The 57058-nt window shown below is 64.1% G+C and carries 51 protein-coding genes (2 of these 51 running past the window's edge); 24 read left to right on the forward strand and 27 right to left on the reverse strand.

Annotated features, from left to right (window positions below):
- The 5 genes from ACTIFK_RS07870 to ACTIFK_RS07890 form a co-directional block, all read left to right on the forward strand.
- Positions 1 to 9, forward strand: the 3' end of a protein-coding gene (locus tag ACTIFK_RS07870) for a quinoprotein dehydrogenase-associated putative ABC transporter substrate-binding protein (protein ID WP_439542506.1). It extends 1836 nt beyond the left edge of the window; the window shows 9 of its 1845 coding nt (coding positions 1837-1845); its start codon lies off the left edge, out of view; the stop codon is at positions 7 to 9.
- A gap of 139 nt (positions 10 to 148) precedes the next feature.
- Positions 149 to 745, forward strand: a complete 597-nt coding sequence (locus ACTIFK_RS07875) for a c-type cytochrome (RefSeq protein WP_439542507.1) — start codon at positions 149 to 151, stop codon at positions 743 to 745.
- Entirely contained in the window at positions 742 to 2007 is a 1266-nt protein-coding gene (locus tag ACTIFK_RS07880; RefSeq protein WP_439542508.1) for an ABC transporter substrate-binding protein, read from the forward strand. The genes ACTIFK_RS07875 and ACTIFK_RS07880 overlap by 4 nt, the downstream gene beginning before the upstream one ends.
- 23 nt (positions 2008 to 2030) lie before the next feature.
- Positions 2031 to 3002, forward strand: a complete 972-nt coding sequence (locus tag ACTIFK_RS07885; protein WP_439542509.1) for a PQQ-dependent catabolism-associated beta-propeller protein — start codon at positions 2031 to 2033, stop codon at positions 3000 to 3002.
- A 28-nt stretch (positions 3003 to 3030) separates the two neighbouring features.
- On the forward strand, positions 3031 to 4149 hold the full coding sequence (locus ACTIFK_RS07890) for a WD40 repeat domain-containing protein (protein ID WP_439542510.1): 1119 nt from the start codon (positions 3031 to 3033) through the stop codon (positions 4147 to 4149).
- On the opposite strand, the gene ACTIFK_RS07895 is transcribed toward ACTIFK_RS07890, so the two are convergent.
- From ACTIFK_RS07895 to ACTIFK_RS07925, 7 genes are all read right to left on the reverse strand, one after another.
- Entirely contained in the window at positions 4146 to 5624 is a 1479-nt protein-coding gene (locus ACTIFK_RS07895) for an ATP-binding protein (RefSeq protein WP_439542511.1), read from the reverse strand. The two genes, ACTIFK_RS07890 and ACTIFK_RS07895, sit on opposite strands and share 4 nt — an antisense overlap.
- Positions 5625 to 5665: 41 nt before the next feature.
- A complete protein-coding gene (locus tag ACTIFK_RS07900) occupies positions 5666 to 6178 on the reverse strand; it encodes a DUF3617 domain-containing protein (protein ID WP_439542512.1) in 513 nt (170 codons plus the stop codon).
- Positions 6179 to 6438: 260 nt separating this feature from the next.
- Entirely contained in the window at positions 6439 to 7671 is a 1233-nt protein-coding gene (hemA, locus tag ACTIFK_RS07905) for a 5-aminolevulinate synthase (protein WP_439542513.1), read from the reverse strand.
- A 40-nt stretch (positions 7672 to 7711) separates the two neighbouring features.
- A complete protein-coding gene (locus tag ACTIFK_RS07910) occupies positions 7712 to 8692 on the reverse strand; it encodes a tetratricopeptide repeat protein (protein WP_439542514.1) in 981 nt (326 codons plus the stop codon).
- Entirely contained in the window at positions 8689 to 9093 is a 405-nt protein-coding gene (locus tag ACTIFK_RS07915; RefSeq protein ID WP_439542515.1) for a hypothetical protein, read from the reverse strand. Before ACTIFK_RS07915 ends, ACTIFK_RS07910 begins: the two co-directional genes overlap by 4 nt.
- 24 nt (positions 9094 to 9117) lie before the next feature.
- Positions 9118 to 10725 carry a hypothetical protein gene (locus tag ACTIFK_RS07920; RefSeq protein ID WP_439542516.1) on the reverse strand — a complete coding sequence of 536 codons (1608 nt, stop codon included), beginning with the start codon at positions 10723 to 10725 and terminating at the stop codon, positions 9118 to 9120.
- A 179-nt stretch (positions 10726 to 10904) separates the two neighbouring features.
- On the reverse strand, positions 10905 to 12809 hold the full coding sequence (locus ACTIFK_RS07925; protein ID WP_439542517.1) for a multiheme c-type cytochrome: 1905 nt from the start codon (positions 12807 to 12809) through the stop codon (positions 10905 to 10907).
- A 592-nt stretch (positions 12810 to 13401) separates the two neighbouring features.
- Between ACTIFK_RS07925 and ACTIFK_RS07930 the strand changes: the two genes are divergently transcribed.
- The 4 genes from ACTIFK_RS07930 to ACTIFK_RS07945 all read left to right on the forward strand — a co-directional run bounded on the left by ACTIFK_RS07930 (position 13402) and on the right by ACTIFK_RS07945 (position 19043).
- The gene (locus ACTIFK_RS07930) at positions 13402 to 14502 is read left to right on the forward strand and encodes a 2Fe-2S iron-sulfur cluster-binding protein (RefSeq protein ID WP_439542518.1); all 1101 of its coding nucleotides are present in this window, start codon (positions 13402 to 13404) and stop codon (positions 14500 to 14502) included.
- 99 nt (positions 14503 to 14601) lie between these two features.
- On the forward strand, positions 14602 to 15576 hold the full coding sequence (locus tag ACTIFK_RS07935) for a multiheme c-type cytochrome (RefSeq protein WP_439542519.1): 975 nt from the start codon (positions 14602 to 14604) through the stop codon (positions 15574 to 15576).
- Positions 15577 to 15657: 81 nt separating this feature from the next.
- Positions 15658 to 16551, forward strand: coding sequence for a hypothetical protein (locus tag ACTIFK_RS07940; protein ID WP_439542520.1), 894 nt, complete (start codon positions 15658 to 15660; stop codon positions 16549 to 16551).
- 149 nt (positions 16552 to 16700) lie between these two features.
- Positions 16701 to 19043, forward strand: a complete 2343-nt coding sequence (locus ACTIFK_RS07945) for a hypothetical protein (protein ID WP_439542521.1) — start codon at positions 16701 to 16703, stop codon at positions 19041 to 19043.
- A gap of 234 nt (positions 19044 to 19277) precedes the next feature.
- Here the strand turns inward: ACTIFK_RS07945 and ACTIFK_RS07950 are convergent, their stop codons facing one another.
- The 5 genes from ACTIFK_RS07950 to ACTIFK_RS07970 form a co-directional block, all read right to left on the reverse strand.
- Positions 19278 to 19715, reverse strand: a complete 438-nt coding sequence (locus tag ACTIFK_RS07950; RefSeq protein WP_439542522.1) for a low affinity iron permease family protein — start codon at positions 19713 to 19715, stop codon at positions 19278 to 19280.
- A gap of 94 nt (positions 19716 to 19809) precedes the next feature.
- Positions 19810 to 21408, reverse strand: a complete 1599-nt coding sequence (locus ACTIFK_RS07955; RefSeq protein ID WP_439542523.1) for an ArnT family glycosyltransferase — start codon at positions 21406 to 21408, stop codon at positions 19810 to 19812.
- A 4-nt stretch (positions 21409 to 21412) separates the two neighbouring features.
- Entirely contained in the window at positions 21413 to 21736 is a 324-nt protein-coding gene (locus ACTIFK_RS07960) for a lipid-A-disaccharide synthase N-terminal domain-containing protein (protein WP_439542524.1), read from the reverse strand.
- Positions 21733 to 22458, reverse strand: a complete 726-nt coding sequence (locus ACTIFK_RS07965) for a glycosyltransferase family 2 protein (protein WP_439542525.1) — start codon at positions 22456 to 22458, stop codon at positions 21733 to 21735. Before ACTIFK_RS07965 ends, ACTIFK_RS07960 begins: the two co-directional genes overlap by 4 nt.
- Before the next feature lie 174 nt (positions 22459 to 22632).
- Positions 22633 to 23457, reverse strand: coding sequence for a ribonuclease HII (locus ACTIFK_RS07970; RefSeq protein ID WP_439542526.1), 825 nt, complete (start codon positions 23455 to 23457; stop codon positions 22633 to 22635).
- A 212-nt stretch (positions 23458 to 23669) separates the two neighbouring features.
- Here ACTIFK_RS07970 and ACTIFK_RS07975 point away from each other — a divergent pair, with 212 nt between their 5' ends.
- Positions 23670 to 23933: a hypothetical protein gene (locus tag ACTIFK_RS07975; RefSeq protein WP_439542527.1), complete on the forward strand. Its 264-nt coding sequence runs from the start codon at positions 23670 to 23672 to the stop codon at positions 23931 to 23933.
- 158 nt (positions 23934 to 24091) lie between these two features.
- On the forward strand, positions 24092 to 24355 hold the full coding sequence (locus ACTIFK_RS07980) for a hypothetical protein (protein ID WP_439542528.1): 264 nt from the start codon (positions 24092 to 24094) through the stop codon (positions 24353 to 24355).
- A gap of 379 nt (positions 24356 to 24734) precedes the next feature.
- Here ACTIFK_RS07980 and ACTIFK_RS07985 read toward each other — a convergent pair whose 3' ends face one another.
- The 6 genes from ACTIFK_RS07985 to ACTIFK_RS08010 all read right to left on the reverse strand — a co-directional run bounded on the left by ACTIFK_RS07985 (position 24735) and on the right by ACTIFK_RS08010 (position 32778).
- Positions 24735 to 24989 (reverse strand): hypothetical protein, encoded by a 255-nt coding sequence (locus ACTIFK_RS07985; protein WP_439542529.1) that lies wholly within the window; start codon positions 24987 to 24989, stop codon positions 24735 to 24737.
- A gap of 62 nt (positions 24990 to 25051) precedes the next feature.
- Positions 25052 to 26941, reverse strand: coding sequence for a sulfatase-like hydrolase/transferase (locus tag ACTIFK_RS07990; protein ID WP_439542530.1), 1890 nt, complete (start codon positions 26939 to 26941; stop codon positions 25052 to 25054).
- A gap of 124 nt (positions 26942 to 27065) precedes the next feature.
- A complete protein-coding gene (locus ACTIFK_RS07995; RefSeq protein ID WP_439542531.1) occupies positions 27066 to 28127 on the reverse strand; it encodes a cation diffusion facilitator family transporter in 1062 nt (353 codons plus the stop codon).
- 59 nt (positions 28128 to 28186) lie between these two features.
- Positions 28187 to 30457 (reverse strand): NADP-dependent malic enzyme, encoded by a 2271-nt coding sequence (locus ACTIFK_RS08000; RefSeq protein WP_439542532.1) that lies wholly within the window; start codon positions 30455 to 30457, stop codon positions 28187 to 28189.
- A 135-nt stretch (positions 30458 to 30592) separates the two neighbouring features.
- Complete coding sequence (locus tag ACTIFK_RS08005) at positions 30593 to 31036, reverse strand: hypothetical protein (protein WP_439542533.1); 444 nt, start codon at positions 31034 to 31036, stop codon at positions 30593 to 30595.
- A 341-nt stretch (positions 31037 to 31377) separates the two neighbouring features.
- Positions 31378 to 32778, reverse strand: coding sequence for a pilus assembly protein TadG-related protein (locus tag ACTIFK_RS08010; RefSeq protein WP_439542534.1), 1401 nt, complete (start codon positions 32776 to 32778; stop codon positions 31378 to 31380).
- Between the two features lie 275 nt (positions 32779 to 33053).
- Between ACTIFK_RS08010 and ACTIFK_RS08015 the strand changes: the two genes are divergently transcribed.
- The 7 genes from ACTIFK_RS08015 (at position 33054) to ACTIFK_RS08045 (ending at position 40888) form a co-directional block, all read left to right on the forward strand.
- Positions 33054 to 34004: a LysR family transcriptional regulator gene (locus tag ACTIFK_RS08015; RefSeq protein ID WP_439542535.1), complete on the forward strand. Its 951-nt coding sequence runs from the start codon at positions 33054 to 33056 to the stop codon at positions 34002 to 34004.
- A 98-nt stretch (positions 34005 to 34102) separates the two neighbouring features.
- Complete coding sequence (locus tag ACTIFK_RS08020) at positions 34103 to 34576, forward strand: formate dehydrogenase subunit gamma (RefSeq protein WP_439542536.1); 474 nt, start codon at positions 34103 to 34105, stop codon at positions 34574 to 34576.
- Positions 34573 to 36153: a formate dehydrogenase beta subunit gene (locus tag ACTIFK_RS08025; protein WP_439542537.1), complete on the forward strand. Its 1581-nt coding sequence runs from the start codon at positions 34573 to 34575 to the stop codon at positions 36151 to 36153. Before ACTIFK_RS08020 ends, ACTIFK_RS08025 begins: the two co-directional genes overlap by 4 nt.
- A 5-nt stretch (positions 36154 to 36158) precedes the next feature.
- Positions 36159 to 39035: a formate dehydrogenase subunit alpha gene (gene fdhF, locus ACTIFK_RS08030; protein ID WP_439542538.1), complete on the forward strand. Its 2877-nt coding sequence runs from the start codon at positions 36159 to 36161 to the stop codon at positions 39033 to 39035.
- 4 nt (positions 39036 to 39039) lie between these two features.
- Positions 39040 to 39918 carry a formate dehydrogenase accessory sulfurtransferase FdhD gene (gene fdhD, locus ACTIFK_RS08035; protein ID WP_439542539.1) on the forward strand — a complete coding sequence of 293 codons (879 nt, stop codon included), beginning with the start codon at positions 39040 to 39042 and terminating at the stop codon, positions 39916 to 39918.
- A gap of 13 nt (positions 39919 to 39931) precedes the next feature.
- On the forward strand, positions 39932 to 40267 hold the full coding sequence (locus ACTIFK_RS08040) for a formate dehydrogenase subunit delta (RefSeq protein WP_439542540.1): 336 nt from the start codon (positions 39932 to 39934) through the stop codon (positions 40265 to 40267).
- A 153-nt stretch (positions 40268 to 40420) separates the two neighbouring features.
- Positions 40421 to 40888 (forward strand): cupredoxin domain-containing protein, encoded by a 468-nt coding sequence (locus ACTIFK_RS08045; protein WP_439542541.1) that lies wholly within the window; start codon positions 40421 to 40423, stop codon positions 40886 to 40888.
- A gap of 21 nt (positions 40889 to 40909) precedes the next feature.
- Here the strand turns inward: ACTIFK_RS08045 and ACTIFK_RS08050 are convergent, their stop codons facing one another.
- The 4 genes from ACTIFK_RS08050 to adh form a co-directional block, all read right to left on the reverse strand.
- A complete protein-coding gene (locus ACTIFK_RS08050) occupies positions 40910 to 41308 on the reverse strand; it encodes a DUF779 domain-containing protein (RefSeq protein ID WP_439542542.1) in 399 nt (132 codons plus the stop codon).
- 32 nt (positions 41309 to 41340) lie between these two features.
- Positions 41341 to 41946, reverse strand: a complete 606-nt coding sequence (locus ACTIFK_RS08055; RefSeq protein ID WP_439542543.1) for a cysteine hydrolase family protein — start codon at positions 41944 to 41946, stop codon at positions 41341 to 41343.
- Positions 41939 to 42424 carry a DUF779 domain-containing protein gene (locus ACTIFK_RS08060; RefSeq protein ID WP_439542544.1) on the reverse strand — a complete coding sequence of 162 codons (486 nt, stop codon included), beginning with the start codon at positions 42422 to 42424 and terminating at the stop codon, positions 41939 to 41941. The genes ACTIFK_RS08055 and ACTIFK_RS08060 overlap by 8 nt, the downstream gene beginning before the upstream one ends.
- Positions 42425 to 42555: 131 nt before the next feature.
- A complete protein-coding gene (adh, locus tag ACTIFK_RS08065; protein ID WP_439542545.1) occupies positions 42556 to 44076 on the reverse strand; it encodes an aldehyde dehydrogenase in 1521 nt (506 codons plus the stop codon).
- Between the two features lie 359 nt (positions 44077 to 44435).
- Between adh and ACTIFK_RS08070 the strand changes: the two genes are divergently transcribed.
- A complete protein-coding gene (locus tag ACTIFK_RS08070) occupies positions 44436 to 45974 on the forward strand; it encodes a peptide MFS transporter (protein ID WP_439542546.1) in 1539 nt (512 codons plus the stop codon).
- A 15-nt stretch (positions 45975 to 45989) separates the two neighbouring features.
- On the opposite strand, the gene metC is transcribed toward ACTIFK_RS08070, so the two are convergent.
- Positions 45990 to 47210, reverse strand: coding sequence for a cystathionine beta-lyase (gene metC, locus ACTIFK_RS08075; RefSeq protein ID WP_439542547.1), 1221 nt, complete (start codon positions 47208 to 47210; stop codon positions 45990 to 45992).
- Positions 47211 to 47462: 252 nt separating this feature from the next.
- On the opposite strand from metC, the gene ACTIFK_RS08080 reads away from it, so the two are divergent.
- Both ACTIFK_RS08080 and ACTIFK_RS08085 read left to right on the forward strand, forming a co-directional pair.
- On the forward strand, positions 47463 to 48527 hold the full coding sequence (locus ACTIFK_RS08080) for an amino acid ABC transporter substrate-binding protein (RefSeq protein WP_439542548.1): 1065 nt from the start codon (positions 47463 to 47465) through the stop codon (positions 48525 to 48527).
- 9 nt (positions 48528 to 48536) lie between these two features.
- Positions 48537 to 49238 carry a hypothetical protein gene (locus tag ACTIFK_RS08085; protein ID WP_439542549.1) on the forward strand — a complete coding sequence of 234 codons (702 nt, stop codon included), beginning with the start codon at positions 48537 to 48539 and terminating at the stop codon, positions 49236 to 49238.
- A 79-nt stretch (positions 49239 to 49317) separates the two neighbouring features.
- Here the strand turns inward: ACTIFK_RS08085 and ACTIFK_RS08090 are convergent, their stop codons facing one another.
- Both ACTIFK_RS08090 and ACTIFK_RS08095 read right to left on the reverse strand, forming a co-directional pair.
- Positions 49318 to 50304, reverse strand: a complete 987-nt coding sequence (locus ACTIFK_RS08090) for a hypothetical protein (RefSeq protein ID WP_439542550.1) — start codon at positions 50302 to 50304, stop codon at positions 49318 to 49320.
- A gap of 244 nt (positions 50305 to 50548) precedes the next feature.
- Complete coding sequence (locus ACTIFK_RS08095; RefSeq protein ID WP_439542551.1) at positions 50549 to 52516, reverse strand: VWA domain-containing protein; 1968 nt, start codon at positions 52514 to 52516, stop codon at positions 50549 to 50551.
- 326 nt (positions 52517 to 52842) lie between these two features.
- Between ACTIFK_RS08095 and ACTIFK_RS08100 the strand changes: the two genes are divergently transcribed.
- Together ACTIFK_RS08100 and ACTIFK_RS08105 are read left to right on the forward strand one after the other, a co-directional pair.
- Entirely contained in the window at positions 52843 to 53415 is a 573-nt protein-coding gene (locus ACTIFK_RS08100) for a nitroreductase family protein (RefSeq protein WP_439542552.1), read from the forward strand.
- Between the two features lie 146 nt (positions 53416 to 53561).
- Positions 53562 to 54548: an esterase-like activity of phytase family protein gene (locus ACTIFK_RS08105; RefSeq protein ID WP_439542553.1), complete on the forward strand. Its 987-nt coding sequence runs from the start codon at positions 53562 to 53564 to the stop codon at positions 54546 to 54548.
- A gap of 34 nt (positions 54549 to 54582) precedes the next feature.
- Here ACTIFK_RS08105 and ACTIFK_RS08110 read toward each other — a convergent pair whose 3' ends face one another.
- Together ACTIFK_RS08110 and ACTIFK_RS08115 are read right to left on the reverse strand one after the other, a co-directional pair.
- The gene (locus ACTIFK_RS08110) at positions 54583 to 55116 is read right to left on the reverse strand and encodes a Crp/Fnr family transcriptional regulator (protein ID WP_439542554.1); all 534 of its coding nucleotides are present in this window, start codon (positions 55114 to 55116) and stop codon (positions 54583 to 54585) included.
- A gap of 174 nt (positions 55117 to 55290) precedes the next feature.
- Entirely contained in the window at positions 55291 to 56310 is a 1020-nt protein-coding gene (locus ACTIFK_RS08115) for an NADH:flavin oxidoreductase (protein WP_439542555.1), read from the reverse strand.
- A 215-nt stretch (positions 56311 to 56525) separates the two neighbouring features.
- On the opposite strand from ACTIFK_RS08115, the gene ACTIFK_RS08120 reads away from it, so the two are divergent.
- Positions 56526 to 57058, forward strand: partial view of a LysR substrate-binding domain-containing protein gene (locus ACTIFK_RS08120; protein ID WP_439542556.1) — the 5' portion only. Its footprint extends 352 nt past the window's final position; only the first 533 of its 885 coding nucleotides appear in the window; its start codon is at positions 56526 to 56528; its stop codon lies beyond the right edge, outside the window.

A 57058-nucleotide genomic window follows, 5' to 3' on the forward strand; every position in this document is an offset into this window, starting at 1 on the left:
AAGCTTTGAGTGCCCCGGCCGGCATCGGGATAGGAAGCGCTGACGACGAATCATCTCTGCAACACGGGGAGAGAGACAGGGGCAGAGGCCTCGCTGCCACTGGCACTTTTGGGAGGCGAAGTTCGTCAATGACACAAGGGATCGAAACGTGAAAAGCCAATTCCTAAGGCTGCTGCTTGCAGCAGCGCTCTCAGCCGGAGCGTTCGTCGGTGCCGCAGGCGCCGCAGACGCACCGTCGCCTGCAGAGAAATCGGAGCCTGCAGCGGCTGAGAAATCTCAGCCTGCGGCTCCGGAAGCGGCTCCTGCTGGAGATGCTGCGGCTGCCCCGGCAGCCGGTGGCGCACCGATGAAGCCGATCGACCGCGTCAACTCGACCGAGAAGGGCACGCTCAAGAACCCCTTCAGCTCGACGGACAAGGCCATCACCGACGAAGGTCACAAGATCTATATGGGGCTGTCCTGCAACGGCTGCCACGGTGGCGGCGGCGGTGGCGGCATGTGCCCGCCGCTCACGAACGAGACCTGGGTTTACGGCGGCGACGACGACACGCTGTTCCGCCTGATCACCCTCGGCAGTCAGGAGTTCAAGAAGAAATATTCGGTCGAGCGCAAGGGTCAGGAAACCGTCGTCGGTCCGATGCCGCCGTTCGCCGAGATCATGGATGACGAAATCAAGCTCTGGAAGGCCATCGCCTGGATTCGTACCGTTTGGTCAGGCCGCGCCGAGAAGAAGGTGTGGCAATGACGGAACGGCGGCTGCCGATCCCGGCTCAGTATTTGAAGCTCGGCTCGGCGGCCGTCGCGTTGTTTTTTGTCGGCTGGATGGCGGCGGCGGTCCCTGCCGTTGCCATCCCCGAATCTCCGGCGCAGGCACCGGAAGGCGCGCTCGTGACCCGGATTCTCTATGTCGGGAAGCGCTATCCTGAACCGCTGCCGCTTTCACTGCTGGACAAGGTTCTGACCGACGAGGGCGTGCAGGGCGCGCGGCTCGCGATCAAAGAAAACAATATGACGGGCCGGCTCATCGAGCAGCATTTCGAACTCGCCGAACTGATCGCGAAGTCGGACCAGGACATCGTGCCGATGGTGCAGGCCGAACTCGCCAAGGGGCAGGGCCTGATCGTCGCCGACCTCGAGCCGTCCGATCTGCTGGCGGTCTCCGATCTCCCGGAAGCGAAGGGCGCCGTCATCTTCAACGTGCGTTCGAGCAGCGACGAGTTGAGGCAGGAGAACTGCCGGCGAAACGTCTTTCACATCATTCCGAATTGGGCCATGCGCGCCGACGCGCTGGCGCAGTATCTCTCCTGGAAGAAATGGCGCCGTTGGCTGGTCGTCTATGGGACGACGCCGGGCGACAAGGAATACCTGGCGGCCATCCGGCGCGCGGCGCAAAAGTTCGGCGCGAAAATCGTGGATGAGCGGTCGTATGCGTTCGACGCCGGTTCGCGCCGCACGGATTCAGGCCATCAGCAAATCCAGACGCAGATGCCGATGCTCACGCAGGGCGCGCCGGACTACGACGTGATCTTCGCGTCCGACGTCGGGGAAGCGTTCGGCGACTACCTGCTGTTTCGCACCTATGAACCGAGGCCGGTCGTCGGCTCGCAAGGACTGCAGGCCGTCGCTTGGCATCGGTCCTTCGAGCAGTACGCCGGTACGCAATTGCAGAACAGGTTTGAGCGCCAGACCAACCGCGCCATGACGGAGCGGGATTTTACGGCCTGGCTCGGCGTGCGCGTCGTCGGAGAAACGGTCACGCGGACGGGAAAGAACGCACCCGCCGATATCAACGCCTACATCCTCTCCAAGGATTTCGAGGTCGCAGGCTTCAAAGGCGTCGGGCTTACGTTCCGCGGCTGGGATCACCAGATGCGCCAGCCCGTGCTTCTCTCCGGCCCGCGCACATTGGTCTCGATATCTCCGCAGGAAGGGTACCTGCATGAAAAATTTCTGACCGACACGCTGGGCTTCGACGAGCCCGAAACGAAGTGCCGGTTTCAAAAATAGCCCGATCGAGGAGGGGACGTTCCATGAAGCGCATCTACGCGGCCGCTGTTATCGCTGCGATCGGAAATTTCGGATTGCCACCTGCGCTGGCCGCGACACTGTTTGTCTCGAACGAAAAAGACAACACCATCACGGTCCTCGATAGCGAGACGCTCAAGATCGTGAAGACGATTCCGACCGGAGCGCGCCCGCGCGGCATGGTGCTGACGCCGGACTTCAAGGAGCTTCTGATCTGCGTTGGTGACGACAATCGCCTGGATGTCGTGGATACTGAGACGCTGGAAGTCGTGCGCACGCTCGAGTCCGGACCGGATCCGGAGCTGCTCGATATCGATCCCAAGGGCGAGCGCGTCTACATCGCCAATGAGGACGAGGGCTATGTGACCGTTCTTGAGCGGATCAGCGGAAAGGTGCTGGCGGAAATTCCCGTCGGCGTCGAGCCCGAGGGCATGGCGGTTTCCCCCGATAACAAATTCACGGTCGCCACGTCAGAGCAGACGAGCATGGCGCATTTCATCGACAACGAGACCTTCAAGGTCACGGCGAACGTGCTCGTCGATACGCGGCCGCGCGTCGCCGAATTTACGCGCGACGGAAAACTCGTTTGGGTTTCGGCCGAGATTGGTGGAACGGTCTCCGTGATCGATCCGGAGACAAGAAAGGTCGTCAAGAAATTCGGGTTCGAGATCCCGGGCGTGCGCCGAGAACTCATCCAGCCGATGGGCATTCGCTTCACGAAGGACGGCAAGACGGCATTCGTCGCCCTCAGCACGGCCAACCGCGTGGCGGTCGTCGACGTCGCGACCTACACGACGACGGACTACATCCTCGTTGGCCAGCGGCCCTGGCACATGGCGTTGAGCCCAGACGGAGCAAAGCTCTATGTGGCGAACGGATTGACCAACGACATGACGGTCGTCGATGTCGCCACCCGCAAAGCCGAAAAGTCGGTCCCTGTCGGGCGCCTGCCGTGGGGCGTTCTCGTCAAGCCGTAAGGATCGTCCAAGTCGACGGAGATCGGGAATGACACGACACGTGGTTCGCTTGGCGCGGATTTGGCCGGGAGTTCTCCTAACCGTCGGCTTCCTGGCCTTTCAGGCTTGCGACGGCCTCGCCGATCCGTCGACCGCGTCGATAACCCTTCGAGGGCACGCGGCCGATCTCACCGTTGCCCATTTCAGCCCCGACGGAGCCCGGATCGTGACCGCCGCGAACGATCGGACCGTGCGCGTGTGGGACGCCAAGAGCGGACACGAGCTTTTGTCGCTGACAGGTTTCGCGGAAGGCGTGCGCTGCGTAGCGTTCAGCCCCGACGGCAAATTACTGGCGACCGCGAGCCGTGACGGAACTGCCAAGCTCTGGGATGCCCACACCGGCAAGCCACTTGCCGATCTCGCCGGCCACACCGCCATGATCGAGGAGATCTCCTTCAATCCGGCCGGCGATCGCATCGTGACGGCCTCGCACGACAAGACGGCGATTGTCTGGGATACCAAGGGCGGCAAGGTCGTGTCGCTGGCCGCGCATGAAGAGTGGGTGACCAGCGCCAGCTTCAGCCCGGATGGCAAGTCGATCCTGACGTCGTCGAGCGATACAAAGGCGCGCATGTTCCATGCCGAAAGCGGGGACGTCCTGCTGACGCTCGATGGCCATGACAGCATGATCGCGATGGCGCGCTTCAGTCCGGACGGGAGCCGCATTGTCACGGCATCGAGCGACAAGTCGGCCAAGGTCTGGGACTCGAAGACCGGCGCGCTGATCGCAACGCTTGCGGGGCATACGCGAGGCGTCCGCTGCGCGGACTTCAGTCCGGACGGGAAGCGCGTGGTGACGGGGGCCGCGGACAAAATCGCGCGTGTGTTCGACGCCGCTACTGGGCAGACGTTGGCGGAGATGTCGGGCGCGCATCGCCGTTTGATCAGCAGCGTCCAATTCGACCACGATGGCGTGAAGGTCGTGACGGCCGCGCACGACAATCTCGCGGCCTTGTGGGATGCGCGGACGGGGAAGCTGATATCCAAGCTCGAGGGACATGAAAAATCGGTCGAAATGGCCGAGTTCAGTCCCGACGGACGGTTCATCCTGACCGCATCGCTCGACGGCACGGCGAAGATTTGGCCGGCCGGTGCATCCGCACCCTAAGTCGGCGGGGTATCAGGAGACGTTCTCGCCTCGGCGTCCGCAAGGGGGATCGTCACGGTGAGACGTGTCCCGCGTTTCGCCGAAGCGCCAATCCGGACGGCGCCGTCGAGCGCGCCCACCCGCTCCCTCATGCTGCTCAGGCCGTAACCGAACGAAACGTCTGCAGGCATCCCCGCGCCGTCGTCGAGGACGACAAGGGTGACGAGCTGCGTGTCCGCACGAGAGAGAAGCGAGAGTTCGATTGTAATACGGCCGGGGCGCCCGTGACGGATGGCATTCGTGACGGCTTCCTGGACGCACCGATAGACCGTCAAATCGATAAGTTCACCGAACGATGCCGGCAGAGCAGGGCTATCGAGATCGAACGCAATCGTCCTGTGCCGGCGCTTGAACGTGCCGATGAGTTCGGCGATCAGCTCCTTGATGGTGTGGCGGCCGAGCGCGATGGGGCGCAACCGGTTGAGGAGGGCGCGGTTCATGCTCTTGAGATGGGTGGAAACCTGAACGATTTCGTCAACGCAGGCGAGGATCGGAGCGGCTTTTTCCTCGGGAAGCTGCTTCGCGTGGTGGGCGACGGCCGTGGTTCCGGCCATGATGCCGAACAGGCATGGGCCAAATTCGTCGTGGAGGTCGCGCGATATTTCCCGGCGTTCTTCCTCCTGCACGGCGATGAGCTGGCGGTAGAGACGGCCGTTTTCAGCGTGGGTCGTGTCCAGGGCTGCAGCAAGCGTATTGAACGCCGACGAGATGGCCTCCAGTTCCCGGACATGCGGCATGTCGAGGCGGAAGGTATAATCGCCGTCCTCGAGCTCTTTCATGCCGTTTCCGAGGATCGCGAGGGGATTGAGAACCAGGCCCAGAATGAAATAGAGGCCGATCATCATCAGCGAGATGGCGCCCAGCCAGAGAAGCGCCATGAGTTCCATGAGATCCCATGTTTCCGCGATCTCATCGTCGGGGACGCCGCGGATCGTGACCGTGCCGATCTTCTCCCCCCTCGGAGAGATCTCAAGGGTGCGGGATTCGACGTCTGGCTGCACGAGCGCTACGAACCATGCAGGCGCTCGATCTTCCGGAGTGCGCGCGCTTCTCCGTGGAAATTCCCCGACATCGTTGCCGTGGTCGTCCTCGACGCTGACAGATACGTGCCGGACATTTGCCATGCCGGCATCCAGGAGCACCGCAAATTCGCGGAGTTGGCTAGGCTTCTCCAATGCGCGCGCCTTTGCCGCGATGTGGTTGGCCCAGAGTTCGATGTTGGAACGCGTTTCGATATCGGCGCGCTGTCGCGCGTCGAGTACGGCAAAAAGTCCGCCCAGTAGGCTCGTGACAAGCGCGACGACGGAGATGGCAAGGAGGATCTGCCACCTGAACGGAAACTTGTTCCACTTTCGGGCGAGCCAGGCGATAGAAGTTGGTGGATCGCTTGCGCCTGACGAAGCGCTGGGAACCTGTTGAAGGACCAAGCTACGCAATCCCTAATGTCTATTCACCGGAGCAGTTGGCGCAGCGCGCGTCATTGCACCATCAAGCGGGTCCCGTCGGGCGCTTTCGCTTCGCCACCGGAAAGATCGCCGCAGTCTTCAGAGACATACTTGCCCGATTGGGAAATGTTGCGCGTGACGCTGACGGACTTGGAGTCCTGCGCGCCGGACGTCGTGCTTGCGATCTTGACCAGGAACGCGGATTTGAAATCCCCGCTCAACTCCGTCTTGCTCACAACTTGCCGGCCTGAGAACTGACATGACATGTCGACGACCGTAGTCACACCCTCACGTTTGATGTCGTATTTCGAGCACTGCTTGCCGTGTTCGTCGGCGCTGGCGGCGACGGTCGTCCGCTCCATATCGGCGTCGATGCACATCGTGAGGTCCTGCGTCACCGGACCTTGCCCTTCGTCCATGGTCGTCGCCATGTGCCAAAGGCCGGCCTTGCGCTCCGGCATGCGTGCGTCGTCCGCCAGGGCGGGAGAAAATGCCGAAGCGGCCATCGCGGCAGCGAACACCGAAAGCCCATACAGTCTCTGCACGGCCGAACTCCATTGTTGCCAGGCAATCTCCCACGGAAGCTACATTTTCACGTCTGAGAATGGAAGAACGTTATAGTGTTGCGAAGGTAAATTCGATGGCGGGCAATCGGGGCAACACGAGATGTCTGCCCGGAGCGAACGTATCGGCTTTGAATGGTCTCTCAGACGCCTTCGGCGATCGCTGCCGTTCGGCGCTTATGGGGCGCTCCCGTGTAGCGCCGGCCGCGTCATTGCGGCAAGTCACGCGCGCTCGCGCGGACCTACTCGGCGACGAGCCTGACGTAAGAGCCGTTCGGGACGGGACAAGCCGCCCACAGCGCGCCGAGCGCGTCGATCAAGTCCGTCATCTGGTCGTCCGAATGCACCGGCGAGGGCGTGAGGCGCATCCGCTCGGTCCCTTTCGGCACCGTCGGATAGTTGATGGGCTGCACGTAGATCCCGTATCGGTCGAGCAGGGTATCCGTCACGGCCTTGCAGTGAACCGGACAGCCAACCATCACCGGAACGATATGGCTGGGATTGTCCATGACCGGAACGCGCTTCGCCTTGAGCGCCGTCTTGAGCGTCCGTACCCGCTCCTGGTGGCGCGCCCGCTCGACTGTGCTCGACTTCAAATGGCGGACGGACGCCAAGGCGCCGGCCACGATCGCGGGCGAGAGCGAAGTCGTGAAGATGAACCCCGAGGCAAACGAGCGGATCGCATCGCAAAGCGTGCGGGACCCGGCAATATAGCCGCCCATGACGCCGAAGCCCTTGGCGAGCGTGCCGTTGATGATGTCGACCCGATGCATGACGCCGTCTCGCTCGGCAATGCCCCCGCCGCGCGCACCGTACAGGCCGACGGCGTGCACCTCGTCGAGGTAGGTCAGCGCGCCGTACTTGTCCGCGAGGTCGCAGATCGTCGCGATCGGCGCGATGTGACCGTCCATGGAGTAGACGCTCTCGAAGGCGATGATCTTGGGTGTGCCCTTCGGATATCTCTTGAGTTTCGCCTCGAGGTCGGCGGCGTCGTTGTGCCGGAAGATCTGCTTGTCGCATGGCCCATGACGAATGCCCTCTATCATCGACGCGTGGTTTTTCTCGTCCGAAAAGATGACCGTGCCGGGAACGAGCTTGGCGAGCGTCGACAGCGTGGCGTCGTTGGCCGTGTAAGCCGAGGTGAACAGGAGCGCGGCGTCCTTGCCGTGCAGGTCCGCAAGCTCGCTTTCGAGTTCGACGTGATAGTGGGTCGTTCCGGAGATGTTGCGCGTGCCGCCGGAGCCCGCGCCCGCGGCGTCGATTGCCTCGTGCATGGCGGCGATGACCTTCGGGTGCTGCCCCATGCCGAGGTAATCGTTGGAGCACCACACTGTCACCTCGCGCGACGCTCTCGCCCCGTAATGATCTGCCGCTGGAAAGGCCCCGCAGCGGCGCTTCAGATCTGCGAAAACGCGGTATCGTCCTTCTCGATGGAGGGCCTCAAGCCGCTGCTGGAGCACGTGGTCAAAAGTCATGTGGAACTCCTACGCGCCGTTGCGGAAGAATTGAGGGCAGCTATTCGGATTTCAGGCCGAGCTCGATGGCCATGGCGGCAATCTGGCTCGACGCCGCCGAGTCGTCCTTGAACACCTCGAGCGCCTTGCGGAACGCAGTCGCAGCGATTTCTTTCTCGCCCAGCACGACGCGAGAGCGCATGAGGCGGGTCCAGCCCTCGACGTCACGCGGAGACCGCTCCAGGCGATCCGCCAGTCCGTCGACCATCGATCGGATCGCAGCGTCGGTCTCGTGCGGAGGCGCCGCTTCGGACTTGGTTTCGGGATTGGCGATTGCGTTGCCGTGCGGGGCATCACCCGCCGCGCCGACGGCGACGGACCCGGTTTGCAAAGGCGTGGCCGCCTGCGAAGGGTCGCCTCCGGAAGCCTTCGCCTTGGCCTCTTCGTAGAGGCGCGCGATCTCGGGCGAATTCGGATCGAGCGCGACCGCCTTCGCATAGGCGCGCGTTGCGTCGTCATAGCGCCCGGTGTTGACGTAGGACCAGCCGAGCATCCGCCAGCCTTGGATGTCGTCCGGAGCCGACGCGAGCCGGGAGGCCAGCCGCTCGATCATCGTGTTGACATCGGGCAGCAGTTTGCCGTCCGCGGTCTCCGACGCAGGCTCCGGCTCCTCGCCGTCGATGGAACGCGCGTAGCTCGCGAGCTGCGCAAGGTCGCCATCCGGCTCATCGGCGGGCGACAGCGGATCCGCGGCCGCGCCCTCGGATGCGGTCACCTCGGGAGGCTGCCCCAGATAGGATCGCGCCACCCCAATGCCGGCAACAACGAGAAAGGCCGCGGCGGCAACCTTCAACGTCCCGGCGGTGCCGTCGTTGCGTTTCAGGCGCCCAAGCAGCGTTCCAACCTTCGCGAAACTGACCTTGTAGGTGTCACCGCCGCTCCGCTTCCTCCACGACACCCACGGTCGCGTCTGATGGATGAGCACCGCAAGCGGCACGATTGATGAGGCGATCAGAAGCCAACCGAAAAGCTTTAGCGTCATCTGCGAACTCCCCTCAAACGACGGGGCGATGCACGGCCTCGATGATAGCCCGCCTTAGTGACGCAAACCCTTCGCCCACTGGCGCATCGGTCGCCGTATCGCAGGTCCCGACCGCGGCTGTAAGCAGGGTAATAGACATAGCCGCCGATGTGCCTCGGGTAGTAGCCGCGGCTATAATAGTAGGGATAGTCGTAGTAGACATAGCTCGGACCGATCGGCAGCGGGATCCGCGGGCCACGTCCCCGCCGCGTGCTTTCGAGCTGATAGGTCCTGGCGCCGTCCTGCGCCTTCAGAACGGACTTTCCCGCCGAAGTGGCGGAGGCCACGGCAGCAATGCCGAAGAACCCGGCCACCAGCACGCAGGCCATCAGGATTGGTGCGAACAGATTCTGGGTGCTCATGAGATACCTCGTGTGGCTCATCGCTCAGAACTTCCTGCGGACTTCGGCGCGCAAGCCGAAGTTGTCTTCGTCGCCGCCGTCGAGAATTTGATAGGTCGCATCGGCGCGGAACAGCCAAGCCCGATCGATCGGCACCTGATAGCGAACGCCGAAGCCATACTGCGCGTCCTTGGCGCCGATGCCGTCATCCTCGAACGGCTGCACCATCGCCACCTCGAACACGAGCTGCTGGTCGAGGTTGAAGAGATACTGCAACCCGACCGCGCCGCCGAAAGCGTTGGAGCCGCTGTCGTCGAGTTTCGGATAACCGGTGAGCGCGTCGGTCTCGAAGTTGATGCCGACGTTCTTCAGGATGCCGGCGCCGTTGCCATCGACCAGGGGTTGCGGATTGCCGACGCCGACGAAGAAGTTGGCGTAGGGGAGCAGCGTGCTCGGCAATCCCGTCACCAGGCTGTTTTCGGAGATGATGGCGAGGCCGTCGCTGTTTCCCTCCGGATCCGAGCCGAAGTTCGCGAACACGCGCGTCGAGTTCGAAACAGTGTTGAAGTAGCGGTGGGTGTAAGCGGCGGTCAGGAAGTGCGTCAGCAGGCCGTCCTGTTCGTCGCGGCCATCAATCACGCCGTAACCCGTTTCGATATACCCGTCGAAGGCATCGATGAAGGCGGTGACGCCATAGAGGTTGGCCAAGTGGTTGTCGCCCTTGTCCGCGCCGATGATGCCCGCGTTGTCGACGTTGTCGAAGGCGGCGAAGAACGTGATGTCGAAGTTGGCCAGGCCGAGCGCCGCTGAGTTCTTCGCGGGAAGGCTCACCGCGCCGCCGAGGATCGCGTCGTTCGCCCAGATGCCGTTCTGCAGGAACAACGGATAGAGACCGACGGTGAACGGCAGGTCGAAACTGGCATCCTGGCCGGAGAAGCCGGAATAGAGAGAACCGGCGTCACCCTCGAAGAAGAGGATCTGCGGGTTGAGGTCGAGCTCGTCGTTGAACTGTCCATTCCCATCGCCGCTGCCGAATTCGAAGCGGGTGAATTCCTTGTTGGCCTTCTGAAGCGGCGTGAAGAACGCATGAATGCGTTCCGTGCCGGTGATCTTGAGATCGACGTCGAGGTTCAGCCGGGTCGCGATCTGCGAGACATTCTTGCCGTTGTTGTTATTGGAGGCGACGGCCGTTCGCCAGTCGCCATAGACGGCGAGGCCCGGCAGCAGCGGGTTCTTCTCGCCGAGGAAGGTGCTGCTCTCATCGTACGCGCCGGAGGTGTACTGCTGGCGGCCGATCTCGACCGGCGGGCGTGGCGGCTCTACAGCGGTCTTCGCGCCATAGATGTCGACCTGTCCGTCGGCATTGTAGTTTCCGTCGTACAGCGGATCGGATCGGAAAAGATCGTCATTGGCGGCCACCTTGCTGGGTTTGGGTGCCGCCGCAGCTTTGGTTCCGGTCGTCTTCTTCTCGGGCTTCTTTTCCGGTTTCTTTTCGGGATTCGGTTCCGGCGCCGCGTCGGCCTTGGGCACCGCGGGTTTGTCGTCGAGGGACGCGACCCGGGACGCGCCGGGCCAAATTTGAACCGACCAGCCGTCGTCGACAGCGTCGCTGTTACTATCGCTTGCCGCGGGTTTTGCAGCCGTGCCGGACATCGCAAGGTAGCCACTTGCGACCAGCGCAAGTGTGGCTGTGCTTGTCCTGGCACGATACGCATGACACATCATACAGGTGACCCCCAGGTCGTCGTGTTGGGCATTGGTGGTGGGGACGATGGGCGCCCGCGTATTTTTCCCCTCGCAGGCGCCCCGCGCGATTCACTTGAGCGTTCCGGCTACTGCTTCACGTCGACATCCACCGCGAAGGCGTGGAAGTTCATGATCCGCTCGTTCATGCTCTGCTCCATCTCCTTGGTCGAACCGACGAAACGCATGAAATAGATCGGCTCGGCGCGGCTCCGCATGCGAAAGGCGAGGCTGTACTTGCCGGGCTTGGTGATCAGATTGCCGGGCACGACGTACTTGGCTTGCTTCTCGCCCAGCGGTGCCAGCGACCGGTTTTCCATGCGCACCAGCGGCGGATGATTGAGAACTGTCGTCGGGATCTGCGGTGGACGCAGATGCGGCAGCGGATCGACGTCGAAATTCACCGGCAGGTACATCTCCCGCTCCGTGCCCTTGACGTTCGTGGTCAGGAACTTGGTCTGGAAGTGCACGAGCTGCTGGTCCGTCTTGATGCGGCCGGCCGCGACGTCGAGGCTATGCAGGTCGGCGATGTCGCCGTTGCTGTCGATGTAGCCCGACTCCCAGACGTTCTGGCCGTCGGGATCGACCAGGGCGACGTTCACCCAAAGCTGCGGCTGCGCGCCCAATGAGCCCGACGGCAGGTTGTGTCCCGTGTTCGTGTTCTTGATCTTGTAGGAGAACGTCAGATCAGATCCGACCGCAGGCGTGCCCTGGATGTGGGGACCGTCGATGTGGCTGCTGTTCTCCATGACCTGTTTGCGGAGTTCGTCCCGCTCGTCGAGTTTTTTGAGGTTCTCGTCGATGATCTGCCGGGCGTCCTCGCGGTCGAGCGCATCGGCCCACCGTTTCGGAAAATCGACTTTGAGTTTTTTGTCCGCGACCTTGTCTTCGAACGCGGTCGTGCCCCAGCCCGCGCGCCAGTCGAACTGCAACCAGTCCTGGATGCTGTAGGCCTGGGCCTTCGTGTTGTGCGGGAAGATGCCGGGGTGGGCGATCGAATATCCCGGGCCCATGAAACGATGATTGGCGTGCTTGCGTCCGGGATTGACATCCTTGCCCCCGACCACGGCTGACGGCGCGGTCGCATAGCCCTCGGGTTTTCCGGGCACCTTGCCCATATGGCAATCCTGGCAGGTCACGTTGGCCTTGCGCGCCGGGCTGTCGCGATACTGGTCCCAGACGATCTCCAGCTTGATGCCGAGGTTGACCGCAACCTGATGGCAACTGACGCAGAACTCGGACTTGGTGATCTGGTCGTTCGTGATCATGCCTTTGTGAATGTCGTTGCCGCGCCCGTCGGTGCTGGTTTTGACCGAGTAGGTGTCCTTGTTGGCGAGAACGTCCTTGATCACGCTCTTTTCGCCGCTGCCGTAGACCGGCTCGTAGATCTTGCCTGGCACGACCCGGCGCTCGCCGTTGACCTTGCCGTAGTGTTCGCTGACGCGATGGCAGGTGATGCAGGTTACGCCTTCGCGTGAGATCGGGCTGCGCGCCCAGAGCGGCGTTTCACGGCTTTCTCCGAGTTGGGTGCCGACCTGCTGGTGGCAACGCACGCAGAACGTGCCGACCGTGCCCTGGGTGAGGTCCTGGAACTTCTGCTCGAACTTGTGAAACATAGGCGAGATCGACGCATAGGCGTGCTGCGACGAGGACCACTCGTCATAGATCTGCTTGTGGCATTCGCCGCATTGCGCCGCGGTGGGATAGAGGGAGAGCGTTTCCTCGTCGACCGCCGGGATCGGGGCCTCTTTGCCCTTCGAGGCCTCTGCGGCCGCCCCCATGAGGAACATCTGTCCGCTACTGTCCGCGTGCACTCCCGCAGGCGCCTTGCTGGCGCCGTCCTGCGCAGAGGCATTGGGTTGCGCAGTCCCAGCCTTTTCGCCAGCCTTCTTTGCCTTGGCTCTCTTGGCCTCGTCCGCCTTGATCAAAGCGTCGAGTGCGGCATTTGCATCGGCTTTGTTCTCGGCCACCTGCAAGCCACGCGGATGGCGCACGGCATGGGCCCCCGCAGGATCGCCGCTTGCGGCTGAAGAGACCGGCGCAGCGCCTGCTGCGCAAGTCAGCAGTGCGCTCGCTAACGCACAGGAATACCTGAAAAGATAGGAAGTACGTGTCATCGCCTCACCATGTGACCAGGTTCGGGGCGATACCCCGAAATGTACGGATTGCGCGAGGAGGGCACTTGATTGCTGCCCAGGAGAGCTGAACGACAAATAGCGCTCAAAACGGGCCGTCACATGGCGGCAAAAAATCAATGACGATAAATGAGAACAAGTTCGTAGGTGTTACGAAAGTCCGCAGACGCCGGTTTGGTAATCAAATGAAAGAGCTTGCTATTTCGAATGGAACGCATTGAGCAGAACGCGTCAATGCGCTCATTTTATTGGAAAACGGCTGCTTCAATCGTGACATTTTTGGGTCCGACGGAATAAATCAGATTTTCGATTGTCGGGCGGCGCGCATTTAACAAGCATAAACGTCGCGGCTTTGGCCATGCCCTTGTCGGCGTGCTCCACATTTTTTGCCTGATTGTCTTCGTAAGAGCACTTGTGCGGTTAGCTCAACGAAAGTCGTTCGGAAAAAGCAATGGCAATCAGTTACAAAGTTACGATCAACGGCCAAGCGTTCCCGGCGCGCCGAGGCGAGCTGCTGCTGGACGCCGCGCTACGCAATGGCATCGATCTTCCCCATGACTGCCGCGCCGGGCACTGCGGCACCTGTTGCGTGCGGTTGGTCGCTGGTGACGTGCAGGGAGGAGAGGGTGCGGAGCCCGGTATCGTTCACGCCTGTCAGTGCCGGATCGCCGGCGACGCGGTGATCGAGAAGAAGCAATCGTCCGGTCTCCGCGCCGTTGATGGCGTGGTCAGCTCGTTGGTTCCCCTGTCGGCCGAGGTGACGGAGGTCGGCGTCAGCACGGACCGTGCGCTGCCCTATCATGCCGGACAATACGCGCAGGTGCGTTTCAAGGGATATCCCAGCCGGCCCTTCAGCATGACCCACGCGTTACGCGGCGATCCGGGCAGCGCCTCGGTTTGGTTTCATGTGCGGCGCATGCCGAATGGGCGTGTCACGTCCTCGCTCGGCAAACGCATTAGGCTGGGTCATCAGGTGACTCTAGCCGGGCCGTATGGCTCGGCGCATTTCCGGCCCGAACTGGACGGCCGCCTCGTTCTCGTCGCCACCAACACCGGCTTTGCGCCGATCTGGTCGATCGCGGTCGCCGCGCTGCGCGAGTATCCGGAGCGGAGGATCATGATCGTCGTCGGCGGCCGCTTCATCGAGGCACTCTATATGGGCGAGGCGCTGGCCCGGCTGGCCCGCTACCCCAATGTCCTCGTCGTGCCTGTCTGCAGCACGCCTCAGAACGTGACCACCGCGGTGATGCCGGGACGGCCGACCGACTATCTGCCGCTCTTGCTGCCGACCGATGTGCTGTATGCCTGCGGGGCGCCAGGCATGGTCGAGCAGGTCAAGGCGATCGCGGCGCGCTCCGGCGCGGTCTGTTATGCGGATCCGTTCCTGCCGACGACCGGCGATCCGGTCGAGGATGGCGTGCTGACGCGCGCTATGGGATGGCTCGTTGAGCCCTCCCGCCGTCAGTCGAGCCAGCCCTCGCTCAGTTCCTCCCACGAGCGCCGCGAGCCGACGATGCAAGCGTATCGAGCGGCTGATGCCAGGGAAGGATGAGACGTCATTCTCAATCCGGGATCACATAGCCTTCGGTCAAACGGGATCGGTCCAGAGCCCGCCCTCGGCACTTCCGCGCTTTATCTCATCGGAGTGTTCTTGATCTTCGGCTGTGCCACGGTCGGCGCGATCGCGTCCGAGTCCGAGTCCGCCAAGACCGTCGGCCCGAATGCCTGCGCCGAATGTCACAAGCAGGAGGTCGAGGCGTGGAAGGGCTCGCACCATTTCAAGACGTTCCGTGACATGCCGCGCGACACCAAGGCGAACGAAATTGCCGACAAAATGGGAGTACGGCGCATCAAGTACGACAGCTTGTGCGCGAGCTGCCATTTCACGCTGCAGCAGAAGAACAATCGGGAAGAGCCGATCGCGGGCATCTCCTGCGAATCCTGTCACAGCGCCGGGCAGGATTGGATCAAGGTCCACAGCGGCTTCAGCGGCAAGACCATCCTGTTCGAGAGCAAGGCCGAGGCGAAGGAGCGTTGGAAGCTCGCCGACTCCAAAGGGATGATCAGGCCGCGCTCGGTCTACCAGCTTGCCAAGAATTGCTACGGCTGCCACGTCGTGCCGCAAGAGGAGCTTGTGAACAAGGGCGGCCACAAGGCGGGCAGCGCCTTTGAGCTTGTGTCCTGGTCGCAAGGCGAGGTGCGGCACAACACCTGGCATTCGAAGGGCAGGGAAAACGTGGCGGCCAGCGCGGCGCGCGCGCGGATGCTTTATCTCGTCGGCCTCGGCGTGGAACTCGAGACCGCATTGCGCGGCATCGGCAAGGCGACGGCGAGAAAGGCCTATGCGTTCGAGATGGCCAAGCGCGCCGATAAAGCGCGCAAGCAGCTGGCCGAGGTGGCGAAGGCCGCACCGGGCGTTCCGGAAATCGCGGAAATCGTCAAATTTGGCCATGCCGCCGGCCTGAAGCTGAACAATGAGCGCCGTCTCACCGCTGCGGCCGACGGCGTCTCCCAACAGCTCATCCTCATCACCGAGAAATACGACGGCACCGCGCTGGCCGCGCTCGACAGCATGATTCCCGGACCGGACAAATACAAGGGCGTGGCGAGAAAGCCGCCCAATTGATGCGGGCAGCTTGCGACGACGAAACGAGCGTGACGATGCTTTGGGCAGAACGGCCGCGATACGAAAAGCTTGGGGACTGCCGTGGCACATGAGATAATCGGGAGGCGCTCGGCGAGATATCCCACGAGCCAGATCGTACAGGCTCTTTCGATCGCGGCCCTGTCCGGCGGCTTGTTCTGGCTGGTCTGGATCTATGGCACCGCGCTTCGCGATCCGCGCTACTTCGACGGCTGGGTGCTGGCCGGCGGCATGGCCGTGCAGATCTATTTCCACATAGCAACCAAGACGGCGCGGCTCTCGCCAAAATCCGCGATGCGCTGGCGGAAAACCCACATTTTCTTCGGGTTTCTGCTGATCGCCGTCTTCATCTCGCATTCGGATTTCTCGTTTCCGGATACCGGCTTCGAATGGGCGCTGTGGACGGGCTTCGTGCTGGTAACGCTCAGCGGCATATTCGGCACCTATCTCGCCTGGTCGCTCAAGACGAAGCGCCTGATCGACGAGGGCGTCACCTTTGATCGTATTCCGGTCCTTCGCGCCGAGCTGGCGCGCGCTGTCCACGCCGCCGTCACCGAAGCCGGACCTACCGCCGCGCAGATTGCCTTGCCAGGATTACCGGCCCTGCCGGGTCTGCCGCATGACGCCTGGATCACGGATCTCTACAACAACCACCTGCGTGATTTCTTCGATGGCCCGCGCAATGTCACCGCCCACCTCATCGGTTCGCAGCGCCCTCTCAAGCGGCTGACCGACGAAATCGACAGCCTGTCCCGCTACGTCGGCCAGGAGAACCAGGAGAAGCTCGCCGCGATCAGGACCGTTACGATTGAAAAGGATCGCCTCGATTTCGCGCGTGTCTATCTCGCGCTCACCAGGGGTTGGCTTTTCGTGCACGTGCCCGTCACCTATGCGTTGATCGTGCTGGCGGTGATGCATGTGCTGGTCGTCTACGCCTTTTCCTCGGGGTCCTGGTGATGTGGCGATCGGTGTGGCCCAGATCCGCTCGTCCCGATGGCCAGAGCGCCACCGGCTCACGGCGGGACCGTGCGGCCGTTCTATTGGCGCTTGTAACCATCGCGTTTCTAGGTGCGGGCCTCTTTCTTACGAAGGGCATGGAGGTCCTGATGCCGGGCCCGCTGACGAGCGCTCACGGCGCCATCGAAAAATGCAGCGCCTGCCATACCAAGAGCGGCAGCGGCAAATTGAGCTGGGTTCACGGGCTCGTCGCCGGCGATCCGGCAGCCGACAGCAAGGCCTGCCTCACCTGCCACAAAATGCCCGACACGGCCTTCAACGCACATGGCGCGTCGGCCGAAGCGCTCAAGCAGAGCACCGCGCGGCTGACGAAAGTCGCCGCGCAAACGCCTGCGCCGCGTTCGGCCCGGGCGCAGGACATTGCCTTCCCGGCCCACGATGTCGCCGCCGGTGGTCTGGCTTGCGCGACCTGCCACCAGGAGCATCAGGGCGTAAATTTCAATCTGAGCAAGATCTCCAACGAGCAATGCCGCTCCTGCCATATGGTGAAGTTCGACAGCTTCGACAGCGATCATCCGAAATTCGAGACCTACCCGTTCAAGCGGCGCACGCGGATCGTTTACGATCACGCCGGCCATTTCGGAAAGCATTATCCGGAAGTGGCGAAGAAGGATCCGGCAAGGAAAATTCCCGAAACCTGCTCGACCTGCCACAACAGCCGCGAGAATAAGAGGGTCATGGCCGTCGCGCCGTTCGAGCAGACCTGCGCGGGCTGCCATCTCAACCAGATCATTGGTACGGAGCGGGCCAGCGGTCCGAAGGGCGTTGCGTTCCTGTCCGTGCCTGGCCTCGATGTGCCGACGCTGAAACAGAAGAAGGCCGCGATCGGCGAATGGCCGGAAGCGTCAGAGGCCGAGCTCACACCCTTCATGAAGGCGATGATCGGCAAGGATGACCGGGGCCGTGAACTGATCAAGATCGTGGACGGCCTCAACCTGCAGGATCTGAGCACTGCGAGCGACGTTCAGATCAAGGCGGTGACGGCGCTGGTCTGGAAAACCAAGCGGCTGTTCCATGCCCTGATCAAGGGAAAAGCGTCCGACGTTCTGGGCAACCTCAATATCGGCGGCGGGGCGAAGCTGAGTGCGAACCTCGTGGCCGACCTGACCGCAAGCATTCCGCGCGATGTGGTCGTCAGCGCGCAACAGCAATGGCTGCCAAATCTCGCGGCCGAAATGGCCAGTCGTCCGGAAGAGAGCGCCGAGAAGGACGGCTGGAGCACGGTGACGACTGAAACGAAACTGGCCGGGATAGCTTCACCAGAAGAGTTGTTTGGTGCGCACCCAAGCGGGTCCCACCGAAGACCCAGCCGAGACGACACGCGCGTCGCCGAAGACAGCAGCGAGGCGATCCCAGGACGCAGGTTGTTGCCGAGCGGCACACCGCGCTCGATCGACGCCGCTCGCAACAAAGATACCGACGAAGATGAGCCGCCTGAAAAGAAGACCGGAAAGCCGGATGCAGGCGATGCCAAGCCGGATCGCAAGAATGAAGCGATAGCCCCGCCTGACGATGCGGCGAAAGCAAGCGGCCCCGCAAAAGGCAAGGCGGAGGGCGGTCAGGATGCGGCCACGGCCGGCGGACAGCCTGCAAGCGATCCTGCGGATCAAAGTGACGATCTTCTCTTCCCCACGCCGGATGAGCTCCGCGGGATTCCCTCAGGAACGAAGAGCGCCGACACGGCATCGCAGCCTGCAGGAGGGTCCGGCAGCAAGGACGCAACAAATCCAAAATCCGGTGGAGGCCCCGCTGCAGCCGCCAAGGCTGATGGGAATGATCCTGACGCCACTAAGGCGAACACTGGCGCGGCAACGGCCGAGCCGCGGAAGGAGGCTGCTGCCGTGATCAGCATCGATAGCGATATAGATCCGGAGAGCTGGGCCGAGTACGGCGGTTGGTATCGGCAGGACTACGCGATCTACTACCGGCCCACGGGCCACAAGGACAAATTCATCTTCTCGTGGCTCTTTCTAACGGGACCCCAAGCGCCCAAAGAGGGGCCGAAAGGCGACAAGAGCCCGGCGGCGGCGGTCTTCGATGCTCTCACGGGCAAGGACGCTCAGGGAGCCTGCACGAAATGCCACAGCGTTGACGATCTTCAGGGCAAGGGGCGCATCGTCAACTTCTCGCCAGCGTCGTTGGAGAGCAAGAAGGGACGCTTTACGAATTTCATTCACGAGCCGCACTTCGCCGTCACCGGGGATCGCGGGTGCCTGGCCTGCCATAGCCTCGAAAAGGGCCGCCCGTATCTGAAGAGCTACGAGCAAGGCAATCCGCAGATGTTCGCGTCCGATTTCGGCGCCGTGAAAAAAGATGTCTGCCAGACCTGTCACGCAAGCGGCAAGTCGCGCCAGGACTGCGTGCTGTGCCACAGCTACCATGTCAACGGCGTGGCTTCCCCGATGATGACGACGAAACTCCCGGCTCAATAGCGTTGATGCCGGTGATCGCCCTCGGCAGTGGCCCTTCGGGTCGACGCGTCCCAGCGGCCATCGCAGTCCACATCCTCGCCTAGCCGTTTCGTCGCACGTTTGATCGCGATCAAAGTCCGGCCATCCGATCGGAAAAATGATTGGTGGCCGGACCGCTCGCATCGAAGCCGCTCGCATCGAACATGTCCGGCCAGGCGCGGGATCAGTGCGCGAAGTGTGCGCGCGGGATCGAGTTCAGTCCGCGTCTGCTTTAGGCGGCTGAAGCCGGCGCTTTTTGAACTCCTCCTGAAGCTCCTGCAACTCCTCGTCGGTGCAGTGCTCCAGGTCGATCAGGCGATTTCGCGCGGCCTGTGTCGAGCTGATGAGCTCGTCCAATTTGAGCTGCAACGCGCGCCCGTCTTTGTTCTGCGTATGCTGGATCAAAAAGACGGCGAGAAACGTCAGCACGGTCGTGAGCGTGTTGATGACGAGCTGCCAGGTGTCGGAGTAGTTGAAAATGGGACCTGAGACGGCCCACACGATGCATCCGGCAGTCGCGATCACGAAGGCGCTGGCTGACCCCATCGCGTCGGCCGCCCATCCGGCCATCCGGGAAAACGCGTGGTTTATCGCGCGAGACCAGCCTGAGGCGGGCTGTGACGTCGAAGCGGACGATGAAGTTTCGGCCACCATATGGCACCGCGCGTTGGGAAGGATGATGCGGAATGGAAACTTCGGCTGCCTCGGAAATGTTCCGCCGGGAGCCGCCGGGAGCGCCGCGCACGCCTCACCCCCGAGAGCCGGTGACGAGGGTCATCACTTCCTTCATCCGGTAGCTTCTGCTGTAGATAATCGGGTTCTGCAGTGGAGCGGACGTCCGGCTGCCAAGCCGCGAAGGCACAATCGCGATGCCGGACGGGTTTGCCGCCAGCCAGCCGCTCAGATCCTCCAGGGGCACATGCTCGACCGGTTGCGTCAGGCGCGCCAGGAATCCAAACTCGCCGCGTGATTTTTGCGTCATGGCGATTGGCCCATTGCGCCTCTGGGAGAGGGCGTCGGCGACGGGCTGGAGATCGAAAAGGTTTGTCACCGTGTCGCGGCTTTGTACGGCAACGCCGAGCACGAAGACGAGGTTGGCGATGGCGACGCCGATGAGCGCGCGGCGCGCCGTGCCCGCGAACGCCCAGAGCGCGCCGAGCGCGAGCAGGCCCATTGCGATCAAGAGCGGCAAGCTTTGCGCCGGCAGAGCGGACCTCGCGACAGAATTGCTCGGCAGCAGGCGCGCGCCATCCAGCGCGAGGACGATCACGCCAACGACGAGCGCGCCCGCGAACAGCAACACGGGGAGCATGTCACGGACACGCCCCTGGACAGTCCTCAAGCCGAGCGAGATGAGCAAGGCCATCGCGGGTACGATCGGCAGCAGGTAATGAAGCTGCTTGCCGCTGATGGCGCTCAAGCCCAAAAGCGCCGGGACGATCCAGCAGAGCAGGAAGGTGCGAGCTTCGTTGGGGCCAGTGAGGATTTTGCGTACGCCGGTCCAAGCGGGACGCCACGCCAGCAGCGGCGCGAGGAACAAGAGCACGATCGGTCCGTAGAACCAGAACGGACGCGCGTGCGCGAACGACGACGCGATGCGCCCGGCGGACTGTTTCCAGAACAGCATCTCCGCATAGTCGGGCCCGCCCAGGTAGGCGGCGCGGAGGGCCCAGGCGAGCCCGATGGCGGCGGCGAGGGCGAGGGACGCTCCGATACGCGTATGCCATCCGCGCCTTTGTGCGCCATCGATCCACGACGAGCCGAGCAGCGCCGCCGGCAGCGTGAAGAGTAGGACGATCGGCCCTTTCGCGAGCAGGCCGAGACCGGTGCAAATCCCGTAGCCGAGGAACGCCCGCCGTCGGCCATGCCGGCCGGCCTGCCAGAGGGCCAACTGCGCGCCGACCACCGTTGCCGTGAGCAGCATGTCGAACATGATCGAGAAGCCGAGGATGATGAACACCGGCAGGCCGGCGAGCATGAGCGCGCTCGCGGCAGGACCCCGGGAGGGATCCGGCGCAAGCCGGCGGTCGAGCAGATGGGTCAGCAGCAGGGTCGCGCCCATGGCGGCCGCGCCGACGAGGCGCGCGGGCCAAACCGCAAGGCCGAACAGCGACCAGCTTGCATTGATGAGCCAGAACAGCAGCGGCGGCTTGTGCGAGTAGGGTTCGAAGTTGAGCGTGGGCAGGGCCCAGCTGCCGGAGGATCGCATTTCCCAGGCGACCGTCAGGTAGCGCGTCTCGTCGACCGGCAACGCGGGCCATGTCGTCAAGACGGCGACGAGCAGCCCCGTCAGCACGACGAGCGCGATGAGCCCGGCGTGCTCGATCGTCTGGTCTTTGACGTTCAAGCGATCAACCCGCGGCCTGCGCGGCGGCGTCCTGCACGCCAGCGTCCGGGCGCGCGGCATTGCTGACGAAATAGAGATTGCGGCCGTAGATCAGCAGGCCCGTGGCTTGCCCGATGATGAAGATCGGGTCGGCGCGCCACATCGCGTAGCTCAGAAGTACGACGCCTCCCGCCAGGCTGAAGTACCAGAAGGCCGTCGGCACGACGGATTGCCGCTGCCGCTCGGATGCAAGCCATTGCACGAAGAAGCGGGCCGAAAACAGCGCCTGCCCGAGTAAGCCGATGCAAAGCCAAATCGTTTCCGAAGAGGCGAAGGAATGAGCGTTCATTGCACAGTCTCCAGCTCGACATTGGCAATCTGGCGTTTCAGCAGCCAGCGCACACCGACGAGGTCATAGATGCCCACCCACAGGCGATCCCAGAAGCCGTACTTGGATGTGCCCGCCTTTCGCGGCCGGTGTCCCACATCGACCAGCACCACGGCGACACCTGATGCCTTCATCATGGTGGGAATGAAGCGATGGATGTGATCGAAGAACGGCAGGTCGAGAAAGTCCTGGCGGCGGAACAACTTCAGGCTGCAGCCGGTGTCGCGCACATTGTCGTCGAGCAGGCTGGCACGGATGCGATTGGCGATGCGCGAGGAGACGCGCTTCACGAGCGTATCCTGCCGCCGCATCCGCTGCCCGGCGACGATCATGCGCGAGGTCCGATGCTGGCGGGCGGCGTAGCTGGAAATCAGCGTGGCAATGTCGGCCGGATCGTTCTGCCCATCGGCGTCGAGCGTTACGATCAAATCCTGGGAAGCCGCGCGGATGCCGGTCAGCAGCGCTCGGCTCTGGCCCTGACGGCGGCCGTGGCGGATGATGCGCAACGACGGATCGTCGCCCCATGCAGCGATGGCGTTGGCGGCCGTTGAATCCGAGCTGCCGTCGTCGACGAGAACGACCTCGCGCACCGGAAGGCCCTTGATCGTCTCGCGGATCTCGCGAAGCAAAGGTCCGATGCTGTCTTCCTCGTTGAACGCGGGAAGAACGATTGCGGCGTACATGAATGGTTTCCCCTCGGTCCCCGTCGCCCGAGTGGCACCATCCGGCGCGAAGCTGAAAGCAACCTGACAAACGGGAAAAATGGCGCGAATTTCACCCCGGACAGGGCGCCCGTCGGCCTTATTCTCGCAACGATTGCATGAACGTAGCCTGTCAGGGATGCGCCGGGGCTGTCCTCAGCCTTCGCTCGGCTGCTGGTCCGGCCATGGCGGCAGCGGCGGCAGACCGAGCGCCTCCCGGACTGGCGCGAAGGACCGGCGGTGGGCCGCGCAGGCGCCGAACGTCCGCAAGGCCGTAACGTGCGCCCGGACCGGATAACCCTTGTGTTGCGCAAATCCATAGTCCGGATGTTGCCTGTCGAGATCCCGCATCACGGCATCCCGGGCCGTCTTGGCGAGGATCGATGCCGCCGCGATGGTGAGGCTCTTGCTGTCGCCCTTGACGATGGGCTGCTGGGGAAGGGGCAGGTCCTTGATGCGGCGCGCGTCGGTCAGAACGTGGCCGGGCGTGCACGAGAGCCCCTCCACGGCGCGGCGCATGGCGAGCAGCCCGGCCCAGTAGATATTGATGGTATCGATTTCCGCGACCTCGGCGAAACCGACGGACCAGGCAACGGCCTGCGTCTTGATCTCGGCCGCCAGCCGGTCGCGCATCTCCGCGCTGAGCTTTTTGGAATCGTCCACGCCCGCGATTTTAGTCCCCGGCGCGAAGATGACCGCTGCGGCCGCGACCGGTCCGGCAAGCGGGCTCATGCCCGCCTCGTCCACGCCCGCGACATGCACCACGCCTTTCGACCAGAGGTCGCGTTCGTACCTCAGCATGTGCCGCAAGCGCTGGCCCTCGGCGCGATTGAGCGCGCGACGGCGATCGATGGCTGCCAGCAGCTGCCTCGCGCTGGGCCTGTCATCGGCGCGGAGGGCCGCCTCCGTCACGGCATCGACGGGGCGCCCATCGCGGACATGCCGGCGCATCAGATCCTGCAATGAAAGTCTCTGCGTCATGCGGCTCTCATCCAGCCGGACCGCGGCAACACGATGTCGGGTCGCCAAAGGCGTGCCAGCAATCGATCATGTTCCCTATGAAGGTGTTCTCAACGAAGTGTGTTCCCAGCGACGCGACGATACCGCAGCGCGGCATTGCATGCGGTATTGGAACCTCGGAGCCGGTTCATTCCTTGAATCCGGGAGACGTCACGAAAACAGAGAGGACGGCCATGGGCGACCTCATTCGACTTGAAGATCTGAACAAGGCCAAAACGCAGGAAGAGCGTGTGCGCATGGTGGAAGGCTTGCGAGACCTTCTGGCGCGCGCCGAAGCAGGAGAACTTCACGCAGTCTCGTATGTCGTCATTCCGGCGGATCGCGAATGCCTGTCGGTCGGCGTGCTCAAGACGTCCGAATGCGGCATGCACGAGGTCGTCGGCGCCACGACGATCCTGAGCGATTATCTGCGCCAGGCGGTCTTGGACATGAGTTGACACGGAGTTCGCCGACGGTCCTGTTTACCCTGGAAATCCTGTTGTTTCCCGCGGATACGCGCAGCGCTTAGCCCTGTTTCCGGTGGCAACTGATATTTTGGGGAACTGACCTCATCCCTAGCCGTTTCTACTCCAAGGAAGCCGACAAGGAGGACAAAATGGCCTATCCGGATACCAACCAGGATCGCCGTGACCGCGTTGACCCTTATCGCGATCCGAATGCTATCGACACGCGCTCAAGCTTCAGCTGGCCCATGGTTCTCGGCATCGCCGTAGCCGCTCTTCTGGTCCTGTCGCTGCTGGGCTCGTTTAGCAACACCACAAACGTCACCAACGCGCCCGCCGACCGGCCCGCCATTCAAACGCCGTCGGACGCGCCGACCAAGGCGCCGACCCCGACCCCCGCGCCACCAACCCCGTAACGAGCGCGCAAAACGAGAAAGGCTGGCTCTATGCCAGCCTTTTTTTTGATCATGACCCTCTGGTTGGACATGGCCAACGAATAGGCCGAAAGAAAAAGCCGGCGAGCCTGCCAAAAGGCCTGCTCGTCGGCTCGCTCCCTTTCAGGAGCATGGCAGCGTTATTCACGCTGTCATGCAACGACAATCCACCTCCGGATGAATGGTTCCGCAAAAAGTTGCGGTCCTTCCATTCTTTTGGCCGAGGGCGAGCGGTCCGGCCCAAACCAACGGAGCGCCGAACCGGTTTCCCAGTTCGGCGCTCCTGATTAAAAGGGCGATGCAGCGCCCCTCGGAGCCATAAACACGCACTACGGTTCTGAGGTTCCGGCGAACCGCGGAATTACTTGGAATTGCTGTTTTGTTGCGGCTGAGGCGCACTGTCTTCGGCGGCAGTCTCACCGCGACCCTCGGCGGCAGCTTCTCCACGCACGGCTTTCAACGCAGCTTTCATATGCCCGCGTGCTTTTTCGAGGTTGTCATTGGCATCCGCGCGGCGCAACAGCACCGCATTCTGCAGCGACTTGCGAAGCTCGTTTTCGAGCTGCCAAAGCGATTTGAGCGCCGGGGGCATGTTTTTGAGGAAATCGTTGGCCATCACTCTCACTTTCGAAGCAAGAGAGTAACGATTTCAATCCCAATGGGTTCCACCCGCCGGAGCTATCCCGCGCGGCAGCCGGTCTCTCCGGGCACGGGCCCGCTCTGCGGAACGAGCCGTTTGCGGGTGCACTGCTCGACGAGCAGCACGCGCAGTTCGCTCTCGCGTTCCTGCCACTCGGCCTTCCCGGCGAGGTTCTCGAGCTCCATCGGATCTGTCGTGACGTTGTACATTTCGTACTCGCTCGGCGCCGGCTGCGTCTTCACGCGCTCCTCGTAGATCCTCCGCGAGCGCCCTTCAGCGTCCTCCTCCCGGCCCTTCGGCATCGCGACCACATCGCGAACGCCGTCCGCCCCCGGCGTGCCGGGCGCACTCCAGTAGCGGGGATGGTCGAAGTAGCGCGAGTACTTCCAGATCTCGCCCTTGATGGCCGCGATGACCGTCTCCACGTGGTTCGGCTGCGCCACGGAATCGTAGGCGATGCCGATGAAGTTCTTCTGGTCGAGGCCGCGGCTCGGATCGTCGTCCGTCATGAAGTAGATCGGCTCGGCGAGCTTCTCGGCCGGCACCTCGCCGCGGATGAGCGGCGCAAGATCCCGTCCGACCAGCGGCAGGGCATCGGTGAAGCCGGGCGCGATCGTCTTGCGGACGGTGTCGTGATTGATGCCGGCAAGCCCGAGCAGCGTCGGCACGATGTCGATATGGCTCGTCGGAATGGGAACGGTGCGCGCCTCGCTTTTGCCGGGCAGCGTAACCACCAGCGGCACGCGCACGGCTTCCTCGTAGGCCATGTACCATTTCTGGTGGAGACCGCCGTGCGCGCCCAAAAGGTCGCCGTGGTCGGACGTGAAGACGACGATCGTGTCGTCGAGGAACCGTGTGGCTTCGAGGGCCGACAGCACGTTGCCGATGTGGCGGTCCACGTCCGCATGCAGGCGATAGTAGAGGCGATAGTAGAGGCGGTAGTAGTCGTTGCTCGCGAAGCTCGGCTGCATGAATTTACCGTAGGCGTCGCGATAGGACCGCTGGCACGACGGCTTGTCGTCGAGTTTTTCGAGACGCGTCCGGCCGAACAGGCCCCTGTCGAATGGCTCGGCCGGCACCGTGTCGGGAATGCTGAAGTCGTACGCCGCGCGGAACTGCTCGGCCAGATTGGAGAAGAAGCCCCACAGCGCGATGTCGTGCGGGTTCGTGAAGGAGGCCATCAGGAACCAGGGACGATCGTCCTCGGCCTCGTGCAGCGTCTTGAGCTGGGAGGCGACCTGCTCTGCAATCGCCGGATCGCGGCCCTGCTTGCCCGCGGGCGCGGACGATCCGGACCGGAGCGGGTCCGACCCATGCGGCTCCGGCCCGACCCAGCCCGAGAAGCCGAATTTGTCGAGTGGATCGGCCTTGAGGTAGATGTCCTCCTTCAAGGGATCGGCGAAGCCGTTGGCATCGTAGCTGGTCACGACCTGGCTCGTGCCGGGGACCAGGAGATCCGCCTCGTGCGCATGCCACTTGCCCTTCCAGAACGTCCGGTAGCCACCGGCGCGAAGGTAGTGACCGAGCGTCGGCACCGAACCCGGCCGCAGCCAGTGCATGTCGGGGTCGTGCGCGGCTTTCGCCGCCCCATCGGTGTTGGCGGCTCCATGCAGCGACGGGTAGTGCCCGGTGTAGAGCGAAGTCCGGCTCGGCACGCAGGCGACGGACGCTACATAGTGGCGTTCGAACGACACGCCGCGTTTGGCGAGCGCTCCCTGAGCGGAAAGGTGCGTGGCGCGAAACTCTGTCAGGGCGGCGCTCTCATACACGGTCGGAAAGCGCTGCTCGTCGACGAGCAGAAACAGAATGTTCGGTTTTCGCGCCGGCGGGGGCGCCTTTGTTTCGCCTGACGCGGCGGAAGAGGGGTCGAGACCTGCAGCCGTCGCCGCCCCGGCAAGACCGAGCTTGAGCGCGGTCCTCCGTGTCAACCTCCCATCTTCCGACATGGACCTGTCCCTGAACGCCGTACTGCCCTCGGTGCGGCTCCGGGCGAGTATTGCGGGGGGAAACAAGCGAGTGCAATAGGGAAGGCTGCGTAGGGACGGACAGCCTTTACAGAGAGTGTCCGGGCGGCCCCACGCGGGTGGATGCGTGGTCTGCGCAGTCCTCGAACTCGATCTCGACGGTCGCGTGGTCGAGACCATATTCGGCTTTGAGCCGTTCCTTGACCGAACGCACCGTTGCCGGTGCGGGCGTCCCCTCCGCGATCCGGACATGCAGCGTCACGACCGGCCGTTCCTGGCTTAGCGACCAGACATGCACGTGATGCACATTCAGCACGCCGGGCACCGAACGCATGAGATCCGCCGCGACGGCCTTTGCGTCGACGCCCTCGGGTGTCCCTTCGAGCAGGATATGGCCACTGTCCCGCACCAGGCGCCAGGCTGAGACGAGGATGAGCAGAGAGACGACCACCGACAGCACCGGATCCACGACGGTCCAGCCCGTGGACAGGATCACCAGCGCGGCCACGATGGCGCCGACCGATCCCAGCAGATCGCCGAGCACGTGCAGCACCGCCGCCCGGATGTTCAGATTGTGCTGATCGCCGCCATGCAGCATCCAGAGCACGGCGCAGTTGACGGCGAGTCCGGCCGCGGCAATCCAGAGCATCATGCCGCCGAGCACCGGCGCGGGCGTCGCGATGCGGTCCACCGCTTCGAGCACGATCCAGCCCGCCACGAGAAACAGAAGCAGCCCGTTCGAATAGGCGACGAGGATGCCGAACCGGTCGTAGCCGTACGTGCGCTTCCAATCCGCCGGCCGTCGCGAGAGCCGCAGGCCGAGCCACGCCAGCGCCAGCCCGGCGCAATCGGTCAGCATATGTCCCGCGTCCGCGATCAGCGCCAACGAACCGGACACCAGTCCGCCCGCGAACTCCGCCGCCATGAAGCAGCCGGTGATCAGCGCGGCCAGTCCCAGACGCCGCTCGCTGAGGCCGGCGGTGTGATCATGGCGGCCATGCCCCCCACGCCCATGGGCGGCGTGCCCGTGCTCGTCGTGCCAGTGCTCGTCGTGCCCGTGCTCGTCGTGCCCGTGCTCGTCGTGGACGTGCGCAGTCTCACCGGCTTTCGGATGGGATTGCGATTGCGAGTGTTCGGGTGGTCGATCCACGCGGCGGTCTCCTCGACCGGGATACTGCGACGGAGCGGCGGCCTAAGGCAATGGGAGCCTCAACCGCCGAGGTCGTAGGCAGCGAGGGCGGCCAGGTTCAAGAGATCCTCGTCCTTGGCGCCGAGCGCGGAGATCTGAACGCTCTTCTCGAGACCCACGAGCAGGGGGCCGATGATCGTCGCGCCGCCGAGCACGCCGAGCATCTTGGTCGAGATCGAGGCCGCATGGAAAGCCGGCATGACGAGCACGTTCGCCGGGCCCGAGAGGCGGCAAAATGGATAGAGCTTCATGAGATCGGGTGAAAGCGCCACGTCGGCCGCCAGGTCGCCGTCGAACTCGAAATCGACATCGCCTTGCTCGAGCAACCGGACGGCCTCCCGCACCTGCGCCGTGCGCTCGCTGTGCGGCTGTCCGAACGTGGAGTAGGCGAGCAGCGCGACGCGCGGCTCGATCCCGAACTTGCGCGCCGCGTTCGCCGCTTCGGTTGCGATATTCGCGAGCTCTTCGGCGGTCGGCATGTCGTGCACGTTGGTGTCCGCGACCAGGACGCCACGCCCGCGGCTGAGCGCCAGGCTCACGCCGATCACATGCCGTCCGGGCTTCGCGTCGATGACACGGCGGACGTCTTCGAAGGCACTCGTCCAATTGCGCGTGACGCCGGCCACCATGCCTTGCGCGAGTCCGAGCGCCACCATCAGCGAGGCGAAGACGTAGCGCTCGTTCTTCACCATCCACAGGCAGTCGCGCCGCAGATAGCCGCGCCGCTGCAGCCGTGCATAAAGGTGGTCCGCGAACTCCTCCGCGAGGGGCGAGCGGCGGGGATCGACGATCTCGAATTCCGCACGCATCCGGATGCCGGCCTCGTGGAAGCCACGCCGGATCGCATCTTCAGAGCCGATCAGGATCGGAATGCCGAACCCTTGCGTAAAGTAGGCATTGGCCGCGCGGATGACGGCCAGCTCTTCGCCGTCGGCGAACACGACGCGCTTCGGCGCGGCGCGCACGGCCTCGAAAATCGACTGCAGCCAGTCGGAGACGGGATCGAGGCGGCCTTTGAGCCGCGACACGTAGCCATCCATGTCGACGATCGGCCGCCGCGCGACGCCGGACTCCATCGCCGCCTGCGCGACCGCGGGCGGGATACGGCTGATGAGGCGCGGATCGAATGGCGCGGGGATGATGTAGTCCGGACCGAACGTGAGACGCCGCCCGAGGAAGGCCGTCGTGACGGCATCCGGCACGTCCTCGCGCGCCAGCGCCGCCAGCGCCTGGGCGGCCGCGATCTTCATGGCGTCGTTGATGGTGCGCGCCTGCACGTCCAGCGCGCCACGGAAAATGAACGGGAACCCGAGGACGTTGTTGACCTGGTTCGGATAGTCGGAGCGCCCGGTCGCGACGATGGCGTCGTCGCGCACCGCCTGCACCTCCTCGGGCGTAATTTCGGGATCGGGGTTCGCCATGGCGAAGATGATCGGCTTGGGCGCCATCGACGCCACCATCTCAGCCGTCACCGCGCCCTTGGCCGAAAGCCCGAAGAACGCGTCCGCCCCGGCGAGCGCCTGCGCGAGGGTGCGCGCCTTTGTCTTTGAAGCGAAGCCGGACTTCCACTGGTTCATCCCGGCCTTGCGGCCCTCGTAGATGACGCCTTTGGTGTCGCACAGAACCACGTTCTGCCGGGGCATGCCAAGCGCGCACAAAAGCTCGATGCAGGCGAGGCCGGCCGCGCCGGCGCCGTTCACGACCAGGCTGAAATTGGCGATGTCGCGGCCCGTGAGTTCGAGCGCGTTGATGAGGCCGGCCGCCGCGATGATCGCCGTGCCGTGCTGGTCGTCGTGGAAGACCGGAATATCGAGCAGCTCTTTCAGCCGCTCTTCGATGATGAAGCAGTCCGGAGCCTTGATGTCCTCGAGGTTGATGCCGCCGAAAGTCGGGCCGAGATAGCGGACGCAATTGATGAACTGCTCCACGTCCTCCGTGTCGACGAGCAGATCCATCGCGTCGATATCGGCGAAGCGCTTGAACAGCGCTCCTTTGCCTTCCATCACCGGCTTCGAGGCGAGCGCACCGAGGTTCCCGAGCCCGAGGATCGCCGTGCCGTTCGAGACGACGGCGACCAGGTTTCCCTTGTTGGTGTAGTCGTAGACGAGGGCTGGGTTTTCCGCGATCGCCTCCACCGGCACGGCCACGCCCGGCGAATAGGCGAGCGCAAGATCGCGCTGGGTGAGCAGCGGTTTGGTCGGCGTGATTTCGAGTTTTCCAGGCTTCCCCTGACTATGGAATTGCAACGCCTCTTGGGCGGTGATGCGCGTGCGCTGGGACTTGTTGGTCATTACGGCCGAGGGATTGGATGGGAGCGCCGGGAGGCGGTCAGGCGCAGAGCCTACGAGCCGATACCGGGTCCTACAACCGCTCATTCTTGCGACTTTCGGCGGGCCTGAAGCGCGCGGTCCGGCGAAAGTCGAGCGCTAGTCCACGATCTCGACCGAGAACGTGCGCTGGGTCACCGAGCCGCCGAGTTCGGCCTCGACCGCGAAGCTGTCCTGACCCGTCTGGCCGGGCCGCGCCGTGTAGTAAATGCCGGTCCCCGTGACGCGCTGGCCGATGCACGTGCCGGTCGCACTGGTGTTCACCGTCGTCTCCTGGCCGGGCTCGAACGACACGTCGCCTTTCTGGGGCGGCTGCGTCAGGGTCAGGTTGGGCGTGGCAAGGCTTTCACACTTTTCCCCGAAACCCGCCATGACGAACACGCGCGATCGGCGGCCGGCAACGACCGGATCGCGGCGCACGCCGTCGCCGGCCGATCCAGGCGCGTTTGCGGCGGCATTGGACCCCGGATCGGACGAGGAGCACCCCGCGAGCATCAATGCTCCGGCGAGACCCGCCGCAAGCCAAGCAACCGTCTTCGTCACGAAGTGAATTCCCCCAAGGCTATGCAACCATAGCGTCTACAAGCTGCGGCGGCTCCCGGATACGGCCTCAGGGCGGGTATTCTGGCACGTTCGACGCCGCAAGGCACCCGGCGCCGCCGACCTGTGGAGAAGGCGCTGCATTGAGGCTGAAAATAAGACGTGCGCCGGATCGGGGGGATCCGGCGCACGCGGAGGCTCGTCGAGCGCGTGGCGTTTAGAGTGCTTCCGGAAAAGTGGGTCCCCGGTCATGGCGAAGCCATGCTGGCGACAGTGCCGGATAAGAAGCACGACAAAGTAAAAGGCTAGAGCCTTTCCGCGGTTCAATCAAAACCGGAACGACTCTAGTGCGAGAGGTAGATCGGTGTGATCTTCTTGGCGATGTCGCGGAACGCTTGCTTGAGCTCGGTTCCGTTGGCGGCCGTGTAATTCGTCGAACTGCTGCTCGCGCAGTTGCTCAGCGTGGCGATGGCGGTGGCATTGCCGCCGAGTGCGAAGCCGACCGTATAGACCGTAATGCCCTTAGCCTTCATGCCGGCGCAGAGCGCCTTCGCCTGATCAGGCGAGGACCCGTTGGCGGCGGCGCCCGCGCCGGCCGAGCCAGTGCCGATGCCCTTGGCATCGAACTGAAGGTTATATTCGCCGTCCGTCATCAGGATCGCGATCTTCTGGGTCTTGTCGCTGTAAGTGGCGGCTGCGCCTGCCGTCGGCCACAGCGTGTTCCAGTTCGGCGACAGCACGTACCAGGCCCAAGCCGTGCCGATCTGACCGGCGGTCGAGCCGGAGATGTCGAGCTTGTCGATACGGCCCTTGAGGAACTCCTTGTCGGCGCTCAGCGGCACGACTTCTTCGTCGGTCGAAAGCACGCAGGAATTGCTGGTTTTGTAGAGCGTCATGACGAAGTTGCCGGTGCCGGGGGCGACGTCGGTGTACTTGTTCGCGCCCGTCCGCTCGACGACGCAATCGGTCCGGCGGTAGGTGGCGGTATAGGTGTTCCTGCCCGACGTGTAGTTGACCGAAAGCGGGTCCACAGGCGAGCCGCGCGCCTTTGTATTCGCGGTCGAGGGCAGTCGCACGCCTTCCGAGAACGGCACGAGCGCGACACGCACCTTGCGGGCATAGACGCCCTCGGTGATGACGATGTTCACGAGGTCCTTGGCCGCAGCCCGAAGGTCGACGATCTTGGAGCCGGCCATGGAGCCGGTCACGTCGAGCATCATGGCGATCTCGACGTCGATCTTGCCGTTCCCGTTGCCGGTCGTGCCGCCGCCGCCCGTTAGCTCGGCCTTGGAATAGCTCGCCTCGGACTTGTCGAGCAGCGGGAGTTTCGGGATCCGGGCAAAATTCAGGAAAACGGTTTCGATGTAGGCGTTGCCGACTGCGACGAACGCCGTGTTGTTGTTGACCGACGTAAACGAAACCGTGTCGTCGGTGACGGGGGAACGGTTCTGGGTGTTTTCCAGGTAGTAGCGCTGGGCGGTTGCCTGGGCGAGGGTGAGCGCCGACGCCGGGTTATCGGCCGCCTGCATCACGCTGCCGCCGGCGAGCACGGCCGCATCCATCGCCTGGATCGTCTGGTAGCGCGCTTGGGCCCAACGGCCGATATCGACCGCCGCGCCCACGAACAGGCACAGCGTGACAATGAGGAGCGAGAACATAATGGTGACGCCGCCCTCGGCGTCCCGGGAAAACCTGCGGAGGCCAGCTCGAAACGGCTGCTTCCAGTACGCCTTACGCGAAAACATGAACGAGCTCCTTGAAATAGGAGCATAACCATCGTCCGCCAACATCTTAGAAGAAGTTAATTCCGCCGTTCGCTGGACGTTAGAGGAATATCTTGTTTCTGACTCAGTTAACCCCCGACAAATGCAGTCCGCGCAATTTGATGCTCACCCGGGAAATGCTCCGTCGTTCATCGCTGGATGGCTTTACAACTAGCCGGACTCACGTACGGCGATGCAGCGGGATGCGGCTAGCCGCGGGGTGAGGTATAAGGGGCTGTGTCACCCCAGTTGCTCCCATGATCGATAAGCTCGAACTCCTCCTGGCCCTTGCGCGCGAACGGCATTTCGGGCGGGCGGCGGAAGCCATGGGCGTGACCCAGCCGACCCTGTCCTCCGCGCTCAAGAGCGTCGAGGATCAATTCGGCATTCTGATCGTCGAACGGGGTTCGAGGTTTCGCTGCTTCACCCCGGAAGGCGAGCGCATCCTCGACTGGGCGCGGCGCATCGTCGGCGACGCCCGCGCCATGCGCCAGGAGATCGAAGCCCTCAAGAAGGGCCTGTCAGGCCATTTGAAGCTTGCGGTGATCCCGACGTCGCTGCCGTTCCTGACCGAGCTGACCGTCCCGATTTGCGCCCGCTACCCGGACATTCGCCTCACCGTGCTGTCGATGACGTCCGACTCGATCCTCGCCCGGCTTGAGAACCTCGAGGTCGATATCGGCATCTCCTATGTCGACACCGAGCCCCCGCCGCGGTTCGAAACCGTGCGCATGTACGACGAGCACTATGTGCTGCTGGTTGCGCCCGAGAGCCCGCTGGCCGAGCGCGACCAGGTGACGTGGGCCGAGGCCGGCGAACTGCCGCTCTGCCTCCTGACGCCGGACATGCAGAACCGCCGCCTCATCGACCGGCACTTGGCGGAGGCCGGCGTGAAGCAAAGCCCGACCCTCGAGAGCAACTCGATGCTTGTTCTCTATGCGCACGTCCAGTCCGGCGCGTGGTCGAGCATCCTGCCGTCGCGCCTCGCCGAGACACTGGACCGGCCGAGCCGACTGCGGTCGATTCCGCTGATCAAGCCCACGGTGACCCACAAGATCGGGCTTGTCGTGACGAAGCGGGAACCCCACTCGCCGCTGGTGGCGGCCTTTATTGCGCATGCAAGACGCGTCGCGGGGCTGATTCAGCCTCAGTTCGCCCGCCCGCCCGCATCCCGGGCTTTAGCGAGCAAAATCAAGAACGAGATTTGATAGAAAATTTCTATCGTCGTACGAAATATGGCTATTGATCTTTTGACCGCCTGCGGCGATCTAGATGAGAATAACTATAAAATTGCTGGAGGACTGCCATGAGCCGTTACGAGCCATGGAGCGAGGAGCGGACGCTCGAAATCGTTGCGGAGCACGCGACGCTGGAAGGACCTCTTATGGTCATCCTGCATGCCCTCCAGCACGCCTTCGGCCATGTGCCGAAAGAGGCAATTCCTGTGCTGGCACGGGAGCTTAACCTCTCGCGCGCCGAAGTGCACGGCGTCGTCACGTTCTATCATGATTTCCGCCCCGAGCTGCCCGGCAAGCACGTCCTGAAGTTGTGCCGCGCCGAGGCTTGCCAGTCCATGGGCTGTGAAAGCCTCGTGGAACGCGCCGAATCGAAGCTGGGCGTCGCCTGCGGTAACACCAGCGCCGACGGCCGCGTGACCCTTGAAGCGGTCTACTGCCTCGGCCTCTGCGCCACCGCCCCCTCGGCCATGATCGACGGCCGCGTTGTCGGCCGTTTGGACGCGGGCCGCCTCGACGCACTCATCAAAGAGACCCAGGCATGACCCTGCGCATTTACATTCCGCGCGATGCCGCGGCCGTCTCCGTCGGCGCCGACGAGGTCGCCGCGCTCATTTCGGCCGCCGCCCGCAAATCCGGCGCCGAAGCCGAGGTCGTGCGCAACGGTTCGCGCGGCATGCTCTGGCTCGAGCCCTTGGTTGAGATCGAGCGCGACGGCGTCCGTTACGGCTACGGCCCGGTCACCCCGGCCGACGTTCCGGCTCTGATCAAGGCTGGCCTCCTGGAAGGCAAGCCCGTCGCCGGCATCAAGAGCCCGCTGGCGATCGGCGTTGTCGACGACCATCCTTATATGAAGCGCCAGACGCGCCTCACGTTCGCGCGCTGCGGCATCACCGATCCGGTTTCGCTCACCGATTACCGCGCCCACGACGGCTACAAGGGCCTGGAACGCGCGCTCGGCATGAAGCCGATTGAAATTGTCGATGAAGTCGCCAAGTCCGGCCTGCGCGGCCGCGGTGGCGCGGGCTTCCCCACCGGCATCAAGTGGAAGACGGTCCACGACACCCCGATGGGCCAGCAGAAATATATCGTCTGCAACGCCGACGAGGGCGACAGCGGCACGTTTGCCGACCGCATGATCATGGAGGGCGATCCCTTCCTGCTCGTCGAGGGCATGACGATCGCGGGCATCGCGGTCGGCGCCACCCGGGGCTACATCTATCTCCGCTCCGAATACCCGCACGCCCAGAAGGCGTTGAACGCGGCCATCGCCGCCGCTCGCGCGGCCGGCTACCTGGGCCCGAACGTCTCCGGATCGGGCCACGCGTTCGAGCTCGAAGTCCGCATGGGAGCGGGCGCTTACGTGTGCGGCGAGGAAACCTCGCTGCTCGAAAGCCTGGAAGGGCGCCGCGGTCTTGTCCGCGCCAAGCCCCCGCTGCCGGCCCACAAAGGCCTCTTCGGCCAGCCGACCGTCATCAACAACGTCCTCTCGCTCTGCGCCGTGCCCTACATCCTCTCGGAAGGCGCCAAGGCCTACGCCGATTACGGCATGGGCCGCTCGCGCGGCACGATGCCCATCCAACTCGCCGGCAATCTGAAGTTTGGCGGCCTGTTCGAAACGGCGTTCGGCATTACGCTTGGCGAACTCGTGGATGCCGTTGGCGGCGGAACGCTCTCGGGCCGCCCGGTGAAAGCCGTTCAGGTCGGCGGCCCGCTCGGCGCGTACTTCCCGCGCAAGCTGTTCGACACGCCGTTCGATTACGAAGCCTTCGCCGCCCGCGACGGCCTCATCGGCCACGCCGGCGTCGTGGTATTCGATGACACGGCTCAGATGGCCAAAATGGCCCGATTTGCCTTCGATTTCTGCTCGATCGAGAGTTGCGGCAAGTGCACGCCCTGCCGCATCGGCGCGACGCGCGGCCGTGAGACCATGGACAAGGTCATGGCCGGTGAAAACACTGTTAAGAACCTCGCCGTGATCGAGGACCTTTGCAACACGATGAAGTTCGGCTCGCTTTGCGCTTTGGGCGGCTTCACCCCATATCCTGTTATGAGCGCGTTGACGCATTTCCCTGAAGATTTCGGCCGGCCTGCAAAGAAGCTGGCCGAGGCAGCGGAGTAGGACCCATGGCCCTTATCAAAGAAATCGACTACGGGACCCCGGCATCCAAATCCGAGAAGCTGGTCACCCTGAAGATTGACGGCGTTGAGGTTACGGTGCCGGAAGGCACGTCCATCATGCGCGCCGCCATGGAGATCGGCACCGAGATCCCAAAACTGTGCGCGACCGACATGCTCGACAGCTTCGGGTCGTGCCGGCTTTGCCTGATCGAGATCGAAGGCCGCAACGGCACGCCGGCGTCCTGCACCACGCCCGTCGCACCCGGCATTTCCGTCAAGACCCAGACGCCGCGCCTCGCCGCCATCCGCAAGGGCGTGATGGAACTCTACATTTCGGACCATCCGCTCGACTGCCTGACCTGCCCGGCCAACGGCGACTGCGAGTTGGAAGATATGGCCGGTGCCGTCGGCCTGCGCGAGGTTCGCTACGGCTATGAGGGCGACAATCACGTCTTCGCCAAGACGGACGGCGCCGCCAACGATCTCTGGATGGGGAAGGACGAGTCCAACCCTTACTTCACCTACGATCCGTCGAAGTGCATCGTCTGCAACCGCTGCGTCCGCGCCTGCGAAGAAGTGCAGGGCACCTTCGCGCTCACCATTTCGGGCCGCGGCTTCGACAGCCGCGTCGCCGCCGGCGTGAGCGAGGACTTCCTTGAGAGCGAGTGCGTGTCGTGCGGCGCCTGTGTCCAGGCTTGCCCTACCGCAACGCTGATCGAGAAGCCCGTCATCGAGATCGGCCAGCCCGAGCATTCGGCCATCACCACGTGCGCCTACTGCGGCGTCGGCTGCGCCTTCAAGGCGGAGATGCGCGGCGAGGAAGTCGTGCGCATGGTTCCCTGGAAGGACGGCAAGGCCAACCGCGGCCACTCGTGCGTCAAGGGCCGCTTCGCCTACGGCTATGCCACCCATCCCGATCGTGTCATGAAGCCGATGGTGCGTGACAAGATCACCGATCCGTGGCGCGAGACCACGTGGGAAGAGGCCATCGGCCGCGTCGCCTCCGAGTTCAAGCGAATCCAGAACGACTTCGGCCGCACGGCCGTTGGCGGCATCACCTCTTCGCGCTGCACCAACGAGGAAGCCTACCTCGTTCAGAAGATCATCCGCGCCGGCTTCGGCGTGAACAACGTCGACACGTGCGCCCGCGTCTGCCATTCGCCGACCGGTTACGGCCTCAAGACGGCGTTCGGCGAAAGCTCGGGCACGCAGGACTTCGATTCCGTCGAGCACACCGACGTCATCCTCGTCATCGGCGCCAACCCGCCTGACGCCCATCCCGTGTTCGCGAGCCGCATGAAGAAGCGCATTCGCGAGGGCGCGAAGCTGATCGTCATCGATCCGCGTCGCACCGACCTCGTGAAGTCGGCGCACATCAAGGCCGATTACCATCTGCCGCTCCAGCCCGGCACCAACGTCGCCATCGTCACCGCGATGGGCCACGTCATCGCGACCGAAGGCCTGATCGACGAGGACTTCGTCCGCGAACGTTGCGAGCTTGAGGACTTCAACGAGTGGCGCGCCTTCGTATCCGAGGAGCGCAACTCTCCGGAAGCGATGGAGCAGTACACGGGCGTCAAGGCTGAGCTCGTGCGCGGCGCGGCGCGTCTCTATGCGACGGGCGGCAATGCATCGATCTACTACGGCCTGGGCGTCACCGAGCATTCGCAAGGCTCGACGACGGTCATGGCCATCGCCAACCTCGCCATGGCGACCGGCAACATGAGCCGTCCGGGCGTCGGCGTGAACCCGCTGCGCGGCCAGAACAACGTGCAGGGCTCCTGCGACATGGCCTCGTTCCCGCACGAGTTGACGGGCTACCGTCACATCTCGGATGCCGCGACGCGCGCCCAGTTCGAGAAGGAGTGGAACTGCACGCTCGATCCGGAGCCGGGCCTGCGCATCCCGAACATGCTGGATGCGGCCGTCGAAGGCACCTTCAAGGCGCTTTACATCCAGGGCGAGGACATTCTGCAGTCCGACCCCAACACGCATCACGTTGCCGCCGGCCTCGAGCACATGGACTGCGTCGTCGTGCAGGATCTCTTCCTGAACGAAACCGCGCGCTACGCCCACGTCTTCCTGCCGGGCTGCACCTTCCTCGAGAAGGACGGCACCTTCACGAACGCCGAGCGCCGCATCCAGATGGTCACCAAGGTCATGCAGCCGAAGAACGGCTATGGCGATTGGGAGATCACGCAGCTCATCGCTCAGAAGCTCGGCTTGAACTGGAACTACAAGGATCCGGGCGAGATCATGGACGAGATCGCGCGGCTGACCCCATCCTTCACGGGCGTCTCGTTCGAGAAGATCCGCAAGATGGGCTCCATCCAGTGGCCCTGCAACGATGCCCACCCCGAGGGCACGCCGATCATGCACGTCGGCACGTTCGACCGCGGCAAGGGCAAGTTCATGATGACGGAGTACATCCCGACTGATGAGCGGACCGGCCCGCGCTTCCCGCTGATCCTCACCACCGGCCGCATTCTCTCGCAGTACAACGTGGGCGCCCAGACGCGCCGCACCGAGAACGTCGCCTGGCATCCCGAGGATATCCTCGAGATCAATCCGTTCGATGCCGAGCATCGCGGCGTCAAGGACGGCAACTGGGTCATGGTGCGCAGCCGTGCGGGTGAAACCGCCCTGCGCGCTCTGATCACCGACAGAGTGGCGGCGGGCGTGGTGTACACCACGTTCCATCATCCTCTGACGCAGGCCAACGTCATCACCACCGACTTCTCGGATTGGGCGACCAACTGTCCCGAGTACAAGGTGACCGCGGTCGAGGTTTCGCCTTCGAACGGCCCGTCGACGTATCAGCAGGAGTACGAGGAGTTCTCGGATCTCACGCGTCGCATCGTGACCGCCGAGGCCGCGGAGTAGGGCTATGGCCGAGACGTCACTTCGCGTGCCGTCGCGCCGGGTCTCCAGGACCGGCGCGGAGGTGTCCGGCGTGGAGGAGACGAACCGTCTCATTCCCGAGGAAGTGGCGGTCGCGCTCGTCTATGACGGCTCGACGCATGCCGTCATGATGGCCACGCCGGCAGACCTCGAGGATTTCGCGGTGGGCTTTTCCATCACCGAAGGCGTGGTCGCGGCCCGCTCCGAGATCCGCGAATTCGAAGTGGTCGAGCACGAGAAGGGCCTCGAAGCCCGCATGTGGCTCGTCCCGGACGCCGGCCGCAAGCAGACCGACCGCCGCCGCCGCATCACGGGCCCCACCGCTTGCGGCCTGTGCGGTGTCGAAAGCCTTGACGCTGCCGTTCCCGCCCCGCGTCGTGTCGGCCACTCGGCTTCCGTGACCGCCGAACAAATTCATGCGGCACTCGCCGCCATGCCGCCCGCGCAGACGCTCAACGTCGCGACACGCGCGGTTCACGCCGCTGCGTTCTGGGACGCGACGACGGGCGCCATCGCGTTCGTGCGCGAGGACGTCGGACGCCACAACGCGCTCGATAAGCTGGTCGGCGCTGTCGTCACCGCAGGTCTCGATCCCGCCAAGGGCTTTGTCGTGCTGACGAGCCGCGTGTCGGTCGAAATGGTGCAGAAGACGGCCATGCTCGGCGCTGAAATCATTGTCGCCGTGTCGGCCCCGACCGCGCTCGCCCTCCGCGTCGCCGAAGAGGCCGGCATCACGCTGGTCGCCATCGCGCGGCCGGACGCCTTCGAGATTTTCACGCATCCTGATCGCATTGTGCTTTCCGTCGAGCGCGGCGAAGGCATCCGCCAAGAGGTTCACACTCATGCACGTTCACTCTCCCACTGACACGCTCGTCCGTATGGCCAATCAGATTGGCAAGTTTTTCCGTGCTCAGGGAGACGAGCGCGCGGTCAACGGCATATGCGATCATCTCAAGAAGTTCTGGGAACCGCGGATGAAGGCCGGCATCTTCAAGCAGATGGATGCAGGAGGGGAAGGGCTCGATCCCTTGGTCCTCACGGCATTGAAAAAACTGAGGGAGATGGCGAACGCGGACGGAACGATGAAGGCGTCCGCGCCGACGGTTCCTCCGGTGCCGGCCGCCGACGGTGCGAACACCGCGCCCGTCAGCAACCCTGCCAAGGGCGTCAAGGGCGCCAAAATGAGCGGGAGAACGGGCAAGGCCGTTAGCTAAGCCCAATTAGGCATACCTCACGCTCTCGACGTGATGATCGGGCGAAATGCGCCCGACGCATTGTGATCGGAATACTACCAACGTGATCTTACGCATTGCGGGCGGCAATCTCACCCGCAACATGCTTCCGTAACACATACCGGGGGCATCGTGATGGATTCGCTAACACGCATACGTTTTTTGCTGGCGCTTGCGGCGTTGGCTGTCGTTTCTCCAAGTCATAGAGCGTTCGCGGCCGAGCGCCACATCGTCGTCACCGCGGTCGAACCCAAGGGCGGCGCCAACGTCGAGAAGGAGCCGTTCCCAGGCCCGCTCCCCGAAGGCGCCGGCTACGTCCTGAAGAAGCCGAACGACGAGGGCCGCTGGGAAGTCGCGGTCTACGTGTTCGAGCCGCGCCAGATTTTCGTGGACGAAGGGGATCAGGTGACGCTCGAGTTCGTCGGCATCAACGGCGCCAGCCACCCGGTGACGATCGACGCCTACGGCCAGACGTTCGAGCTGAAGCGCGGGCACGTCAACAAGGTGACGTTCACGGCCGACAAGCCGGGCCGGCACCGCATCGTCTGCTCGACCCACCTGCCGACCATGGTCTCCGAGCTGATCGTCAATCCGAAGAAGTAGGGCTCAAGTCGGCGCGCAATCTCACGCGGCCACCGGCCGCTCGACGCCCGTGGGCGGCGGGCCGATCTTGTCGAGTTCGTCGTACTCGGCCTCGGTGTACACGCGCGAGCGCGTCAGGAAGCGCACGCCTTCCGGCGCTTCCACGGAAAATCCCGAACCGCGCCCCGGCACGATGTCGATGATCAGGTGCGTCTGCTTCCAATAATCGAACTGCGCCGCGCCCATGTAGAACGGCTGTCCGCCGATTTCGCCCAGGTACACGTCCTGCGCGCCGACGCGGAATTCCGCGCGCGGATAGCACATCGGCGCGCTGCCGTCGCAGCATCCGCCCGACTGGTGGAACAGCAGCGGACCGTGCATGCCCGAAAGCTTTTCGATCATCGCCAGGGCGTCTGCCGTTGCGGTCACGCGTTCGACCATTGCCGTGTCCTTTCCAGAACGAAGTGCGGATCTTAGGACGGGATCTTGTCTTCCGACGGTACCACGATCGCAAAGATGTCCGAAAGCGCGGTCAGCGCGCCGTTGTGTAGCGCCTCGGCGGAGAGCGTCCCGCCACTCGCCGGATTGGCCAGCGCCCGCGTCGCCGTCGCATTGCCGACGACGGTCGCGCGATAGCCATGATTGAACGCGGCGCGCGCCGTCGAGTTCACGCACACATGGGTCATGAAGCCCGCGAGCACCAGGTCGGTGACGCCGAGACGCTTCAATTCCTGGTCGAGATCCGTCTGCTCGAAGGAACTCGGATAGGCCTTGGTGATGACCTTCTCCCCGGCGGCCGGCGCAACCACGTCGGCGATCGCGCCGATCGGCGCCTTGGTGTCGTACGGCGTTCCGGCCCCGGCGTCGTGCTGGATGTGAATGACGGGCGCGCCCGCGTCACGCGCACGCTTCAGCAGCGTCGCGCATTCCTTGAGCGCAGGCTCCACGCCTTCGAGCTGCATGATGCCTTCGCGGTAGGTCTGCTGGCAATCGATCAGCACGAGCGCGGACTTCGAAAGTCCCGCCGGAGTATCGGGGAGAGCCAGAAGCGAGCGCAGCGTCGGGCGGGCATCAGTCATCGGTAGGGTTCCTTGGTTGGTAAGCGGCCGGCGCGCCGCCGGCGAGAATAGCGTCGGCGTCCCAGACCCTCTTGCTCGGATCTGTGCGTTTGCGCAGCGTGAAGTGCAGGCCGCGCGGACCTTCAAGCGAAAAACCGGCCGCAACCCCGCGCGCGACGTCGATCACGAGTGTGCTGCCGGCCCAGTATTTGATCTCGCTGGTCATGAGATAGACAGGCACGAGATAGGTAGGCACGGACCCCGATCCATCAACGCCGTCCGGTTTCGCGTCGCCTGATTGCGCAGGTCCGCCCAATTGCACATTCCCCATGTGCACGTCTCGGGACCCGATGTTGAGTTCGGAGGCCTGGAGGCAGACGACTGAGATGCCGTAGCTGCCCGAGACATGAAGACTGAGCGGCCCATGCTCGGCGTTGAGTGCGCCGATCAGGTCACGCGCGGCTTCGGTTGCAATGACGGTCGCAGCGATGGCGGTCATCCTCTGCAAGCCTTCATACGGGGGGCGATTGCGCAGCACGAACGTCCGCTCCGGTGCGAGACGCATCCGGCGCACGCGAGCGGCGGCGAAAATGAAAAAGGCCGGACCGAAGTCCGGCCTTCTCGCTGCGTCTAGAAGAAGCCCAGAGCCTTCGGGCTGTAGGAGACCAGCATGTTCTTGGTCTGCTGATAGTGATCGAGCATCATCTTGTGCGTTTCGCGGCCGATGCCCGACTGCTTGTAGCCACCGAACGCGGCGTGCGCCGGATAGAGATGGTAGCAGTTGGTCCAGACGCGGCCTGCCTGGATGGCGCGGCCGAAGCGATAAGCCCGCGTGCCGTTGCGCGTCCACACGCCGGAGCCGAGCCCGTAAAGCGTGTCGTTGGCAATGGCGAGCGCCTCTTCGTCGTCCTTGAACGTCGTCACCGAAACGACTGGTCCGAAGATTTCCTCCTGGAACACGCGCATCTTGTTGTGTCCGGCGAGGATGGTCGGCTTGACGTAATAGCCCTCGGCGGTTTCGCCGGCGATGATACTGCGTTCGCCGCCCGTCAGCACCTTGGCGCCTTCGTCCTGGCCGATCTTGATGTAGGACAGGATTTTCTCGAGCTGATCGTTCGAGGCCTGTGCGCCGATCATCGTCGAGCTGTCGAGCGGGTGGCCCTGCTTGATCGCTTCGACGCGCTTGACGGCGCGTTCCATGAAGCGGTCGTAGATGCTTTCGTGCACGAGTGCGCGCGACGGGCAGGTGCAAACCTCGCCCTGGTTGAGCGCGAACATCGAGAAGCCTTCGAGCGCCTTGTCGAAGAAATCGTCGTCGGCGTCGGCGACGTCGGCGAAGAAGATGTTGGGGCTCTTGCCGCCGAGTTCCAGCGTGCAAGGGATGATGTTCTCGGACGCATACTGCATGATCAGGCGGCCGGTCGTCGTCTCGCCGGTGAACGCGATCTTGGCGATGCGCTTGTTCTGGGCGAGCGGCTTGCCGGCCTCGATGCCGAAGCCGTTGACGACGTTCAGAACACCCGGCGGCAGCAGGTCGCCGATGAGATCCATCAGCACCATGATGCTCATGGGCGTCTGCTCGGCGGGCTTCAGCACGACGCAGTTGCCGGCGGCGATGGCGGGAGCCAGCTTCCAGCACGCCATCAGGATCGGGAAGTTCCAGGGAATGATCTGGCCGACGACGCCGAGCGGCTCATGGAAGTGATAGGCGACCGTGTCGTGATCGATCTCGGCGATCGAGCCTTCCTGGGCGCGCAGGCAACCGGCGAAGTAACGGAAATGGTCGATGGCGAGCGGAATGTCGGCCGCCATCGTCTCGCGGATCGGCTTGCCGTTGTCGAGGGTTTCCACCATCGCGATCAGCTTGAGATTGCTCTCCATGCGATCGGCGATCTTGAGGAGCACACCGGCACGCACGGCAGGGGAGGTATTACCCCATTCTGCGCGCACCTTGTGCGCTGCATCGAGCGCAAGCTCGATGTCCTCGGCCGACGACCGGGCGATGTCGCAAAGCGGCTTGCCGGTGACGGGCGTGAGGTTGGTGAAATACTGTCCCTTGACGGGAGCGACCCACTGTCCGCCGATGAAGTTGTCATAGCGCGGGCGAATGCGGATCTGCTGAGAGAGCTCGTTTAAAGCCTGTTGGATCATGGGGTTCCTCCTTGGGGCTCGCCTAGATCAGGTCGCCGCCGGAGGCGGGCCTGCGTTTTTTTTTATCCTGGCTCGGGTGCAGCTTAATTAGAGAGGCCGGCCAAACGCGTCTATACGCCAAAGGTCTTAAGCGCATCAGCAACCCAAATGGCCTCCGGATTGGCGCTAGCCCCAATATTGGACGCTGCGATTGTGAAAACAATGGGTCTCACGAGCCCGGACCGGCGGCGGGCGGTCGGCAGACACGCGATGGAGCGAAAAACCGCTGCCAGACTCTGGACGTTACGCGCTCCGATGTTGGACGTGCCCTCCGCCATCACGACCTTGCGCCAGGGCCGCGCGTCGCCGACAGTCGCCCCATGAGCGAAGGTACGGAAAGCGCGCACCCCCACGGCCGCGGATGGTTGACTGAAATTGGGCTGGCCGGACACCCGCCGGGACTTTCCGTTCTGTTTTTCGCCGAGCTGTGGGAGCGCTTCTCCTATTACGGCATGCGCGCGCTGCTCGTGCTGTTCATGATCGCGCCGGTCGCGGAGGGCGGGCTCGGCCGCTCGGCCGCGGAGGCGGCGCTCGTCTACGGCAATTACACGATGGCCGTCTACCTGCTCGCGATCCCGGGCGGACTGGCGGCCGATACGTTTCTCGGCGCCCGCTGGGCCGTCCTGATCGGGGGGGCCATCATCGCCGCCGGCCACTTCACGCTCGCGGCGGCGGATCCCGCCGCCCTCTATATCGGGCTCGCGCTGATTGCGGTCGGCACGGGATTGTTCAAGCCGAGCATCAGCGCGCTCGTCGGTGGACTCTACGGCCAGCGGGACACGCGCCGCGATGCCGGCTTCTCGCTCTTCTACATGGGCATCAACATCGGCGGCTTTCTCGCGCCGCTCGTCACCGGCTTCCTCGCCCAAAGTCCCGCCATGAAGGGCTGGCTGGCGGCGCAGGGCTTCGATCCGCTGCAAAGCTGGCACTGGGGCTTCGCCGCGGCAGGCGTGGGCATGGTGCTCGGGCTCGCGACTTTCATTCTGTTCGGAGGCGGGATAGCCCGCGACGGAGGCAGGCGCGCAGTGCCTCTTCCCGCGGCCTCAACGGCCACGGACACACGGCGCACGCTTTCGACGCTCGTCCTGGCCACGCTCGGCACGCTGGGGCTGATGGCTCTGATCATGTTATCTGATCGCCCGGGCTTCGAGCCGCTCCGCTGGGCCTATGTGCTCGTGCCCGCCGCCGTCGCCGTCTGGTTCGGTCTTTCGCGGGACGAGGAGCCGCGCCGCTACGGGGCCATGGCGATCCTGCTGATCGGCGCCATCCTCTTCTGGGCCATCTTCGAGCAGGCGGGCCTGACCATCGCGCTCTTCGCCGAGCAGTTGACGCGCAAGGAGGTGGCCGGCTGGACCTTTCCGTCGGCGTGGTTCCAGTCGCTCAATCCGCTGTTCGTCATTCTGCTGTCGCCGGTTTTCGCCGCCCTGTGGATGAAGCTCGGCGACCGCCAGCCGTCGAGCCCGGTGAAGTTCGGGCTCGCCCTTGTCTTTCTTGCGGCGTCGTTCGCGCTCATGGTTCCGGCGGCGCTTCTCACCTTCGAGGGAGAGATCAGCCCGCTATGGCTGGTCGGCCTTTTCTTCCTGCAGACGACGGGCGAGTTGCTGATCAGCCCGGTTGGCCTCAGCACCATGACGCGGCTCGCGCCCGCGCGCGCGGTCGGCCTCGTGCTCGGCATCTGGTTTCTCGGCTTTGCGCTCGGCAGCAAGCTCGCCGGCGTGCTGGGCAGCGGATTTACCGCCACCGATCCGTCGACGCTGGCGTCGACCTTCGCCTGGCAGGCAGGCATCGCCGCGCTGGCGGCGATAGCCTTCTTCGTGCTGACGCCGTGGATCAAGCGCCTGATGGGCGAGGTGCGCTGACGCGCCTGATCCGCTTCAGCGCGCCGCGTTGAGCCGCTTGAAGCCCGCTTCGAGATCGGTGATCAGGTCGCCCACGTCATCGAGCCCGATATGCAACCGGAACGCCGGGCCTTCCGCGGTCCAATCCGTGGCGGTGCGATAACGCTTCGGGTTGAACGGGATGATGAGGCTTTCGTAGCCGCCCCACGAATACCCCATGCCGAACAGTTCGAGCCCGTCGAGCATCGCGGCCTGCGCCTTGCGCGGCGCGGGCTTGAGGATCATCGAGAACAGCCCCGACGCGCCCATGAATTGCGATTTCCAGAGTGCATGACCGGGATCGGACGGCAGCGCCGGGTGCAGCAGGCGCTCGACTTCCGGCCGGCTTGCGAGCCAGCGAGCCACTTCCAGCGCTGAGCGCTGGTGGCGATCGAGACGCACGCCGAGCGTGCGCAGGCCCCGGAGTCCGAGATAGGCCTCTTCCGAGCCCGGGCATCCGCCGAGCGTCGCGCGCGCTTCCTCCACGAGCTTCGCGGCGCGCGCGTTGGAGGTGATCGCGCCGAGCATCGCGTCCGCATGTCCGACGATGTACTTCGTGCACGCCAGGATCGAGACATCGACGCCGTGCGCGAGCGGGCGGAAGTAGTAGGGCGTTGCCCACGTGTTATCCATCAGCACGAACGCACCGCGCGCATGCGCCGCCGCGACGATGGCGCCGATGTCCTGCATTTCGAACGTCAGCGATCCGGGGCTCTCGGTGAACACCACGCGCGTGTTCGCCTGCATCAGGCCGGCAATGCCGCCTCCGATCAGCGGATCGTAGTAGGTGGTCGCCACGCCGAGCCGCGCCAGGATCGTGTCGCAGAATTTCCGCGTCGGCTGGTAAACACTGTCCACCATCAGGATGTGATCGCCCGACTTGACGAATGCGAGGATCGCCGTCGTCACGGCTTGATAGCCCGAGGCGGTGAGCAGCGTCCGTTCGCCGCCGTCGAGGCGGCACAGGGCGTCTTCCAGAGCCGCCGTCGTGGGCGTGCCATGGCGGCCGTACCTGAACGGCTGGTTGTCGTAGTCCTCGAGCGCGTCGAGGGTCGGAAACACCACCGTCGAGCCGCGGTAGGCGGGCGGATTGACGAATCCGTGCTGCCGGGCAGGATCGCGGCCGCTATGCAAAATCTCAGTGGCAGGATGTCGCGACATGCCGGTGCCCTTGGCCGTGCCGGCGCCCTTATCCGTAAGAGAGGGTGCTTTGCTCATGAGGTAGGGGTCCTTGGCTGGCGCAGGTCGCCCGGCCGCCCGGAAATCGGCGGTGCTGAGGGGCCCTTTGGCGCAACTTCCCACATTGGTCAAGGGCTTGACCATCGTAACGCAACGCGGGATGTGTGACACGTGCGGCTCTTGTCCGCGAGACGCGATCCGAGACCGTACACGAAACTCGCAGCTCGCCAAGACACGGTGCGCACGAGCCCCGTGAGCAATCACGATCCTGAAATTTGGAGAGCCAGAGGCGTGACGGCCGTTCGCCCGACCAGCATGTGTTTTGCCCGCGTTCGGAACGCGTGGCTCGGCTGGCTGGCGAGCGCGGCAGGCTCCGTGGTGCTGGCTATCGCCGCACCGGGAGAGGCCGCCACCCTCGACGACGTGAAGGCGCGCGGCCACCTTGTGTGCGGCGTCAGCGAAGGCATGCCGGGCTTTGCCGAGCTGAACGAGCGGGGCAGCTGGACGGGCTTCGACATCGACATCTGCGCCGCCGTTGCCGCCGCCACTCTCGGCCGCAAGGACGCCGTCAAATACCGCGTCGTCACGCCGGCAAGCGGCCTTCCCGCCCTGATGTCGCGTGAAGTGGACCTGCTCCCGCGCAGCAATGCCCGCACATTGTCCCGCGATACCGAATACGGCGTTCGCTACGTCGAAACGACGTTCCACGAAGGCCAGGGCTTTCTCGTCCGGCGCGGTTACGCCGTGGCGAGCGTGCTGGAATTGTCGGGCGCGTCCGTCTGCGTCATGGCGCCGAGCGGCGCGATGCAAGGCCTCGAGACATACTTCCAATCGCGCAACATGCGTTATTCCGTGATGGCCTCCGAGCAGTGGGCCGATGCCGTGAAGGCTTATGCTGACGGCGCCTGCACGCTTCTGACCGGCGACATCACGGCCCTTGCCGCCGCGCGCAGCCGTTTCACGACGCCGACGGATCACGTCATCCTGCCGGAGTTGATCACGAAGGATAAGCTGGGCCCCGTGGTGCGGACCGGCGACGAACAATGGTTTTCGATCGTGCGCTGGACCATCGAAGCGCTCGTCGCCGCGGAGGAACTCGGTATTTCGCAACAGAACATCGACACCCTGCGCGGATCCGCCAACGTCGACATCCGTCGTCTTCTGGGCCTCGAAGCCGACCTTGGGCGCAGCCTGGGGCTCTCCCGCGACTGGAGTTATCAGGTGATCAAGCAGGTTGGAAATTACGGTGACGTCTTCGATCGCAACGTCGGTGTGTCGTCACGGCTCCGGCTGGACCGCGGCGCGAACAATCTCTGGACGAAGGGCGGCCTGTTTTCGGCTCCGCCACTGCGGTGAGGCTGGGCCATGATCGAGATCGAGGGGATTGCCGGCAAGCTTGCTTTGCTGGCGCCGATTGCCGTGCTGGCGATCGTCGTTTGGCGCACGTCCCGGTGGCCAGCCACGTCCGGGCCGGGTGAGCGTCGCATGCTGAAGCGAACCATGGACTCACCCTTGGGGGTGATGTCACCGAGCACGCTCGATGCGCTCGAGGCCAAAGCAACTGAGGTTGCCGAGCAGGCGGTGACTGTCGAGCCGGCAGTGACTGCCGCGCCCGAGCCGGCGCACCCGGATTTGGAGCCGGCGCCTCCCGCTGAGGTCAAAGCGACCGCTGCGATCCAAGCGCCGCCGCCTCGCCCGTCGCCCGTTGACTGGCCGACACTGATCGCGGAAGCCGCCGAGAAAGGCGACAACGCCGCCCTCGCCGCAGCCTACCTGGCGTACGCAAAAGCCGAAATTGCCGACGGGCGCCCCGCGCCCGCAGGCGATCACCTGCGCTCATGCCTCCAGTTCGCCGCCCGGACCCGCGACCGCGCCTTGCAGGCGGAGGCGCGCCTCGAACTTGCGGAGCTCGCTCGCGCCACCGGCGATCTCACGACGGCCTGCGAACACTGGCAGATCGCGCGCGCGCTCTTCCACGAACTTGCAAGCAAGCGGGAGCTTGACGAGACGGAAAGGCTGATGCGCTCGCACGGTTGCCCGACCGACTGGGTTCTGAACGATTTTTGATGGGCAGCAGGCAACAGGCAGCCGGCAGCAGTAAAAGAACGACGCGGGCTGCCTGCTGCCGGCTGCCCGCTGCCGCTTTCTAGTTCATCACCAGCTCGACCTGGGTCGTCTCGCCGTTCGCGAGCGTGATCTCACGCTGGAACGAGCGCCCTTGCGACTTGGCGAGCACGATGTACTTGCCCGGCGCCAGGATATGGGTCGGCAGCGCGCCGACGCTCTCCTTGATCTCTTCGCCTTCCGGCGTCTGGATCGTCCATTGCGTATCCGGCAGCGCTTCACCGCCGGCGCGATGCACGAGCTTGAGCGTGGCCTTCGCCGCGGAATGCGTCACGACGGCTTCTGTCAGCTTGCCGGCCTCGACCGTCACGTCGCTGCGTACGGTGGCGTTGCAGTCGCCGTAGGTCGAAACGATGTGATAGATGCCGGCATTGAGGCGCACGACCAGATTGGGCCGCGCCGCCGAGAGAATGAGCTTTCGATTGTCCGTCTGATCCCGGTCGGAATAGATGCTGAAGCTCACGGTATTCTGTGGCGCGTCCGAGCCGCCGACCTGCGCCTTGACGCGCAAACCTCCCGCATTGAGCACGAAGTCCTCGACCACGCCGTCGGTTTGCCCGGGCTTGACCGTAATCCGCCGGGTGATGTGCGCCCGCCCGAACGCCGCGTTCACGACATAGTCGCCCGCGTGCAGTTTGAATGTCGGGCGCGCCAATTGCTGGGTGAAGAGCAGCGCCCTTCCGTTTTCGCCCGACGGAGAGTGTCCGAACACGCGCCAGACGAGCCCCTCCTCGATCTCTTCGCCGTCGGCGGTCAGCCGGGCCGTCATCGGCACCTGCACGACCGCACCGGGATCGGCGGCAGGCTCCTTGGGCTTTTCGGCTGAGCCAGGCGCGACCTGCTGCTGGAGCCCCGTCAGCCAGTCGGCCGGAGACTGCGCCATCGCATCCCCGGCGCGCGCCAGCAGGCCGGCAACCGCGATCAGCGCCACCAGAGCATAGGTCGCCCAGGGCGCGCGGCGGCCGGACTGCGGGGACGGCCCGGACTGCGATGTGTGTGCCGTGATCATGAGATGGTGGAAGCCGATAAAGTCGTTGAATGCCCCGCGGATGCAGCCCCGAGACCATGGTTGAAGTATGACACGGCGAGCCTGCGCCGGGGTGACGAGAGCGCTTCCGGAGAATTGGAACCGGTCATGGCGGAGCCATGCGGCCACGTCATGGCGGAGCCATGCGGACACAGTGTCCGGCAAGAAGCCCGGCAAATCAGAGATCTAGGGCCGGTTGCGCTCGTCCACTTGAAGCGCAGCGGCCCTAGGGCGCGACAACGGGAATCGATTGCTGCTCTCCCGCCTTGAGATCGAATGCCCGCTCGATTCGGCGGCCCTCGACCTCCGTCAGCAGCGTGTAGCGGCCGGGAGCGAGGCGCGCCTGCTTCGGCCGCCCGGGCCCGGAATGCATCACGGTCCGCCCCGCGTCATCCTTGACGCGCCAATAGGCCCCCGGTGCGCCATCCGACCCGACTGTCACCTCGCCGTGTTCGAGCTTGAGCTGCGTCGTCCCGCCCTTGCCGGTGGTGAGATCGATGGTGCCGCGCGCGGCGATGTTGAGCCCGCTCGCCATCGCTTCGACCCGATAGCGGGCCGGCGGGAGCCGGAACGTTCCAACGGCGGAATGCGCGCGCGCTATCTCGCGCGGCGTGGCGTCCGCGCTCAGGACGCGGATCAGGATCGGATGCGACGCGTCGCTCGCATCGGCGGCTTGGCCGGTGACGACGGAAATTGTGATCGGCACGAGGTTGAAACTCGACACGTTCTTCACGACGTCGCCGCTGCCGAGCGCGATGCGCTGGTGAACCTCGGCGACACCGGAGCGCGCCGAAACGTAATAGGTTCCGGCCGGAAGCGTGAAGGTAGCGACGGGTGCGGCGGACCGGACGATTTCGCGGCGGCCCTGGGGCGAGTCGGGATCGTCTTCTTCGACCGCGTAGGTGACGGCTTGCAACGGTTCGCCGTTCGCCGCCGAGACGGCGGAGAGTTCGAGGCGTCCCGTTCCGAGCACCGGCCGTGCCTCGGAGTTCGTGCCTTCGGTCACAGTGACCTCGGAGGTCTGTTCGGCGAGCCCGTCCTGCACGCGCACGCGATACGTCCCGGCCGGAAGCACCAGCCGCGCACTCGCGTCGCGCCCGATCCAGAGAGGCGCTCCGTCAGCGTCTGCGCTGTCCTTGGCAGTGACCGTGATCAGCGGATCCCCGAGGGCCGCCCCAGCCTTGTCGGCGAGCGAATTGAGCTTGAGATATCCGGCGCCGAGCGAGATCGTCGCTGTCGTCGGGCCGGCCGCCGTGACCTCGACGGTCTGGTGCTGGGAAGCCTGCCCGAACCGCGCCTCGACCACGTAGGAGCCGGGCTCCAGATCGGCGGAAAAGTCTTTCCCGCGCGTGCTTTTCAAGAGCGCGCCGTTGTCACCCGTTTTGGAGAGTGTCCAGGCCACCGCCGCGGTGAGGGGAGGGCCGTCCGGCGACAGCGACGCGGTCAGCCGCACGCCAGGCGCGCCGGCCGGCGTCGGCGGTTTGGCGGCCTTCGGCACGGGCACTGCGATCCCCGTGGCGGCATCGACGCGTTCGAGATTGGCGAGCGTCAGCGCGTCGGAGATCGAGTCCGCAAGCGCCGAGGACGACTGCGCCTCGATCACCCGCCCGTTCGTCGCGTCGGCGACGCACTGCAAGCGCTGGGCGTCGCCGGGCTCCAGGCCGAACCCGATCAGGAAGACGCGGATGTTGGCATTCGCCTTCGCGATCGTGGCGGCGGTGGCGCACGGGTCTTGCCAGCAGTTGTCGACGCCGTCATGCACGACGATGATGCTGCCGTGCTCGCCGGCCGGGATCTGCTTGGCGGCTTCCGCGAGCGTGAGAGCCAGCGGGCCTTTGCCTTTCGGGCTAAGCTTGTCGACCAGGGAGAGCACGCGCTCGGGCGGCCCCGCCTCAGGCGGCAGGATGACTTCAACGTCGCTGCAATCGGCGCGGCGCCGGTGCCCGAACGACATCAATCCCAGCCGCACCCGCGGCGAGAGGCCGGACAACGATTGGCGCAACGCGCCGCGCGCGAGATCGAATTTCGACGGCTTTTCGGTGCCGACATTGCCCCACATCGACCCTGAACCGTCGATGACGATGATGGCGGGCCCGTCGGAGGGCGCGTCCTCTGCTTGGGCGGGTGCCGTCGCCAGCAGCGCCCAAACGGAGGCGAGGACAAGAAAAGAGGCGCAACGGTGAAGCATCAGCATGCGGTTTGAAATCCGAATGATCCCAGGGCTCTAACGCAACGATTGTAACGGAGCCGGACTTGGGTTAGCGAGGCCGGCACAACCTAGACCATGATCGCGCCGGATCCTATCACTCTGGCGCGTGAATCATCGGTCTGCGACAAAGACCATGATCGCGCCGGATCCTATCACTCTGGCGCGTGAATCATCGGTCTGTGACAAAGACCATGATCGCGCCGGATCCTATCACTCTGGCGCGTTACGTTTGCCCTGGCGCGATGACGCGAAAATGGCGCAGCCGGACAATCATCGATCGCACAAGTGTAAGCAGCCACGAAAGTATGCCAATGAACGACGCCCTGATCGAAGCCCTTGCCACCCGCCGGTCGGTCAAGCCGGATCGTCTCGAGTCCCCCGCGCCGTCTGGCGACGAACTCACCCGTATCCTGACCATCGCCGCCCGCGTGCCGGATCACAAGAAACTGGTACCCTGGCGCTTCATGATCTTTGAAGGTGACGCCCGCAAAGCCGCCGGAGAAATCTTCGCCGCCGCCTGCCAGGCGGAAGAGAACGAGCCCTCCCACATCCGCCTGGACACGGAGCGCAATCGCTTTCTCCGCGCGCCGCTGGTCGTGGCCGTCGTCTCGCGCGTCGCCAAGCGTCCGGGCGCGCCGGAATGGGAGCAGATCCTGTCGGCGGGGGCGGCCGCGTTCAATCTCTGCCTCGCCGCCAACGCGATGGGCTACGGCACGGCGTGGCTGACCGAGTGGGTCGCCTACAGTCCCTTCGTGCGCGAAAAGCTCGGCCTTGCCGAGAACGAGCGCATTGCGGGCTTCGTCCACATCGGCACGCCGAAGGAGAAACCCGAAGAGCGCGACCGCCCGAACCTCGACGCCATCGTCACGCGCTGGACGCCGTAGGTTTCGCCTGAAGCCGCCACGTCGCAGCTGCATCTGCGCAACGGGACTATGACAGCGGCAGCCATCGAAGAGTCTGAGATTCATTCGCTCGCGGGTGGCGGACGAGATAGCCTTCTGACGAGCGCTGAAATCGGCGGGAGGCATCTATGTTCGACAGTGTGGTTGCAGCTCTGAAGTCGCTGTTCAGCAGCTTGCTCGCGATTTTGGCGGGTGCCTCCTCGACCGGCGTGAGCCTGGATGTTCCGCCGGCGCAGGGAACCATTCAAGAGATCGAGGTAGGCGACGGGCCGGAGTGGGGGACGCTGTCCGGATTGACCGCTCATCCCACTGACCCGCAGCGGCTCTTCGCGGTGACCGACCAGGATTCACGGCCCACGCGCATTGTCGAAATCGAGCTCACGCCGCGGTCAGCCAAAGTCATCCGTCAGATCGAGGTGACGGGCCCCGGAGACGACGATCTCGATGTTGAAGGCATCGTTGCTAAGCAGGACGGCGGCTTCTGGCTCGCATCCGAAGGCGGACCGGGAAACGTGCCCGCCAATAGGCTTCTGGAGGTCGACCCAACGGGGACGATCGTCCGCACAATCGGTCTGCCGCCTGCAATTGCTGAGAGGATGGGCAAGAAGGGGCTGGAGGGCGCTGCCCTCGAACGGACGACAACGGGAGCGCGTCTCGCCGTTGCGTTCCAGGCTCCGCTCGACGACGACCCTCCAGATTGCACGCGCATCGGCCTGGTCGATCCCGCAACGGGCACTTGGAGCTTTTTTCTCTACCCGCTAGACCGCAATGACTCGGGAGATCTTACGGGGCTGAGCGAGATCCTCCACCTTCGCGACCGCACCTATGCCGCGATCGAGCGTGACGGTAAGGGAGGAAAACGATCCATCAAATGGATCACGACGTTCGAACTGGCGCCCGAGGCAGGCGTCGGCCCCGACAGCCCGCCGCCTCTGCTTGTCAAACGCCGGGCAAGAGACCTCGTCCCGCTTTTTCTCGCCGAAGGTCGGAAGGTCGAAAAGGAGGTCGAAGGCTTGGCCATGGCCGCTGACGGCAAGATCTATGCGGTGACCGACAACGACAACGAACGCGCGACAGTTCTGCTACGGCTTGGAAGCGCCGACGACCTGTTTTGAACTCACGACAGGAGTTGAGGAACGCCGCATCGAGCTAGCATTTCCATTGCCAACCCACGTCACTCAAGGTGTCTGGCGCGGGACTGTACGGTGCGCCGTTGTCCGCCCGGGGGGCGTCCATCCTGGCGCCGAACAGGCGATTATCCGCTTCTCGGAGCCGCCGGCTGACTTCGCGCCCCATGTTCATCTGTATGAGCGCAAACTGCTTCAGATCCTGCGCGTACACTCGATAGAGGTTGGCGGCTGAAATTCGGATTGCGCTACAATTTTCGACCGCACGGACGGAGGCGCTACGTGGGCAGTGGTCCATGACGGCCATCTCCCCGAAACAGTCACCCTCCTTCAGGGTTTGCAGGAGGCAGTCCTGTCCGCGCCAGGATTTCAGAACGGCGGCTTTGCCCGTCTCAAGGACGAACATTGAATCGCCTTGGTCGTGCTCGCGGAAAAAGAACTCGTCCGCAGGCATCGAGACGATCGGGCACAAGCCGAGCAGGAATTGGAGGATCTCCGTCTTGATCCCGCCAAAGATTGGCATTCGTTGCAGGAGTTCGATCCGCGCTTCTTGCATGGCGCACCCCATAGGCTTCGGGACTGTGATCTGCCGCGCGTCAGTTTAGCACCCAATCAGCGTGTCGCTCCAGGCTGCCGGTCGGTGCACGAGAAGTTTGCCCGAGTTCCCTCATCACGGGCATCCTCCACGGCCATGACGCGCTGGACGCCGTAGGCCGGTCAGACCTAAGGCTCAATAGCTGAGCTCGACCTCCTTGATGTCGGCGATGGGTCCCAGGATCGATGGGTCGAACTCCGACACGCTCTCATTCTGAGAGGCCCGAAGCGGCAGGTTAGGGTTCGCCAACGCGCCTTTTCCAAGTGCGATGATGTCCGCTCCGTGCTGAAGCACCTCTTGTGCTTTCTCCAGATCCTGGAGATTGCCGTTGGCGATAATCCGTGTCTTCCAAGCGTAACGCCGCGCAAGCGCAACCAAACTTGGACCGTGTGTTCCGAATGCAGGCTTCCACGCCTCAAACTCGGTGATGTGCACGTAATCGACACCGGCATCCGCCAAGCTCCCGAATACCGCTTCGGCGGCGCGTTCTCCCTCGGGCCACTTGTGTCCGAAATCATTGACCTTGCCTTGCGAGATCCGGACGCCGACCGGCACGCTCTGCCCAACCTTCGCCCGCACCGCTTCGACGACAGCGAGAATGATCGCCATGCGTTCGCGCGGCCCGCCGCCCCAGCGATCCGTTCGCGTGTTCGTGTAGTCGGTGAGGAACTGATCCAGCAGATAACCATTGGCGCCGTGGATCTCGATGCCGTCGAAGCCGACTGCCTTCGCCCGCGCAACCGCATCCCCAAATCCATCGATTGCGTCAGCGATCTGGCTATCGGTGATTTGGGCGGGCGTCGCGTAATCGTCCTGACCGTAATAGAAGGTCATCTGCTCGCCTTTGGGCTTGATGGCGGACGGACCAACGGCATTGGCGCGAAACCGGTTGCCCTGACTGATGGCGCCGGCATGCATGATCTGCGCGAAGATGCGCGCACCGTGCGATTGAACCCGTTCCACGATGGGCTTCCATGACGACGCCTGAGCATCGTCGCTCAACCCGGGCTGATGAAGATAGCCCTGGGAGTACGCTTTGTCGGAGTAGAGCCCCTCTGTGATCAGCAAGCCGAACCCGCCTTTGGCGAACCGCTCGTAATAGCGCTTCATGATCTGGGTCGCGGCTCCATCGTCCGTGGCGCTGACGCGCGTCATCGGGGCGACAGAAAAGCGGTTCCTGAATTCAAGGCCGTTTATATCAATTTTCGAGAAGAGAGGCGTGCTTGAAGGGATCACGAGAAATCCAGCCTTTCCGTCGTCTTCCGCGCGTTGTGCGCGATAGAATGGGTATGCGGAAGCAGATAGCAGGAGACGGCACGGCGTGTTAGCCAAGCTGGACGATAAGCATTTCATCGTGCAGAGATATAATCATGGAGCTATCGGACGTAGCCATCTTCTGCGCGATTGTCTCAGCCGGAAGCCTGTCAGGCGCCGGCAGGCAATCAGGCCTGTCTCCCATGTCCGTCAGCCGCCGCCTGGCCGCGCTTGAAGAAGAGCTTGGCGTTCGCCTCTTTCATCGGACCACGCGCGCCGTCGCGTTGACGGCGGACGGCGAGACGTTCCTGCCGCTCGCTCAAGCGATGCTCGATGCCAGGAATGCCGCGCTCGCCGCATTCTCCGATTGCCGCGACGGTTTGGGCGGCGTCCTCAAGGTGACGGCGCCGAACCGCATAGGCCGAGCCCTTGTCGTTCCCTTGGTGGTCAAGCTGATGGCCGCGAACCCGCATCTCCAAATTGACCTCACGCTGACCGACGGAATAGTCGACATCGTAGCCGCCGGCATCGACGTGGCCGTCCGCGTTGCGCCGCTGCAAATGTCCGAGTTGATTGCCACGAAGCTGGCCGACAACCCCCGCATCCTGTGTGCGTCTCCGGCTTACATCAAGGCGCGCGGGCGTCCGAA

The organism is Hyphomicrobium sp. (assembly GCF_051860585.1).
GTDB lineage: Bacteria > Pseudomonadota > Alphaproteobacteria > Rhizobiales > Hyphomicrobiaceae > Hyphomicrobium_C.

What these genes read in the sequence shown, in the direction of transcription:
- fdhD (WP_439542539.1), top strand. Translation starts at nt 39,040, where the DNA reads ATGGCCGAGACGTCACTTCGCGTGCCGTCGCGCCGGGTCTCCAGGACC.
- ACTIFK_RS08095 (WP_439542551.1), bottom strand. Translation starts at nt 52,516, where the DNA reads ATGCTGATGCTTCACCGTTGCGCCTCTTTTCTTGTCCTCGCCTCCGTT.
- ACTIFK_RS08100 (WP_439542552.1), top strand. Translation starts at nt 52,843, where the DNA reads ATGAACGACGCCCTGATCGAAGCCCTTGCCACCCGCCGGTCGGTCAAG.
- ACTIFK_RS08070 (WP_439542546.1), top strand. Translation starts at nt 44,436, where the DNA reads ATGAGCGAAGGTACGGAAAGCGCGCACCCCCACGGCCGCGGATGGTTG.
- ACTIFK_RS07980 (WP_439542528.1), top strand. Translation starts at nt 24,092, where the DNA reads ATGGCCTATCCGGATACCAACCAGGATCGCCGTGACCGCGTTGACCCT.
- ACTIFK_RS08020 (WP_439542536.1), top strand. Translation starts at nt 34,103, where the DNA reads ATGAGCCGTTACGAGCCATGGAGCGAGGAGCGGACGCTCGAAATCGTT.
- ACTIFK_RS08050 (WP_439542542.1), bottom strand. Translation starts at nt 41,308, where the DNA reads ATGGTCGAACGCGTGACCGCAACGGCAGACGCCCTGGCGATGATCGAA.
- adh (WP_439542545.1), bottom strand. Translation starts at nt 44,076, where the DNA reads ATGATCCAACAGGCTTTAAACGAGCTCTCTCAGCAGATCCGCATTCGC.
- ACTIFK_RS08085 (WP_439542549.1), top strand. Translation starts at nt 48,537, where the DNA reads ATGATCGAGATCGAGGGGATTGCCGGCAAGCTTGCTTTGCTGGCGCCG.
- ACTIFK_RS07915 (WP_439542515.1), bottom strand. Translation starts at nt 9,093, where the DNA reads ATGAGCACCCAGAATCTGTTCGCACCAATCCTGATGGCCTGCGTGCTG.
- ACTIFK_RS08000 (WP_439542532.1), bottom strand. Translation starts at nt 30,457, where the DNA reads ATGACCAACAAGTCCCAGCGCACGCGCATCACCGCCCAAGAGGCGTTG.
- ACTIFK_RS07930 (WP_439542518.1), top strand. Translation starts at nt 13,402, where the DNA reads ATGGCAATCAGTTACAAAGTTACGATCAACGGCCAAGCGTTCCCGGCG.
- ACTIFK_RS07890 (WP_439542510.1), top strand. Translation starts at nt 3,031, where the DNA reads ATGACACGACACGTGGTTCGCTTGGCGCGGATTTGGCCGGGAGTTCTC.
- ACTIFK_RS07910 (WP_439542514.1), bottom strand. Translation starts at nt 8,692, where the DNA reads ATGACGCTAAAGCTTTTCGGTTGGCTTCTGATCGCCTCATCAATCGTG.
- ACTIFK_RS08040 (WP_439542540.1), top strand. Translation starts at nt 39,932, where the DNA reads ATGGCCAATCAGATTGGCAAGTTTTTCCGTGCTCAGGGAGACGAGCGC.
- ACTIFK_RS07880 (WP_439542508.1), top strand. Translation starts at nt 742, where the DNA reads ATGACGGAACGGCGGCTGCCGATCCCGGCTCAGTATTTGAAGCTCGGC.
- ACTIFK_RS08010 (WP_439542534.1), bottom strand. Translation starts at nt 32,778, where the DNA reads ATGTTTTCGCGTAAGGCGTACTGGAAGCAGCCGTTTCGAGCTGGCCTC.
- ACTIFK_RS08115 (WP_439542555.1), bottom strand. Translation starts at nt 56,310, where the DNA reads ATGACGCGCGTCAGCGCCACGGACGATGGAGCCGCGACCCAGATCATG.
- ACTIFK_RS08110 (WP_439542554.1), bottom strand. Translation starts at nt 55,116, where the DNA reads ATGCAAGAAGCGCGGATCGAACTCCTGCAACGAATGCCAATCTTTGGC.
- hemA (WP_439542513.1), bottom strand. Translation starts at nt 7,671, where the DNA reads ATGACTTTTGACCACGTGCTCCAGCAGCGGCTTGAGGCCCTCCATCGA.
- ACTIFK_RS07970 (WP_439542526.1), bottom strand. Translation starts at nt 23,457, where the DNA reads ATGACGCAGAGACTTTCATTGCAGGATCTGATGCGCCGGCATGTCCGC.
- ACTIFK_RS08090 (WP_439542550.1), bottom strand. Translation starts at nt 50,304, where the DNA reads ATGATCACGGCACACACATCGCAGTCCGGGCCGTCCCCGCAGTCCGGC.
- ACTIFK_RS07965 (WP_439542525.1), bottom strand. Translation starts at nt 22,458, where the DNA reads ATGTACGCCGCAATCGTTCTTCCCGCGTTCAACGAGGAAGACAGCATC.
- ACTIFK_RS07885 (WP_439542509.1), top strand. Translation starts at nt 2,031, where the DNA reads ATGAAGCGCATCTACGCGGCCGCTGTTATCGCTGCGATCGGAAATTTC.
- fdhF (WP_439542538.1), top strand. Translation starts at nt 36,159, where the DNA reads ATGGCCCTTATCAAAGAAATCGACTACGGGACCCCGGCATCCAAATCC.
- ACTIFK_RS08060 (WP_439542544.1), bottom strand. Translation starts at nt 42,424, where the DNA reads ATGACCGCCATCGCTGCGACCGTCATTGCAACCGAAGCCGCGCGTGAC.
- metC (WP_439542547.1), bottom strand. Translation starts at nt 47,210, where the DNA reads ATGAGCAAAGCACCCTCTCTTACGGATAAGGGCGCCGGCACGGCCAAG.
- ACTIFK_RS08025 (WP_439542537.1), top strand. Translation starts at nt 34,573, where the DNA reads ATGACCCTGCGCATTTACATTCCGCGCGATGCCGCGGCCGTCTCCGTC.
- ACTIFK_RS07945 (WP_439542521.1), top strand. Translation starts at nt 16,701, where the DNA reads ATGCCGGGCCCGCTGACGAGCGCTCACGGCGCCATCGAAAAATGCAGC.
- ACTIFK_RS07960 (WP_439542524.1), bottom strand. Translation starts at nt 21,736, where the DNA reads ATGAACGCTCATTCCTTCGCCTCTTCGGAAACGATTTGGCTTTGCATC.
- ACTIFK_RS07950 (WP_439542522.1), bottom strand. Translation starts at nt 19,715, where the DNA reads ATGGTGGCCGAAACTTCATCGTCCGCTTCGACGTCACAGCCCGCCTCA.
- ACTIFK_RS08055 (WP_439542543.1), bottom strand. Translation starts at nt 41,946, where the DNA reads ATGACTGATGCCCGCCCGACGCTGCGCTCGCTTCTGGCTCTCCCCGAT.
- ACTIFK_RS07985 (WP_439542529.1), bottom strand. Translation starts at nt 24,989, where the DNA reads ATGGCCAACGATTTCCTCAAAAACATGCCCCCGGCGCTCAAATCGCTT.
- ACTIFK_RS08015 (WP_439542535.1), top strand. Translation starts at nt 33,054, where the DNA reads ATGATCGATAAGCTCGAACTCCTCCTGGCCCTTGCGCGCGAACGGCAT.
- ACTIFK_RS07920 (WP_439542516.1), bottom strand. Translation starts at nt 10,725, where the DNA reads ATGTCCGGCACGGCTGCAAAACCCGCGGCAAGCGATAGTAACAGCGAC.
- ACTIFK_RS07975 (WP_439542527.1), top strand. Translation starts at nt 23,670, where the DNA reads ATGGGCGACCTCATTCGACTTGAAGATCTGAACAAGGCCAAAACGCAG.
- ACTIFK_RS08105 (WP_439542553.1), top strand. Translation starts at nt 53,562, where the DNA reads ATGTTCGACAGTGTGGTTGCAGCTCTGAAGTCGCTGTTCAGCAGCTTG.
- ACTIFK_RS08045 (WP_439542541.1), top strand. Translation starts at nt 40,421, where the DNA reads ATGGATTCGCTAACACGCATACGTTTTTTGCTGGCGCTTGCGGCGTTG.